A 52,601-nucleotide genomic window follows, 5' to 3' on the forward strand; every position below is an offset into this window, starting at 1 on the left:
CTGGCACAAGGTCTTTTACCCTTTCCCATTGCTCGTTTGTCAACTCCATGAGAAACCAACATATTAACTCAAGCTGGGATTCCCATTTTTGAGATAGCCTCTAATGAACAGCAATTACATCGTGATTTCCATCTGGATCACCTGATACCGTACCTCCATTTTTTAGTTCACCTAATAAAAGCAAACCTGCCACGTGCGGAGCCGCCATAGAAGTACCGCTGATGGTATTATAGCCACCATCTTTCCAGGTTGATTTGATACTGACACCTGGAGCACAATAGTCCACAGGCGGATTTCCATAGTTAGAGAAAGAAGCCCAAATATCACCTTCACTCATTGCGGACACTGTAAAAATATTGTTATGGTTTGCACGAGCTGGCGATGAGTTTTCTGCATGTGTACTCTCATTACCGGCTGCCAATGAAAACTTGATACCTTCTTGTGCTGCTTCTATGACAGCGGCATCTAGTGCGTCAGAAACCGGACCGCCTAAGCTCATGTTGGCCACATCACCGGGAACACCATTTGCTGCTACATAATCCACACCGGCAATTACGCCAGAGTAAGAACCACTCCCACGGGAGTCCAGCACTTTTACAGCCACTACTGTGGCATTATAAGCAACACCAACTACACCTATTTTACCATCTTTTATAGCTGCAATCGTGCCTGCCACATGCGTTCCATGGCCATTGCCATCATCAGGACTTTTGGCATCTCTACCAGTGGTGACAAATGTTCTACTTCTCTGTGCATCAACATTAAGGTCAGGGTGATCAAGGTCAATACCTGAGTCGATTACCCAGGCTGTCTTGCCAGTACCGTCTCCTAAACCAACACGGGTAACACCCCAAGGTGTTTCCTCAGATGGTGTACTGCCTCCCCCACCTCCAGCAAAATCTGGCTTGGCTAACACCACCATCCGATCCGGCTCTACGTAGTCTACACGAGGGTCTTTCTTGAGGTTTTCTACCTCGCTTTCGGAAAGTTTGGCTGCTACACCTAAAATGGCTTTGCCGTAAGCCTGCTCTATGGCAACTTCTTTCACTCCGTTTGTTGCCAGAATCTCCTGCCCCATTTCACGCACAGTTTCTACGCGCTGCTCATAGGTAGTGGTGGCACTGAAACGCAAGGTACTATTGTCCTTGAAAACAACGATATACTGGCCAGGTATAATGGCCCCGTTCTCACTGCTGGACTGCAGGGTGGCAACTTGTGGTTCGATTCCTTCTTCTGTCCCGGGGTCGCAGGCAGTAAAGGTACAGGCTGCGGTTGCTACTGCAGCACTGAAAAGGATGGAGCGCAGTACTTTGCGCAGCGGTAGATCATGTTTCATAATTTTAGTTTTTATGATGTAAAAAATGAAAATACCAGGACAAAGCACTGAATGCGCTTACAGGGAGCGTGCAGGCTGATGTGATCCAACTCTTGGGTGTCTTTTAAAACAGATTAAAACAGATTAATCAGGATGTAAAAAATCTTGTGGCCCACCGGAAGAATTATACTATTTCCTGTGTTATTATACTTGTTCATACCCTTTTTGTTAATCCTTTTACTAAGGGAAAAAGAATGCTTACCCTTTAATCTAAAGAAGGCGTTCTGTATATTCCGGAAAAAACGGAACAAACGAAGTATATTTTAAGCCTGTACCACAACAATGCCACTGCACATCCACTGCCTGCAACATATCCCCTTTGAAACACCTGGCTATATTGCCGAATGGGCCGAAGCAATGAAACACACGCTCACATACACCAGATTCTACGAGGCTGATTATAACTTTCCTGCACTGGAAGAACTGGATTGGCTCCTGATAATGGGTGGTGCCATGGCTTGCTATGAAGAGGACATGTTCCCTTTCCTGGTAGAGGAAAAGCGATTTATCCGGAACTGTATTGAAGCAGGTAAAACAGTGATAGGCATCTGCCTGGGTTCGCAGTTGCTGGCTGAGAGCCTGGGAGCAAGAGTGTACCCAAACAAAGACAAAGAAATTGGCTTTCTCCCTGTGGCCCTGCAACCTGCTGCTTCATCGCACCCTTTGCTACAAGGCCTGCCTCCTGTTCTGGAATTTTTCCAGTGGCACGGCGACACCTTTGATTTGCCGGAGGGGGCAACCTTGCTTGCCACTTCTGAAGCATGTAAAAATCAGGCTTTCCTGAAAGGGAAATGTGTGGGAATGCAGTTCCACTGGGAAGCAGATGAAAACATAATCAGAAGCATGCTGGAGGCGGACAGGCATGAGTTAGTTGAGGCACCTTACATTCACCAGGAAGAAAGAATAGTGGCGGAGCTTCCGAAACTGAGCATGCTAAAGCCGTACCTTTTCCGATTCCTGGACCGGCTGGCACTGCTGTAATCAGAGGCTCAGGAGCATCATGTAACCGGATACTGCTCCTGAGCATTCCTTATTACCTGATAAGCATAATAGCTGCAATTGTTTCTATTCCCTCCCAGAGGTATTGTATCTGTACGTTCTCATTTTCTGCATGCTGGTTGTTGTCGTAATTCACAATGGGTACCGTGACGACATTAGATCCCAGTATTTCCTCGAACAGGTACAAAGGCAGGCTGCCTCCCATTGACGGGATCAGCACCAGGGGTTCTTTGGTAGTGGATTGTATAGCCGCTTGGATGGTTTTGGATATGGGCAGATCCATGGGTGTGCGCTGCGCATTGTAACCGTGTTGTACTTGCACCTGTATCAAATCAGGATATTTGCTTCGCTCCTCTTCTGTTGGCTCGCTGTTTACCACATGATACCCCCTGCTCCTGATGTGCGCGATGACCTTGTCCACCTGCCGTTTATAATCGTTGCCCTTTACCAATCGCAGGTCCAGAACTGCTTCTGCCTGGGAGGGAATAACATTACTGGCAAGAGGGCCTACATTCGCACTTTTTATCCCATTAATATTTAAAGAGGGAATCATGATGGCTGCAGCCAGCGACCCCTCAGGATTTTCCGGCGTGCTGATGCCCAGCTCTTTCTTCAGGATAGCATCCTGGTCAGGCAACTGTGCCAGAGCCTTTTTTTCTGTGTCTGTAAGAGGAGTTACATCGTCATAAAAGCCTTCTATCAGCACCCGCCCCTTTTCATCTTTCATAGAAGCCAGCAGCTGTACCAGTTTCAAAGCCGGGTTCGGTGCCCAGTTCCCGTAGTTACCACTGTGCAGCGGGCGCTTAGCACCATACATTGTGAGCGCCATATTTGCATCCCCGCGCACACCGTACACAATGGTTTTTCTTCCTGAAGCATGTCTTGGCGCGTCGACAATAATCCAGCAGTCAGCCTTCAGTTTCGCCTTATTCTTTTCAAAGATTTCATCCAGGTGAATAGAGCCCACTTCTTCTTCGCCCTCAAAAAGAAACTTGATGTTGGCGTGCAGGCCGTGCCCTGTTTTGGCCAGCGCATCATAGGCATTCAGAATTGCCATAACGCCTGCTTTATCATCGGCAGCTCCTCTGCCCGAAATGCGCCAGTCCGGGTTCACAGCATCTCCGCTCTTGTAAGGTCCGATTATTTTACCCCCATTTTCTAGGGGTGCTGTAATCAGCACCGGCTTAAAAGGCTCCAGCCCCTCGAACCATTGTGCCGGGTTTACCGGCTGCCCATCGTAATGCGCATAAAAACCGATGGTCCTGGTAGCACCGGGATTTTTTACCTCACCAAACACGGCCGGGGTTACGCCAGCCGTTGTACCTGTCAGCAACTCTGCATTTATACCTCTGCGGGTCATCATGTCTTTGATGAAGGCTGCATTCTTCAGAATGTTGCTGGTATCAGTAGTTACATTCGGGATAGACAGAAACCGGGTGTACTCCTCCATCAGTTTCTTGTCATTTTTTTGAATATACTTTTTTACTCTCTGTGCCTGGAGTGCAGGCCCCAAGCAAAAGGTAAAAGCTAGTAGAGAAAGTAGTGTAATAGTACTTTTTTTCATGAGCGCTGGTAATAAAAAAGGAGCAGGTGCCCTTTTACTGTTATTTAGTGCTAATATACTCATCCATTCCTGTTTTAAAGAAGCCTTTACGCAAAGCTCCTCCTTCAAACCTCCCTTTTTCATCTGTTAAGCCTTAAAAAACACCTCAGAATCATGCTTGTAAGGAGCACAACACGCTTGTTATCGGGTATATAAACAGAACTGAATGCCCTTAACATGGTAGCCCGTGGATTTATATGTAAGAAATATTTTATAAGTTGTAGCTTTAACGCATTCAAGGAAGTTCCTTGTACAGCATAGGAAATAGGATGTTGGTTGGCGAAGGAGAAGATTTTACTAAACCTAATGCTTTATGATCGCATATAACCTCTACATATAATTCCTACTTATGAACGACATACAATTTGAATTCGGGATGGTTGGCCTGGGTGTAATGGGCAGAAACCTGATGCTCAACATCGCTGATCATGATTTTTCGGTAATAGGGCTGGATCTGGATCCGGTAAAAGCAGCGGCAGTAGAAACAGAAGCTGGCGCCGGCAAAGCCGTTCGTGGCACCACCTCCGCAGAAGAGTTTATACAATCGCTCCGCACGCCCCGCGCCATTATGCTGCTGGTACCGGCCGGAAAACCTGTAGACGCAGTGATTGCCTCTTTACTACCCCTGCTGGAACCCGGTGATATTGTCATCGACGGCGGCAACTCCTACTTCCCGGATACTGATCGCCGTGTGGTGGAACTGGAAGAGAAAGGCATTCACTTCTTTGGGATGGGCATTTCCGGAGGAGAAAAAGGTGCCCGCTTTGGCCCGAGCATGATGCCGGGTGGAAACCGGGAAGCCTACGAAAGGCTGCGCCCTGTTTTCGAGGCTGTTGCCGCTAAAGTAAATGGAGAGCCTTGCGTGACTTACCTGGGCAATGGTTCTGCCGGCAACTATGTAAAGATGGTGCACAACGGCATTGAATACGGCATTATGCAGCTGATAGCGGAGGCCTACGACCTGCTGCGCCGTGGTGCCGGGCTAAACGACAGCGAACTACAGGCCGTTTTTCAGGACTGGAACCAGACAGAGCTGCAGTCTTTCCTGATTGAGATTACAGGGGAAATCCTGAAGAAAAAAGACGATGAAACCGGCCAGGCTTTGGTGAACCTTATTTCAGACAGAGCCCGCTCAAAAGGTACTGGAAAATGGACATCGCAAAATGCCATGGACTTGCAGGTACCTGTCCCGACGATTGATACGGCTGTGCTCATGCGCGACATTTCGAAGTATAAGGAGGAGCGCGTGGAAGCCTCAAAGCTTCTCCCCAATAACCTGCTTCAGGCCAACGGGGTTGCAGATAGCCAGGAACTGGTAAACCAGATGCGCAACGCGTTTTATTTTGCCATGATTTCAACTTATGCCCAAGGAATGGCCCAGCTGAAGGTGGCCTCGGAAGCCTACAATTATGGCCTGCAGTTACAGGAAGTAGCGAAGATCTGGCGGGGTGGCTGCATTATCAGGGCAGCATGCCTTACTGATATCCGCGCTGCCTACGAGCAGAACCCGTCGCTGCCCAACCTGCTGCTCGACTCCAAAATTGGCGGCGATCTGATGGCTCGCCAGGACGACATCCGCTCTGTCCTCAAAGCAGCCATCGACAAGGGTATTGCCATGCCGGCTTTCATGTCTTCCCTGTCTTATTTTGATGCCTACCGCACAGAGACCTTACCCACAAACATCATTCAGGCCCAGCGCGACTACTTTGGTGCGCACACTTATGAACGCACAGATAAGCCAGGCATTTTCCACACTGAGTGGGATTAAGAACAATTTGTTCATCAAATAAAAACTTCAAAAGAAAAAGGTACTTGTTTGCAAGATGCCTTTTTCTTCTTTTACCTTCTTTTGATAATATGAAATCAGCCAGTAAAGCAGCACCTACTATTGCCATTATATTCGGAGGAACCGGGGACTTAGCGAAGCGTAAATTGGTTCCGGCTTTTTACAACCTGTTTCTGGACGGTTGGTTGCCGGAGCCATTCGCCATGATCGGCCTGGGCCGCACGGATACAAACGACATCGAATACCGGGAGCACCTCCGGGAGGGGGTTATCGAATTCTCCCGAAGCGGGGAGCCTGCAGCGGAATCCTGGGATACCTTCAGCAATTCTCTGACTTACCTGCGATCCAATATCAACGATCCGGCCTCTTACCAGGAGTTGGCCGATAGGATACACGAATTAGAGGAAGCCTGGGGTACGCGGGCTAACCGCTTGTTCTATTTGTCGGTAGCCCCAAGATTCATAGAACCTGTCACCGTCAACCTCGCACAGGTTGGTATTGCCAGCGATGTGGAACGTGACAGGATAGTGGTAGAGAAACCTTTTGGTCATAACCTGAAGACGGCAAAAGAGCTGAATCAGCTCCTCACCCGCACTTTCCAGGAATCGCAGATATACCGCATCGACCACTACCTCGGGAAAGAGACTGTGCAGAACATTCTGGCGTTCCGCTTTGCCAATGCCCTCTTCGAACCCCTCTGGAACAGGAACTACATAGAGTACGTCCAGATTACGGTGGCAGAAGAGGTTGGCGTAGAAGACCGTGGCGGATATTACGAAGGGTCCGGAGCCTTGCGTGACATGATCCAGAACCACCTCCTGCAGCTGCTGTGTATGGTGGCCATGGAGCCGCCGGTTACCTTTGAGGCCGAGGAAATACGAAACCGGAAAGTGGACGTACTGCACGCCGTTCAGCGCTACTCGCGGGAAGACGTAGGCAAGTTTGCCGTGCGCGGTCAGTACGGTCCGGGCTGGATGAAGGGAAAGCAGGTGCCAGGCTACCGACAGGAAACCGGTGTGGATCCTAACTCCAAAACCGAAACCTATGCCGCCATCAAGTTCTACCTCGACAACTGGCGCTGGCAGGGTGTGCCCTTCTACCTGCGTACTGGCAAAAGGATGCAGGAGAAAAGTTCCTCCATCACCATTCAGTTCCGCCCGGTGCCACATCTCACCTTCCCCACCACCATGGCAGAGAGTTTGTTACCGAACCGCCTGATCATTAACCTGCAGCCTGAAATGGACATACGCCTGCGCTTTATGGCGAAGAAAACAGGACTCGATATGGCCTTAACCCCGGCTGAAATGGTGTTTGACTTCAACGGCGCCAATGCCCATTCTCAGTCGCCGGAGGCTTACGAGACGCTGCTATTGGATGCTATGCAGGGCGATGCCACCCTGTTTATGCGTTCAGACCAGGTGGAGGCGGCTTGGGATGTCATCACCCCTATCCTGGAAACCTGGGAGTCACGCCCGTCATTGGAGTTCCCGAACTATGCAGCGGGGATGTGGGGCCCGGAAAATGCTGAAGCCCTTATAGCTCGCGAAGGCCATACCTGGACAGTTACTTTACCTCATTAACCGATAAAGCATGCTAAAGATATTTAAAGATAAGGATCAACTAAGTAAAGCAGCCGCCAAACTTTTCGTGCGAAAGGCACAGGAGGCGGTGCAGCAGAACGGCCGCTTTACCGTTGCCTTGACAGGAGGCTCCTCCCCGGTGCAACTGCACAACCTGCTGGCGCAGCAGCCCTACCTGGAGCAGGTGCCTTGGGATAAAACGTTTGTCTTCTGGGGTGATGAGCGGTGGGTGCCTCTAACAGATGACCGCAGCAACGCCAGAATGGCTTTTGAAACATTCCTGAATAAGGTACCGGTGCCGGCGGAACAGATTTACCCAATGTGGCAGGAAGACACGGAACCAGAGGCTTTTGCAAAAAAGTATGAGCAGTTGCTGCAGCAGCATTTCAACCAGCAGTCTCCTCGGTTCGACTTAATCCTGCTGGGCATGGGCCATGACGGGCACACGGCTTCCCTGTTTCCGGGAACAGAGGTATTGCATGAGACTTCGCGCTGGGTGCAGGCTTATTACCTCGAACCACAGTCTATGTACCGTGTTACGCTAACAGCCCCACTCATCAACCAGGCCAGAACCATCTGCTTTCTCACCTTTGGCTCAAACAAAGCCCCTGCCTTGTACGAGGTGCTGGAGGGAGAAAGAAACATAGAGAAATACCCCTCGCAGCTGATTCAGCCAGAGCAGGGAGAAGTGATATGGATGGTAGATGAAAGCGCTTCTTCGAAGTTGAAGAACAAGAAGTAGATGTCTGAGGTTTTGATTCTCTATGCTTCATGAGGCAGCTCGGCCTGGGTTAAATAAAAACCAACCTCTGCTCCCAATGCCATTAACTTATGAAAACAATAGGTAATCTGTCATTTCGAACACAGTGACACATGATTGCTTAAGTTGAAAGCATCGCCTCCTGCCCTTCCTAAGAGTCAATTCAATTGTGCAGGATTTTTCCTCCTCAAAAGGGGTGGGTACAGCAATGTTGCAGTACGCTGTGCTTATACAAAGCATGTACTACAACAAACACCGAAGCACCTCATAATTACTACAGAAAAGTCATTTTCTCACGTCCTACTATAAAATTTAGCTCCTAAAACCTTATTTTGCCTGTACTTTGCTGCCACAACACATCCTGGTGGCATTACCCGATCATTCACTTAAACCTCTCTACATGAAAAAGACACTACCCTATTTGTTTCTCCTGGTGTTGTTATCCAGCAGCCTGACCTTTGCACAGCAAAAGAATCCGGTTGTTGAAAGCATCATCAAAGAAGCCAACCAGAACTCTCAGTTAGAAACATTGGGCTACGAACTGATGGACGTTATCGGACCGCGCCTGGTGGGAACCCCGCAAATGCAGAAAGCCCATGACTGGGCCGTTAACAAGTACAAAGGCTGGGGTATTGCTGCCCGTAACGAGAAGTGGGGCGAATGGCGCGGCTGGGAAAGAGGCATTACCCATGTAGACATGGTGCACCCCAGGGTAAGGACACTGGAGGCGATGCAACTGGCCTGGAGCCCTGCCACACCGCGCAGAGGTGTAACAGCCGAGCTGATTGTGCTGCCGGATGTGCAGGATTCCGCTGCCTTCCAGCGGTGGCTGCCTTCTGCAAAAGGCAAATTAGTTATGATTTCGATGTACCAGCCTACCGGCAGGCCAGACTATAATTGGGAGAAATTTGCAAAACCGGCTTCTTTTGACAAAATGAAAAAAGAGCGTGACGCACAGGAACAGGCATGGCGCGAACGCATCAACAAAACAGGCTACAACACCCGCACCCTGCCGCAGGCCCTGGAAAGAGCCGGCGCAGCAGGTATCGTCACTTCTAACTGGTCCCGTGGCTTTGGCGTGAATAAGATATTCGGTGCCTACACCAAAAAGATTCCAAGTATAGACATCGCTCTGGAAGATTACGGTATGCTGTACCGCATGGTGGAGCACGGTGACAAGCCACAAATTAAAATTCAGGCGGAGTCTAAGAACTTAGGAAACGTACCTACTTTTAATACCATCGCCGAGATAAGAGGTACTGAAAAGCCGGAGGAGTATGTGATGCTGTCGGCCCACTTCGACTCCTGGGATGGTGCCACCGGTGCCACAGACAACGGCACAGGCACTATTTTGATGATGGAAGTGATGCGTATTCTGAAGCAGGTATACCCTAACCCGAAAAGAACAATCCTGGTAGGTCACTGGGGCAGCGAGGAGCAAGGTTTGAACGGTTCGCGAGCCTTTGTGGAGGATCACCCGGAGGTGGTGCAGAATTTACAGGCACTTTTTAACCAGGACAACGGCACCGGCAGAGTGGTGAATATCTCAGGCCAGGGTTTTTTGCATGCTTACGATTACCTGGGCCGTTGGCTGAATGCCGTGCCTCAGGAAATTACCAGTGAGATAGAGACCTCTTTTCCTGGCGCTCCAGGCGGTGGCGGCTCTGATTACGCATCCTTTGTAGCAGCCGGTGCACCGGCATTTAACTTAAGCTCCCTGAGCTGGGACTACGGCACCTACACCTGGCACACCAACCGGGACACCTACGACAAGATTGTGTTTGACGATGTGCGCAGCAACGTAATACTGGCTGCTATACTCGCCTACATGGCTTCCGAAGACCCGGAAACTACATCCCGTGAGCGAATTGTGCTGCCCGTTAACTCCAGAACAGGTGAGCAGATGGTATGGCCAACACCACGGCCCGCTACCAGAAAAGGAGGGCAGGAATAAGCCGGCTTTGGCTGAAGATTTAAAAGCTGGTGCTATGGTAGCAGGCGGACTAGCCCTTGTTTACCGATAAAAGCCCCAGCCAAACACAAACACAAGTCCTATAGTATTTAAAGCAGTCCATCTGGTATCAGGTGAACTGCTCCTTTTTTAGCCTTGCTCGTAAAAAAATTGTTGAGTCTTTTTACCAGCTTCTGACAGTCTTCTTTTTAATACGCTTTGAAGTACAGGTTAAACATAGAGCCCTTGCCCACTTCACTTTCAACTGTGATCCTTCCATCGGCGTTATCCATGATTCTTTTCACAATATAAAGCCCGATACCGCTTCCCTCCACATGATCATGAAAGCGCTTGAACATGGCAAACAGCTTTGTCTCGTGCTTTAAATCAATGCCCAGCCCATTGTCCCGGACACGCAGCAAAATAAAGTTATCCTCCCGTCTCATGCTGATCTGCACAACCGGGCTTCTGTCAGGAGAGCAGTATTTGATGGCATTACTTAAAAGGTTATAGACAATACTCTGGAAATTCTTCTTTGAGAACTGCAGTTCTTGCCAATCTGGGATGTCCAGCAACACTTCTGCCTTTGATTTTATGATCATTTCACTTAACCCGGCTGTCACTTCCTGTATAATCTTCTGGCAGTTTATTTTTTCAGATGGGCTGGAGAAGTTCTTCTGGACCCTCGAAATCTCGGTTAGATCCAGAATAGTTGTTTTGAACCGGGATATGGATGTACTGATGTGGCTGATGATTTCTTTCAGCTCTTCCCTGGAGGCATCTCCCTCCAGCACTTCCTCCAGTATCGTTACCAGGCCCTCGATGTTCAGGACCGGGTTCTTTAAATCATGCGATGCCGTATAGACAAAAGTATCCAGGTCATAGTTGATTCGAACCAGCTCTTCGTTCTTTCTGGAAAGTTCTTTTTTAGTCTGGGTAAGCCTTTCGAGCTCCTTCTGCTCTGACAGGTTGGTAACAATGATGCCGAGCACTTCATCGCCTTTGGTAGCAATGGTTTTCAAAGAGATGTATACATGCAGCAGGTCTTTGAGGATGGGCTGTAAAATGAACTCACTTTTAACATGCTGCCTCCACCCCTGCGTAAATAAACTCTGAAAGGGCTCCTGGTACTCGGAAGGAATAAACCGCAGGAAAGAAGAGCCTATTACTTCACTGATGGGCAGGTTCACGAACCTGGAAAACTGGTTATTGCAGTACAGCACCAGGCCTTGCTGGTTGAGTGTAATCGCCCCCTCCCCCATGTTTTCTACCAGCACCCGGTACGTCTCCTCGGCACCTTCCAGGGTAAATATCTTCGTTACGCCGTTTTCCTGCACGGCCAGCGCATCCACTGAACCGGTACGAATTGCCTCAAGCGTATCCTCGGCTACCTGCAACTGGTAGCGGAGCTCATTCACTTCTTGCTGAAGTTCTTCGGCAGATTTATTTTCAGAGGCTTTGTATAACACTTGCAGCGCAGGTAAAAGGCTAACAATAATTTAACTTTCCTTGCGCAAATCCAAGCCCAGCAATACCTTTTCAGTATTAGACATATCCCCTATCAGCCGTCTCAGCGGATGGGGAAGCTGTTTTATCAAAGTAGGCGCCGCTATAATCTGCTCCCCTTCCGCCAGCATCGGCTGCTGAAATATATCAATCACCTCCAGTTCGTATCTTCCCTTTAAATGTTGCTCACAAATTTCCTTTATGTTTTCTACCGCGCGTTTCGAATTAGGTGTCATGCCTGTTATATACAGGCGCAACATGTACTTTTCGGTAACAACTGGCTCCAACCAATCTTCAATATCATCTGATTCTATGCTCATGCACGTATGGTTTTAATGTCCAACCCTACCAAGACCTTCTCTTTGTTTGATAAGTCGCCTATAATCTTTCTCACTGGTAGCGGCACTTTCTTCACCAAAGTAGGTATGGCCACAATCTGATCTCCCTCGGCTAACTGGGGATGCTTTAACAAATCAATAATTTCAATCCTGTATTTTCCTTTTAAGTGCTCTTCGCAATACTTTTTGAGGTTAACCAGGGCAGTAACAGATTTCTGAGTTTGCCCGGCCACGTATAATCTCAATTCAAAAAACTCCTCTTTTTCCTCTGTTATCATTATAAGCTATGTTCTGAACTTACTGATTGATTGTTTTAACCCCAACGGCCTGTTTGCCGTTCTGGTTTAGTTGCCGGGCGGTACCTACCAATACGTTGCCCGCTGTATCTGTGTCTACATCTATCAGGCGAAGACCTTCATTATCGATGATAAACTCCCTTACCTTGTTCGAGTTATGCATTCCCCTTGATTTAAGCACATATAGCCCCCTGTTGCGCTCCCCGTTTGACTCAAGGTCCCGCACCATCAGCCAGGTATCAATCAGAGAAGAAATTCCCTCATCCTCCGGATCCAGCATGTCCGTGTTTTTGATCTCAGAAACAAAAAGGGCAGTGATACCTTCTGACTTCAGGAAATAAATAAGCCGGGTCAGCATCGCCTTTACTTCCTTGCAGGATGCGATGGTTCTCAAGTTCGTAATCGGGTCAACAATCACCACCTCCGGCTTAAAGCTTTTGATGGCTTTGTGCATCGATACCAGGTGCATTTCCAAACCATAGACAGTGGGGCTGTTCGCCTGAAACTTCAGGTAGCCATTGTCTACATGCGGAGCCAGATTCAGGCTAATAGATGCCATGTTACGGATTATCTGATCCTGGGACTCTTCGAAGGCAAAATACAGGCACCGCTTTTTCTGCTCACAAAACTCATTTGCAAAAAACGAAGCAATGCTGGTCTTGCCTGTACCGGCAAATCCTGAAACCAACACGCTGCTTCCTTTGAAGTAGCCGCCACTCCCCAGCATTTCGTCCAGTTGCGGAATACCGGATGAAATTATCTCGCTACTGGCCGCGTAATTCAGTTCAAGGGAAGTAGTAGGCAGCACCGAAATCCCATCCTCGTCTATCAGGAACGGGTATTCGTTTGTGCCGTGTACAGTACCCCTGTATTTCACAATTCGTAACCGGCGGGTGGAGATTTGGTCAATCACGCGGTGGTCCAGCAGAATAACGCAATCAGATATGTATTCCTCCAGGCCCTGCCGGGTCAGGCTTCCCTCCCCGCGCTCACCGGTTATTACTGCCGTCACGCCTTTATCTTTTAGGAATCTAAAGAGCCTTCTTATTTCAGAACGTAGGATAGCTTGGTTATCGAGGCCGGAGAACAAGCTTTCAATGGTATCAAGCACCACCCTTTTGGCGCCAATTGAATCTATGGCATAGCCTAAACGAATGAACAGCCCTTCCAGGTCGTATTCGCCTGTTTCTTCAATCTCGGTTCTTTCCACCCGCACATGATCCAGCTTCAGCTTCTTTTCCTCCACCAGTTTGTTTAAATCAAACCCAAGCGAGGCGACATTATAAGCCAGTTCCTCTTTAGTTTCTTCAAAGGCCATGAACACCCCTGGCTCATCAAACTCCACAATGCCCCGCACCAGGAACTCCATGGCCATTAAGGTCTTGCCGCATCCGGCGCTGCCACATATCAGTGTGGGCCTGCCTGTCGGAAACCCACCACCCGTGATGTCGTCTAAGCCATGAATGCCGGTTTTTGATTTTGGTAGTTGAAAAGGAGGTGTGGTTTGTGCCATCGTGGTAACCGAAACTATATAGAATAATACAAATGAAATAGCTTAGAATGTGCTAAGGTAGAGAATTTATGTGGGATGCGTGGAGAATTGTTCAACTTCCAGAAAGCACAAATAACAAGTCTTTAATTTAAGAAAACTCAAGTTGCGGGAAATAAGGATCAGTTCTGCCAGTGGCTTTAGCTCATTTTAGAGTTACAACACACCTAAACCACCATAACCATGACAGAAAAGACAATAACATGAATTATCGACTACTCCTTTCTTCCCAATGACAGAAAAGATGACCTCCCCAATTTATCAATGTGCTTTTAGGAGACATGTCAGTCGTAGGCCCAAGGCCTCACATGCTAAAACACACACAAGACTACTCCCAGGTAATAAACAATTACATGGTGCGGCATTTTCTGACACCCGGCATCACCGGTTGGGCGCAGGTGAACGGGTTTAGGGGCGAAACCAGGGAAACGAACGCTATGCTGAACAGGGTGCAGGCAGACCTTTGGTACCTGGAGAACTGGTCTATCTTACTTGATTTGAAGATTATTTTCCTCACCATCTGGCGGGGCTTGAGAAACAACGAAGATGTCTTTTAAGCAGTGTTTCATTCCTGCACTAGCATTGTTTCTTCAGGTTTCTCCTATATTGCGCAAAGCTATATTCAGCAATAACGAAGTACATACTGCCAAAAAAAAGCTTTTTTCAGTATCACTTTGCTTAGTTCAGAGAGGGCTTCGGACAAAGCAAGCTGTACAGTAGTTCCTATACTGTTTTTATGAAGGAACTGTGCATAAGAGTTACAAGATTCAAATGCTAAATCCTTTCTTTATCTCTTCCCGGTCTGGCGTTTACTTTCTGAGATTTATTATTACAAGCTTAAATCCATCAGTACTGGCATTGTAATATCCTTCGTGGCTTCCGTCATTTCCATTGTAAATCAAAACTTTCCCAAGAACCCACACCTGTAACCTCCCTCGCACAATAGTAATATATATCTTTATTCCGGCGTAACTCGTAAATCATAAAAAAAGTATAACAAAAAGCTTCGGCTACTAAGCCTGAGATGTTAAATTAATGTGAGACTTAAACATAAAATTATGAAAAAGCTATTTTTTGCAAGTGCAGTTGTTCTTGGTTCCATGGGTATGTATTCCTGCGATAGCGGTGGAGGCACTACCTCAGACGATGCCACTGTAGTAGAAAGAGACACAACTGTATCTGAATTGGAAGTGGAGAGAACAACCATGGATGTTGATACTACCATCAATACAGAAACAGAAACAATTGATCCACAAGAGAATCAGAACCAATAATAAGTTTTAATCTAAGAAATTAGATTTCTACCTATACACATTATAATAATAGGTGGCAGGGCAGGTACAGCTAAGTATACCTGCCCTGCCACCTTTGTTTTTGCCTCTTCAAAACGGATTCCGCTGTTAAATCAAAATTTTATGTTTCAGCATTAGAGGCAGTACGCACAAAATATTTGGCTGGATAGGATAGGCATGACATAACAAAGCCGCTTGTTGATTCAAACAAGCGGCTCTGTTATTTGCAGTTTAGTTCATCCTCACTTGCCCTCTCTCCTGCTTAAGGTTTTATAGATAAAGTGAGGGATGTTCTAAACTTTTTTTCCTAAACTTATTATCTCACCCAGCTTCTACGCTCGCTGAAGTGGTTACAGCCGAAGGTGGCACCGGTTATCATTTCAAATTGATTTGGCTTTAAATCATTTTCGGGTCCCTCATGCACTAAAGGCAGTACATAAGCAGGGTTCATGGCATGCTGGCCGGTAAGTTCATCACATACGCCAAAGTCTTTGCTTTGCAGATCTATTTTATTTTGGTCCTGCTCCCAGTGGGTGCAGTGATTGCATGTTGCTTCCATAGTTCATATATTTTTGTTCTACATAATCCTGTATTCTCTGTTACATTATACCCTGTTTTACCATCCTCTTGTTACAGAACCCAGGTGTTTTACCGTAATTTAGAATAAAGCAAAATAAGGGCGTAACAAATCCCCTGGTTAGGATAAACCACTCAGGGGAATGGCTTTATCATCCCAACCCGGTAACAAGGATTCTTTTGCCGTTTTAGCCTGGCAGAACTTAACAGTTCTGACCAGTTTACGCTACTCCCAATGCTGCTAGGAGGCAAATACTTCGTCTTTGTTTCTGAAGGCTTTGAATTCAATCGGGTTTCCACTCAGGTCCAGGATAAACATAGTCAGTTGCTCCCCTTTCTGCCCTTCATACCGTGTCTGAGGCTTTATGATAAAAGCTATGTCATGTGCCTGCAGACGCTCCTGGACCTCATGAAACTGTTCGTACTCCAGGATACATCCAAAATGCGGGATGGGGACGCTCACGCCATCTACCTTTCCACAATAATCTAATTCCGGAATATGAGTGCTGATGTGCGCTGAGAGCTGATGACCGAAGAAATCAAAGTCAATCCAGCTTTCTGTGCTTCTTCCCTCCGAACAGCCTAGTATGCCTACATAGAATTTGCGTGTCGATGCGATGTCTTTTACTTTGAAGGCGTAGTGAAATGCGCTCATGTTAGTATCCTTTTGTAAGTGAAACGATGCCGGTTAAAGGCTCCTTCTTTTTGAGCCTGTCGTAGTTGTCGAGAATTTGGTCGGCGGCTGTTGCCGGATTAGTTATACTGGCAATATGGGGTGTAACGTTAATCTTAGGATGCTCCCAGAACGGATGATTAGCAGGAAGTGGCTCTTTACGGAAAACGTCTAAACTTGCTCCCGATAAATGCCCTGTATCAATCATCTCAATCAAGTCATTCTCTACAAGATGCTCCCCCCTTGCGACATTGATAACAAAAGCACCTTCCGGCAATTTACTGAAAGTGTTTTTATTCAGGATATTGGCTGTCTCCTTTGTTAAAGGCAGCAAGCAGATGAGAATATCGGAGCTTGCCAAAAAAGAGTTGAGACCATCCTGCCCCACGTATACCTGCATATCCTGCACCTGTTTTGGGGTTCTTGCCCAGCCATTTACCTTAAACCCCAACTCCTGCAGCTTGCCGGCTACATAAGAACCTAAAACCCCTACCCCCATTACACCAATCGTAACGTCTCCTGTTCTCAGGTATGGTTTTGGTGCCCATTGCTGCCGCTGCTCCGCTGCCTTGTAGGCAGAAAAGCCACGCACATGATTCATTACAAGGGCTGTAGTAAATTCTGCCATGTCCTTTGCCAGGTTAGGCTCCGTGATTCTTGTGATGCTGACCCCTTCAGGTAGATCGGGATCTTTCAGTATGTGGTCCACCCCAGCGCCCATAGAAGAAATACACTTCAGGTTAGGGTACTTTTTGAAAGCGCCGAGCGGGTGATTCCAGGCCAGCGCAAACTCCACCTCTTCTCTGTTGGTTTCGTCCGGATATATCCTGATATCAAGTTCTGGTCTTTTCTCTTTTAGTGCACTAACCCAGGGATCCAGGTCTTTTCCCTGCGTTATAATAATTACTGACATATAAATGATGATGTAAACTGTACCGCTGTTGCATCAGGATAAACGAAATTAGATGAAGGACAGATTTAAGATCGAGCAACGGTTGCCAACGACGTATTCCCTAGCGGCATTATGACACAGGAAAGCACTCCTGCATCAAACTATTCCCCTTGGGAGTTGAGCCACTGTATCAGTGAAAGTTAGCCTTACCTCAACCTTCCGGTATTCGCGCTCAGCTTCATTATGATTTTAAAAAATTCAAAGGTCCCACTACAAATGTAGGGAAACTAAAATTGCCGGCTCTAAATGAACAGAAGAAGAAACTATTGAGTTTTTCTTCTGTTGCGGCAGGGCAGGTTGTTTCTGATATGAATCTCAGCTTAATTGTTCGCCTGCCGTTCAACCCGATCAGGGTAGTCTGTAATGATACCATCCACTCCCATGCGTATAAGTTGGTTCATCCGGGCTTTCGTATTAACCGTCCAGGGAATGATTTTGAGGCCTTTCTTGTGGCAGGCTTCCACCATTCTCCGGTTTACTAGTTTATGGTAAGGGCTGTAAACAGCAGGCAGGAAGCTCAGCCGCTGCAGGTTGCCTTCCAGCCCCTTCACATTGCTTACCAGAAAGGCAACGGGGACGTCCGGGTGCTTCCGGTGTAGCTCTTCCAAAATTCTCGGGTCGAAGGACTGTAAGAGCACGCGATCCTTTAGTTCCTTTTCCGCCACCACCTGCATAACCAGAGCAACAAACTCCTCAGGCTCCGGATGGTATACCATGTCTCCTTCAGGAGAGGCTTTTATCTCTAAATTATAACGGGGAGCCGGCATGTTCCTGCTGGCCGCATAGCGCTCTACACTATCAATCAATTCACTTAGCAAAGGCTTGTAGACTACCATCTTTTGCTGCATTGGGAAATCAGGATGAGGTTTACTGCCTACATCATACTTCCTGATTTCCTCATAGTCAAGCGCATAGAGGTTATAAGTCTTTTCAGCTGACTCCGGTATAGGCTTCCCATCTGGCGTAAGCGTGATTGTAGCGGAGAAAAAAGGCTCGTGCGATACCAGCGGCAATTTGTCTTTGCTAATACATACATCTAACTCAAGCGTGGTTACACCTAAATCGAGCGCCTTTTTCATGGCCGGTATCGTATTTTCCGGCATCAGCCCACGCGCTCCACGGTGCCCCTGCACATCCAACTGCTGCTGCGCCTGGCAAACAAGGGCGCAAAAAATAAATACAAGGGTAAGAAAGTGTTTTTTTAACATTCTTGTAAAACAGGATATGCTGTAGCCAGAAATTTAACTTTATATAAATCTAACAAAATTATATCTTTTTTAAAGTTCAGTCGTACCTATCTCAACATTCATGAATATAGATATATTACCATGGGTTACTATTATACCGTTCAGGAATATGCTTCTATAAAAGGACTTCATCTTTCTATACAGGATGAAATGGAGGCAGCAGCAAATGCCACGATGCTCAGCAACAAGCACGGTATTCCTATTAATAAAACCTGTTGCAACAACAGCGGCAGTAAAACAAGCTGTTATGCTGTACGCATTCTAAGGGAAACCTTCAGGTCTTCTGCCAAAACTATAAAGGCGCCTTCGGAGAAACTCATAGCAAGAGTTTCCGGCTGAGAGTACTCCTTACAGTTGATGTTTTTAAGTCCTCAGGTTACTGCACTTTCAGGCAGCTAACGTTGCGTCTGGTTTCCTATGTCCGTTTTGCTTCCTTTTCCTCTCTTTCGCCTTATTAAATGAGTGTTTTTCAAGCACGTGCGTTTTTAGCAAGGTGCAAGAAAGAAGAAAATTACAAGCCAACTGCTTTTAATTATAATGAGCATAAATCCCAGTCATGCTAGCCTAATTTAAGCAAAAGTATTTTTTTATTAACAAAATCATAAAATCAAACCTGTTTTCCTGCATTCCTGCATTTACAACAAAGCCTAACCAACTGAAAACTAATTATTTTATCCCAATTTTTTTCTGTCTTTTTAGAGCATTATATTTTAATTTATCGTATATTAATTTAAATTATTCAAACAGCCCACTCATTCAAACCAAAAGGAGGTAATTATGGGAACAGTCAGGCACATTTTACAGCAAAAAGGAAACAACATTCTTTCTGTAGATCCCAACACCACTGTTTTCAACGCCTTAGAGCTGATGGTTGAAAATAACGTGGGTGCCCTGTTAGTGATGGACCAGGGAAATTTTGTCGGTATTTTCACAGAAAGAGATTATGCCAGAAAAGTAATCCTCAAGGGTAAAGCCTCCAAAGAAACCCTTGTGAAAGAAATTATGAGTGAACACCCCTTAACTGTGACGCCCAACGATACAGTTGAAGACTGCATGAAACACATGACACAGAAGTTCATTCGCCATTTACCTGTCTTGGAAGAGAGAAAACTTGTCGGCCTGATATCTATAGGCGACATTGTGAGATACATCATCGAGGAACAAAAATACATCATCGACAACCTCGAGCATTACATAGCCGGTCAGGTTTAACCACCAGCCAGCAGCAGGAATATTTTTTTGGTATCATGAACATCAACTAATTATCCGCAAGGAGGCGGAAGGGATGTGTATACCTCAAGTGAAAATGCGACCGTACTATGGCCGCTGTTGGTTTATGGCGCCATTGTGCTCAGCTTGGTGGGGCTTATTATCGGTCTCTCCTACGTGTTGGGACAGCATCACAACGAACGCGCCACCGGGGAGCCCTACGAAGGAGGCATACTGAGCGCGGGCTCAGCCCGCATGCGCTTCTCTTCTCAGTTTTACCTCGTAGCGATGCTTTTCGTCATCTTCGACGTCGAAACAATATTCATCCTTTCGTGGGCTATCGCCTTCCGTGAACTGGGCTGGTACGGCTATCTTGGGGTACTGGTGTTTATTGGCCTTCTGGTCATTGTGCTGGTATATGAGTGGCGAAACGGGGCTTTGGATTTCGGCCCTGACGGTAGGAAAATCCTGGCTGCTTACAAAAGAATGAGCCGCAAACCGGATACAGTCTAGTTTGCTAATCGAAACACAGAAGATAGTATTCGCACCACAGGCACCGCCATAGCCTTCAGCTATAACAGGAGGTATACGCCCTGACGACAGATACAAGAGAAATCACCTAATACAAATAAAATGAAATGGTGGCTAAGTAAACCAGATGCACCTGCCTCTACCGTAAAAGGAACAGGCTCGTATGAGGACAACATCCAGCAAAGCATTATGCTGACAACGGTACAGGACCTGGTGGCATGGGGCAGGAAGAACTCTATGTGGCCTTTCCACTTCGGGCTTTCCTGTTGCTTTGTGGAGATGGCCACCAGCATGACACCCAAATACGATGTGGCCCGTTTCGGAGCAGAGGTAATTCGCGGTACGCCCCGCGAAGCTGACGTAATGATTATAGCAGGGACCGTTTTCATCAAAATGGCCCCCATCATCAAACGGCTGCATGAGCAGATGATGGAGCCCAAGTGGGTTATTTCAATGGGTTCCTGTGCAAACTCCGGTGGCATGTACGACATCTACAGTGTGGTGCAGGGAGTAGACAAGTTCCTGCCCGTTGATGTGTATGTACCCGGCTGCCCGCCCCGCCCCGATGCCTTTATGGAAGGCCTGATGTTACTCGCCGAATCAGTTGGAAAAGAAAGAAGGCCCCTCAGCTGGACAATAGGGGAACAGGGGGTCATAAAACCGGAGAAAATTGATGTGAAGGAAAGAAGGCAGGAAGCGCGGGCGAAGATGACCGAGTTCAGATCGCCGGATGAGGTGTAGCTGGCGGGGTTTTGCTACCTAAAACAGAATCATTAACAAATTTAAAAGAACCGATATGCCGAAGTATGTCATTGAACGGGAAGTTCCAGGAGCCGGAAACCTGTCTGCCGCAGAATTGAAAGGTATTTCACAGACATCCTGTGGCGTACTGAGCAACTTAGGCCCACAGATACAGTGGGTACACAGCTACGTGACAGGAGACAAAATCTACTGCGTTTACAATGCGCCAAACGAAGAAATGGTACGGGAGCATGCCAGACAAGGTGGATTTCCTGCAAACTCCGTGAGTGAGGTGAAGGCTATCATTGATCCGGTTACAGCCGAGGAAATGGCTGTTTAACTGTAGCGCTAGCAGCAGCAGCTTCGGATTTCTTGCGCTTTTGGATTAAGAAAACCGGAAGTAAACGGAAGAGGGCTTTCATGCTCCCTCTAGCTTCTTGTATTTCGGGGGCAATCATTAGCAGTTTTGTTGTGGGAACAAACGTCTGCAACAGCAATAACAGCATTAAATTCATCACCTCTCTCAGTGAGCGCAGCGTAGCACCCAATGAGTAGAATGCAGGCAACAGCAACGGCTGCAAAAAGCACCTATTTAACATAAGTTTCAAAATAGAGAATTCAATTAGCATGAGGTAATATTTCAGGGCGTTACAGATTTTTACCATGGAAATGGAAAGCAGCGTTTTAGCGCAATTACAGGAAAAGTTTGGGGCTTCTACATTCAAGCCCCAGACATCAAAGGATGAGGTGCTCACCCTCTGGACTCCTCTTGACAGGATAAAAGAGGTACTGGCTTTCCTGAAAAAGGACATCCCGCAGCCGTACCGCCTGCTCTTCGACCTCACTGCCATCGATGAACGCACCCGCAGGAAGGAAAACGGCCATACGCCCTACGCCTTCACCATGGTGTACCACCTCCTCTCCTTCGATCGCAACAGCTTTATCCGGCTTAAAGTAGGGCTGAAAGACGACTTCCCGCTGGTGCCCAGCATCAGCAGCCTGTGGGCCAATGCCAACTGGTATGAACGGGAGGTGTATGACATGTTTGGCATCCGCTTTGAAGGGCACCCGCACCTGTACCGCATCCTGATGCCCCGCACCTGGGTGGGTCATCCGCTGCGCAAAGAACATCCCGCCCGCGCAACGGAAATGGGGCCCTTCCAGCTCTACGACGATAAAATAGACCTCGAGCAGGCCGCCCTGCAGTTTAAACCGGAAGAGTGGGGCCTGGCGCGGCAAAGTGACGACAGCGACTTCATGTTTCTCAACATCGGCCCGCAGCACCCGGGCACACATGGCGTGCTGCGCATTGTACTGCAGCTCGACGGTGAGGATATTGTAGATGCCATACCTGACATCGGCTTTCACCACCGGGGTGCCGAAAAAATGGGCGAACGCCAGACGTGGCACACTTACCTGCCTTACACCGACCGGGTAGACTACCTGGGCGGCGTGATGAACAACATGGCCTACCTGCAGTCGGTGGAGAAGCTGGCGGGCATTGAAGTGCCGGAACGGGTAAAATTCATCCGTGTTATGATGTGCGAGCTCTTCCGTATCGCCAGTCACCTGGTATGGTACGGCACCTTTGCGCAGGACGTGGGGCAGCTTTCGCCCGTGTTCTATATGTTCTCAGACAGGGAAAAGATATTTGATATAGTAGAGGCTGTGTGTGGCGGGCGCATGCACCCTAACTGGTTCCGCATTGGCGGCGTGGCGCAGGACCTGCCAAACGGTTGGGAAACGCTGGTGCAGAACTTTCTCAACTACTTTCCGAAGCGGCTGAAAGAGTACGATAGCATGGTGCTCAAAAACAGCTTGTTTAAGGCCCGTACCAAAGGCATCGGCATCTTTACGCTGGACGAAGCCATTGAGTGGGGCGTAACGGGCCCGAACCTGCGCGCCTGCGGCTTTTCCTGGGACTTCCGTAAAAAGCAGCCGTATTCCGGTTACGAGATGTTTGATTTCGAGGTGCCCACTGCCGCCAACGGCGACTGCTACGACCGTGCCTTGGTGCGCGTGGCCGAAATGCGCCAAAGCCTGCGTATTATTGAGCAGTGTATGAAGAACATGCCCGCTGGTCCTTACAAGGCAGATCACCCCCTTACTACTCCTCCAATCAAAAAGCACACGATGCATGACATTGAAACCCTGATCACACACTTTTTAGGTGTGAGTTGGGGACCGGTGATACCTCCTGGCGAAGCCATGAGCTGCATCGAAGCCACCAAGGGAGCAAACGGGTATTATCTGACCAGCGACGGGAATACTTCACCCTACCGGGTGCGCATCCGCACTCCCTCTTTCCCGCACATGCAGATGCTCCCTTACATCACAAAAGGCTATACGGTAGCGGATTTGCTGTCTATACTCGGGGCCATGGACTATGTGCTAGCAGATATTGACAGGTGATTTGAGTTATGAATTACGAGTTGAACAGACGCTGATGCGAGCTTGTAGCTCGTACCGCTACTCGTTCGGTTAATGCCGTTATTGGAGTAAATGAGTTGCTGGTGAAAACACCAACAACGGCAAACGGCATCAACGCTTAACGAACATAAAGTAAAAAGGCACGAGCTGCAAGCCCGCGCCAGCGAAAAAGTCTAATGTCTAACGTCTTGATACCTGAGTCTTAGTTATGCTAACCGCAGAGGAAAAACAGAAAATCGAACATGAAATCAGCCTCGTGCCGACCCAGAAGAACGCTTGTATCGAAGCGCTGAAGATTGTGCAGCACAACCGTGGCTGGATCTCAGACGAGAGCCTGAAGGATGTGGCGGAAGTAGTGGACATGTCGCCGGCAGAGCTGGACAGCGTGGCTACCTTCTACAACCTGATTTTCAGAAGGCCTGTCGGCAGGCATGTGATTTTGCTCTGCGACAGCATCAGCTGCTACGTCATGGGCTACGAAGGAATCCGCGACCACCTTTATCAAACTCTGAACATCCAATACGGCCAGACCACAGAGGATGGCCGCTTTACCTTACTACCTAACTGCTGCCTCGGCACCTGCGACTGTGCCCCCGCCCTTATGATTGACAACGATTTGTACCGGAATTTAACGGTTGACCAGCTGGATGAGATCTTGAAAAAGTATACCTAAACCGCATGTGGGCCTATGGAGTTGCCCCTTACCCAACACATTGTACCTGGCCGCAAACCGCTCAACCTGAAAGAGTATGAACAGGTGAGTGGATACCAGTCCGTCCGGAAGATATTAAAGGCCATGTCACCCGTCGAAGTACAGACGCTGGTGAAAGACTCGAACCTGAAAGGACGCGGCGGCGCCGGCTTTAACACGGGCCTGAAGTGGAGCTTTGTGCCGATGGGGCCGGAAGCAGCCACGCCTAAATACTTGGTGGCGAATGCCGACGAAATGGAGCCGGGCACCTTTAAGGACCGCCTCCTGCTGGAAGGCAACCCACACCAGCTCATTGAAGGCATGATCGTGGCCGCCTACGCCATTCAGGCCAGCGTCTCCTACGTCTTCCTCCGCTGGGCCTACAAGCTAGCGGCTAGGGAAATTACTCAGGCCATACACGAAGCTTATGAAGCGGGTTATTTAGGCGAAAACATCCTCGGCTCCGGCTTTAACCTGGAGATGCACCTGCACACGGGCGTGGGCCGCTACATGTGCGGAGAAGAAACCGCGCTGCTCAATGCGTTGGAGGGCAAGCGGGCCAACCCAAGGGCAAAGCCTCCCTTTCCCCAGGTCAGCGGCCTCTATGGCAAGCCTACCATCGTGAACAACGTAGAGACGCTTTGCAACCTGCCCCATATCGTGAACAACGGCGCAGAGTGGTTCAAAGGCCTCAGCAAGAGCCCGGATTCCGGCACCAAACTGTATGGTGTAAGCGGCCGCGTGAAAAAACCCGGTTGTTGGGAACTGCCCATGGGTACCACCATCCGCGAAATACTGGAAGACTACGCCGGTGACATGCAGGATGGCTACCTGTTCAAGGGCCTCTTACCCGGAGGGGCATCCACTGATTTCTTGGTGGAGGAGCATCTCGACCTGCCCATGGACTATGGCTCTATTCAGGCAGCCGGAAGCCGCATGGGTACCGGTACCATGATTATCCTCGACGACCAGACCTGCCCGGTGGGATTTGTGCACAACCTGCAGCACTTCTTTGCGCAGGAATCCTGCGGCTTCTGCACCCCCTGCCGCGAAGGGCTGCCTTGGGTAGAGAAAATATTACTGGCCATCGACAAAGGCGAAGGCAAACCGGAACACCTGCTCACCCTTGATTTTCATACCAAATACCTTGGCCCCGGCAATACCTTCTGTGCCCTTGCCCCCGGCGCCATGGAACCCCTGCAGAGCGCTCTGAAATATTTCAGAGAGGATTTTGAGCGACACATTCACGAACACCACTGTCCCTGGAGCAAAGTATGGCAACCATCTATATAGACAACAAACCCTACGAAGTCAGTGCAGGCAAGAACCTGCTGCAGGCCTGCCTCACCTTAGGCCTTGATGTACCGTACTTTTGCTATCACCCCGCCATGGGTTCCATAGGCGCCTGCCGCCAGTGTGCCGTAAAAGTGTACCGCGACGAAAACGACACCAAGGGCAAGCTCTTCATGTCGTGCATGGAGCAGGTGCGCGACGGCATGCGGGTGTCTGTGGCTGATATGGAAGCAAAGGAATTCCGTGCCCACGTCATCGGCTGGCTCATGACGAACCACCCCCACGACTGCGCCGTGTGCGACGAAGGCGGCTCCTGCCACCTGCAGGACATGACGGTGATGACAGGCCATAACTACCGCCACTACGACTTTCAGAAGCGTACCTACCGCAACCAGTACCTGGGGCCTTTCCTGAACCACGAGATGAACCGCTGCATCCAGTGCTACCGCTGTGTGCGCTACTACAAAGACTATGCAGGCGGAAAAGACTTGGATGTTTTTGCGGCGCACAACCACCTGTACTTTGGCCGCCACGAAGATGGCGTGCTGGAAAGTGAGTTCAGCGGCAACCTGGCAGAAGTGTGCCCCACAGGTGTGTTTACAGATAAAACACTCAAGCAGCACTATACCCGCAAATGGGACCTGACCACAGCCCCCTCTGTTTGCCACCATTGCAGCCTCGGCTGTAATACCATTGCCGGGGAGCGCTACGGCACCTTGCGGAATATCACTAACCGCTATAACGGCGAAGTGAATGGTTACTTCCTCTGCGACCGCGGTCGCTTTGGCTATGAGCACGTGAACAGCTTCAGCCGCATACGCAAGCCCCTTGTGCGCAGCCAGCTGCCGGAGGCGACAGACAAGTATACGGCGTTACAGGCAGCAGCCTCTGCCGTGAAGGCTGGCAGGGTGATTGGCATTGGTTCGCCGCGTGCCTCACTGGAATCAAATTATGTACTCCGAACACTGGTAGGGGAAGATAACTTCCACCATGGCGTATCCGACATGGAGCACGACCTTGTAGACCTGGCGCTTCGCATTTTGAAGGAGGGAGCCGCACGCACACCGTCTTTGAGAGAAGTAGAAAAAGCAGACGCGGTGTTTATTCTCGGGGAGGACCTGACCAACACCGCCCCTATGCTGGCACTGGCCGTACGGCAGGCTGTCAGGCAAAAGCCGATACTGGAGCAGGTTTCTGAGGCCAACATACCGGTGTGGCAGGATGCGGCAGTACGGGAGTTGGTGCAAACAGAAAAGGGCCCGCTCTTCAGCGCTACTTACAACGAAACGAAACTAGATGAACTGGCTACCCAAACCTACTACGCCTCTCCCGAGGCGATAGCCCGTTTAGGGTATGCTGTGGCAAATAACATATACCTGGATTGCCCCCCTGTAGAAGGGTTAAATGAGGCAGAACAGCAATTGGCCCGGCAGATTGCAGAGGCGCTGATGGCAGCAAATAACCCATTGATTATTTCGGGCACGCACAGCGGAAACGAACGCGTGCTGAAAGCCGCTTCCAACATTGCGAACGCACTGTGTGCGAGAGAAAAAACAGCAGGAATTGCACTTACTGTACCGGAGTGCAATAGTATGGGCCTGGCCATGTTAGGAGGCCACAAATTAGAGTCTGCGCTGGAGGCTGTGCTCAACGGCTATGCCGACACGGTCATCATCCTTGAAAACGACTTGTACCGGCGTGCAGGAGAAGCAACAATAAACAATTTTTTTAAAACTTGTAAGCAGGTTATCGTGCTGGACCACCTCCATAACCGCACCACCGAAACGGCTGGTGTCCTTTTGCCGGCAGGCACTTTTGCCGAAGCAGATGGCACGCTCATTAACAACGAAGGCCGGGCACAGCGTTTTTACCAGGTATACCCTACCGCGGAAGACATACAGGAAAGCTGGCGTTGGCTATCTGAACTGGGTACTATCGTGGCGCAGGAGGACATCATCAACTGGCAAGGTTACGACGACATCATTCGTGCCATTGTCGTAGAGCTGCCGGTGTTCCGGGGTATAGAGGCGGTTGCACCTACCGCTGAGTTCAGAATTGCAGGGCAGAAGATTGCCCGGGCCTCGCACCGTTTCAGTGGGCGCACGTCTATGCTTGCCAACATCAATGTGAGCGAGCCTAAACCACCTGAGGACCCTGACTCTCCACTTTCCTATACGATGGAAGGTTACCGGGGCCAACCACCTTCCTCCCTGATTCCGTACTTCTGGGCGCCTGGCTGGAACTCGAACCAGGCTACCAACAAGTATCAGCAGGAAGTAGGCGGCCACCTGAAAGGGGGCGACCCTGGCGTGCGCCTGATAGAGCCAGCCGGTACGGGAGAGTTCTCTACGGCTGTTCCCCAGAACTTTTTACCGCTGGAGGACCACCTTTTTATGCTGCCCCTGTACCATACGTTTGGCTCAGAAGAGTTAAGCATTTTCTCTCCTCCCATTATGGAGCGAACCCCTGAGCCCTATGTAGCACTCAATGCCGCCGATGCCATGCGCCTGAAGCTGGAAGAAGGGCAGCCGCTGCATTTCACAATAGAAGGCCAGCATTACGCTTTACCCGTGAAGACCAGCCTGCATATACCAAGTGGCACTGCCGGCTTGCCTGTTGGTTTACCTCCAGTACCCTTTGCAGAATTACCCGCATGGGCCATCTTAAACCGTGACTTAAAATGGAAGAAGCAACCCCAAACTACTTTCTGAGCATCGGCGGCGTGCTGTTCGTGATGCTCAATGTGGCAGCCGGACTTATCTGGGTGGAGCGCCGTATGCTGGCCCTGTGGCAGGACCGTTACGGACCGAACCGCGCAGGCCCCTTCGGCCTCTTTATCGTGCTGGCAGACTCGATGAAGCTGTTCTTTAAAGAGGACTGGATACCGCCTTTTGCTGATAAAAAAGTATATGTTATCGCCCCTGCTGTGGTGGTGGTCACGGTACTGCTCAGCTTTGTGGTGGTACCCTTTGCCCCTGGTATTGTGGTGGCAGACCTTAACATCGGGCTGCTGTTTTTCCTGGCTATGTCGTCGATGGGTGCTTACAGCATCATCCTGGGCGGCTGGGCCTCTAACAACAAGTATTCGCTTTTAGGCGCTATGCGTGGCGCCGCCCAGATGATCTCGTACGAGGTTTTTATGGGGCTCGCGTTGATGGGTGTGGTGCTGCTAAGTAACTCTTTCCGCTTATCAGACATCGTGCTGGCCCAGGCAGGAATGTGGTTTGTTATTCCACAGTTCTTGGGCTTTGTCATCTTCTTTATTGCTGGCATCGCCGAAACGCACCGCCTGCCTTTCGATATACCCGAGGCAGAAAGTGAGCTCATTGCAGGCTTCCACTCAGAGTACTCCGGCATGAAATTCGGCATGTTCTTCATTGGGGAGTACATGGGCATTACGCTCATCTCCTGTATGCTCGTCACCTTATACTTTGGCGGCTGGCTGGGTCCGGACTTTTTACCGCCCATTGTGTGGTTCATCCTGAAAACAGCCTTCTTCCTGATGGTCTTTGTGCTGCTAAGGGCCTCGCTGCCCCGCCCCCGCTACGACCAGTTAATGGAGTTCGGCTGGAAAATTTTGCTGCCGCTTACGCTGGTGAATTTACTGGTGACGGCTGCTATTGTGCTGTGGCAGGAAGGGTGAAAAATCCAAACACTCCTGCCTGTTAAGAATTTCTAGTGTAGAAGGAACGAGCTACAAGCTCGCACCAGCAAGGGAGGGGAGTTGGAATTATTATTTGAAGATTTTATCAATATAACTGACTAAAGGTAAAAGCACAAAAACTGAAAAACTTGAGCTATAAAAAAGGTCAGTAGAAACCGGAACAGCAGACTCCCCGCCTTAGACAAGGAGGGGTTAGGGGTGGTTAGACCCGGTACCGCATTTATTAGGTGAACCAGAGATAGAATCTGATATACGCTCTGTTTTCTCCCGCTGGTCGAAATGACAAAATAGAAATGGAATAGTAAAGAAACTATAAAAGAAAGGAGCAGACATGTTTAGTATTTTACGCAGTATGTGGCTTACATTTCTGCATGCGTTTCACAAACGTGATACCGTACTGTACCCTGAAGAAAAGCCCTATCTCCCCCCGAGGTGGAAAGGCCGGATTGTCCTGACGCGTGACCCCGATGAGGGCGAACGCTGTGTGGCCTGCAACCTCTGCGCCGCCGCCTGCCCCGTGGACTGTATCTCCCTTCAGGCCACGGAAGACGAGACAGGCCGCCGCTACCCCGACTTTTTCCGCATCAACTTTTCCCGCTGTATCTTTTGTGGTTTCTGCGAAGAGGCCTGCCCTACTTATGCCATCCAGCTGATACCGGATTTTGAAATGGGGGAATACAACCGCCAGAACCTGGTGTATGAGAAAAAGGATCTGCTCATCAACAGCCAGGGCAAGTACCCGGGCTACAATTACTACAAGGTGGCGGGTATGGCCATCGGCGGAAAAGACAAAGGAGAGGCAGAAAACGAAATGCCTCCTGTAGATATTAAAAGCTTAATCCCCTGACGCCATGGAACTGACATTTTATATAGCCGCAGCTGTTGCCGTACTGGCTACCCTGATGGTGATTACCCGCTATAACATGATTCATGCGCTGCTCTACCTCGTGGTTTCATTCCTGGCAGTTGCAGTAGTCTTCTTTACCCTGGGAGCGCCTTTTATGGCTGCCCTGGAGGTTATTGTGTATGCCGGCGCCATTGTGGTGCTCATCATCTTCGTCATCATGATGCTCAACCTCACTTACGAGGATATAAAGCAGGAAAAGGAATGGCTGAAGCCATCTGTATGGGTGGGGCCGGCTATCCTGTCGCTGGTGCTGCTGGCCGAACTGGCTTATATGATAACCGCCGCTGAGGCACCTCCTGCCGCCGCAGTGGTGGCCGTGGATGCCCGCCTGGTGGGGATAGCATTATTTGGCCCCTATGTGCTGGCCGTGCAGCTAAGCGGCATTTTGCTGATGGCGGGCATTGTAGGCGCCTATCATTTGGGCAGGCAAAAGAAAAAAGTGGTACACCGGTTTTTACAGGAAAGGAGCGCCGCCGCATGAATGCTGTATCCATGGAAGCCGGCCTGTTGCTGGCAGGAATCCTTTTCTTACTTGGGATGATCAGCGTCATGATTCGGCGCAACATCATTTTTATGCTCATCTCGGTAGAGATTATGCTGAACGCAGCTGGTCTGGCCTTTATTGTGGCTGGCTCCCGCTGGGTGCAACCCGACGGGCAGGTCATGTTTATCTTCATTCTCACCATGGCCGCAGCGGAGGTGTCTGTTGGGCTGGCCCTGATCCTGCAGATTTACCACCAGCTGAAGACCCTGAACAGTGACACCGCAAACTTTATGAAAGGATAAATGCTATGGAGAACGTACTTTGGTTGATACCCGCTTTGCCCTTTGCCGGGGCCCTGCTGCTGGTGCTGTTCGGCAACAGGATCTCACGCGGACTGGTAACCGCTACCGGGGTAGGCAGTGTCGGAGTTTCGGCAGCTATCACGCTGCTGCTGGGCATTGAATACCTTTCTGCTCAGCCTGCTTACTACCACCAGGAAGTATGGAACTGGTTTAACGTGGCGGGTTTTAATCCGTCCATTGCCTTTCACCTGGATGCACTCTCGATGGTATTTATCTTTGTCATCACCTTTGTCGGTTTTCTCATCCACATTTACTCCACTGAGTACATGGCCGAAGATGCCGACTACTCCCGCTTCTTTGCATGCATGAATTTGTTTGTAGGCTCCATGTTGGTGCTCGTGATGGCAGACAACCTCCTGCTCTTATACCTGGGTTGGGAAGGCGTTGGTTTGTGCAGCTACCTGCTCATCGGCTTCTGGTACAAAGAACCCGCAAACGGCTATGCTGCCCGGAAAGCTTTCATCATCACGCGCGTCGGCGACACGGCCATGGCCATCGGGCTATTCATGTTCTTCCAGGCTTTCGGCACCCTGCATATTCAGACCATTTCCACGGAGGCGGTACAACTGTGGGATACAGGTGCGCAGATGGCTGTGATCATTGCTTTTCTGCTGCTTGGTGGCGCTGTAGGTAAATCCGGGCAGTTGCCACTGCAAACGTGGCTGCCTGATGCCATGGCGGGTCCAACCCCTGTCAGCGCCCTGATACATGCCGCGACCATGGTCACGGCGGGTGTTTACCTCATTGCGCGTATGCACGTCATTTTTGAGCTGGCTCCTGTCGCGATGATGGCAGTAGCGGCTATTGGTGCCGTTACGCTGCTGATTGCCGGTTTTGCCGCCCTCACGCAGTACGACTTGAAACGGGTGCTCGCTTACTCTACCATCAGCCAGATTGGCTATATGTTCCTGGCACTGGGAGTGGGTGCCTGGTCGGCGGGCATTTTTCACTTTATGATTCACGCCTTCTTCAAGGCGCTGCTCTTCCTCTGTGCCGGGGCTATTATCCTGGCGCTGCACCATGAGCAGGACATGCGCAAAATGGGTGGACTCAGAAAGTCGATGCCGGTCGTATTCTGGACCTTCCTGATTGGCGCTGCTTCGCTGGCTGCTTTCCCCCTGGTGTCGGCTGGTTTTTATTCCAAGGACCAGATTCTGTGGCTACAGTTGGCAGGCGAGAACGGAAGCGTCTGGCTCTATGCGGCGGGTTTGCTGGGGGCCTTTGTCACCTCCATTTATACCTTCCGGATGGTCTTCATCACCTTCTATGGCGAAGCCAAATCCCATGTCGGGCACCAGCCTACCATGGCGATAAAGGTCCCGCTGATCATACTGGCAGTGCTCTCGTTGGTGGGCGGCTTTATTGAACTGCCGCATAACTTTGGGCATGTGGTGCTGTTCTCTGATTTTCTTTCGCCCATACTGCCCGCAGTAAGCGTGGTGCCGGGTTTTGACCAGTACGAGTGGATGCTGCAGTTATTAGCAGCAGTCGTGTCCTTGGGCGGCATCTGCATTGCCTACCTCTTCTACCTGAGCAAACCTGAACTCCTCGCCTCTATTCACCGCTCTGGTACGGCCATGGCGGTGCACCGCTTCTGGCATTCCGGCTGGGGCTTTGATAAACTTTACGACACCTTGCTGGTGCGGCCTTACGTGTTCCTGGCCAACGTGAACAAACGCGACGTGATTGACGGCTTCTACACCGGCCTTGCCCGTGTGGCAGAAGGCTTTCATATGATGCTGTCGGATACCCAAAGCGGGGTGCTTCGAAACTATGTAGCGGGTGTGGTGGTGGGCGCTATCATGATTCTAACCATAAGCATATTCCTATGATATTAGTCTGGCTTATCGTGATATTGATGGCTGGCGGACTGCTGGCATGGATGGCCCAAAAGTGGCACCGTGCCTCTCCCCGCTGGATAGCATTGGGCTTCGTGCTGGCAACGCTCGGCATAACTGTTTACCTGTGGCTGGCTACACCTGCTGCTACCTTGGGTGCTTCGCCCTGGCTGCTGCAGTACGAACTGCCCTGGATTCCGCAGTGGGGTGTTTCCTTTAGCCTGGCGCTGGACGGACTAAGCCTGCTCATGCTGCTCCTCACTTTTTTCCTGGGGTTGCTGGCTATCCTCATTTCCTGGAAAGAGATAAAAAACAAAGTCGGTTTCTTTCACTTTAACCTGCTGTGGGTATTGGCGGGTATCACTGGTGTTTTCCTCACCATGGACCTGTTCCTGTTCTACTTTTTCTGGGAGGTGATGCTCATACCGATGTACTTCCTGATAGGCATCTGGGGCCATGAGAACCGCAATTATGCCGCCTATAAGTTCTTCATCTTCACGCAGGCCAGTGGGCTCCTCATGCTGCTCGCCATACTGAGTTTGTTCTTCATCCATGGCAGCCAGACGGGCACCTATACCTTTAACTATTTTGAACTGCTGAATACCACGCTTGCTCCTGAAGCGGCACGCCTGCTGATGTTCGGTTTCCTGGCAGCCTTCCTCGTAAAGCTGCCCGTGGTGCCGTTCCACTCCTGGCTAGCCGACGCCCACTCCGAAGCCCCCACGGCAGGCAGTGTAATTCTGGCCGGACTGCTGCTAAAGACAGGTGCTTATGGCTTACTGCGCTTTGTGCTGCCACTGTTCCCGACAGCCACCGTGGAGTTTGCACCCTGGGCCATGCTGCTGGGTGTCATCGGCATTATTTACGGCGCCATCCTGGCCTTCTCACAAACAGACCTGAAACGCTTGGTGGCTTATACCAGCATCAGCCACATGGGCTTTGTGATACTTGGTGTGTTTGCCTTTAACGAATGGGCGCTGCAGGGGGTGGTGATGCAGATGATCACCCATGGCCTCAGTACCGGGGCGCTGTTCATTTTGGCTGGCTTCCTGTACGAGCGCCTGCACACCCGCGACATAAGACTAATGGGCGGTTTCTGGTCCAGAGCCCCGAAGATGGGCGTGGTGGCGCTGGTCTTTGTGATGGCCTCCCTGGGCCTGCCGGGGCTGGGTAACTTTATAGCTGAGTTTTTAACCTTGGTAGGTTCGTGGCAGGCGAACAACTGGCTAACTGTTTTTGCCACCATTGGTCTGGTGATGGCCACGGCTTACTCGCTCCGCATCATGCAGAAAGTGTTTTACGAACCCGCCACAGTGGAGCAACCTGCACTTCCTGACCTTACCTCCCGGGAGATGCTGATTGCCGCGCCCATGATAGTTGGTCTTCTTTGGCTGGGGCTTTACCCGCAGCCTGTGCTAAACCTGGCACAGCCATCCGTGCAGGAACAACTGGAGGCATATTCCGGGTCCAAAGTGGAGCCTAAAGTAGCGGCAAACGAGATGCCTTTGAGAATAGCTGAAATTGACAGTGTATACTTTGAGGCAGTAGTGAAAGATCTTAAAAAGTAATACAAAATGTCCCCCTTTGAAAGGGGTTGGGGGATGACAAGCAGACTGTGGTTCAGAAAAGCATCTGCGACTTTTCGAAAGCAGATGCAACAGGTTTCTCTTGATGCTCTGCAGGTGAAATCATCCCCCTATTCCCTTGAAAGGCAGGGCCGTTTCACTTTAAGAACATGAAGTTAAAGTAATCGTCATTCTGTTAAAAAACTTGGTGGCTGGGAGGTTAAGCTTTCGCTACTGGCCCACAAGATCCTTTACAGGATGACAAAATGTAGAACGAAACGGCCCTGCCTTCATAGGAGAACGTCCTAAAGAGTTGATAGAAGATTAACCCATAGCCCATGAACGTAAATGATTTTATTCACCTGATGCCACTGCTCATCCTGACAGTAGGCGCGTTGGTCAGTATGCTGGTGATTTCAGCATGGCGTAACCACAAGATTATCTACGTGATTACGGCGGTTTCTTTTGTGGCTGCCTTTGCCTCTCTTTTTGAGCAACATGTGGCAGCGCCTTATACCATTGAGCCGCTCTTTGTAATGAACGGATTCTCTGTATTTTATATCGGTCTGATGCTGATTACGGCGTTACTCATCAGCATGCTTTCTTATGCTTATTTCGAGCAGCGCGAAGAGCGGAAGGAAGAATACTATATCCTGCTGATACTGTCCACGCTCGGGGCCTGCGTCATGGTGATCAGCAAACACTTCGCTTCTTTTTTCCTGGGCCTTGAGATACTGAGCGTAGCCCTGTACTCGCTTATTGCCTACCTCCGCACCCGTGAGCGTTCTGACGAAGCAGGTATTAAATACCTCATCCTGGCCGCTTTCTCTTCTGCCTTTCTGCTGTTCGGAATGGCGTTAGTATATGCCGCCACCGGCACCATGACCTTCGCTGGAATAGCCACTGCCATGGCTGCATTCGACAGGCTTCCGCTGTTGGTTATTACCGGCTTTAGCATGATGATCATCGGCATCGGGTTTAAGCTGAGCGTGGTGCCGTTTCATATGTGGACGCCCGATGTTTATGAAGGCGCGCCTGCACCGGTTACGGCTTTCATTGCCACGGTTTCCAAGGGTGGTGTGCTAGGTTTGCTGATTCGTTTTTTCATGGAGGTGGATGGCTACCGCTACCCTACCCTTATTCTCATTTTCACCATCATTGCTGTTGCCTCTATGTTTGCCGGTAACCTGCTGGCCCTGATGCAGCAGAACGTAAAACGCATCCTCGCCTACTCCTCCATCTCTCACCTGGGTTATTTGCTCGTGGCTTTCCTGGCCGGAAACCAGATGGGCGTGGAGGCGGTGACGTTTTACCTTGTCGCTTACTTCATCACCACGGTAGGTGCCTTTGGCGTCATCGCTATGCTGTCGGATGAAGTGCGTGATGCGGAACGGATGGAGGATTATAAAGGTCTGCTCTGGCGGCGCCCCTGGACGGCAACCATTTTCACGGCCATGCTGCTCTCGCTGGCAGGCATACCCCTTACAGCCGGCTTTGTAGGCAAGTTCTACATCATCGCGACAGGCGTGAACACGCAACTCTGGCTTCCGGTGGCAATACTTGTGCTTAATAGCGTGATTGGCTTGTACTACTACATCAAAATCATCGCCGTCATGTTTCAGCAGCCTGAGACTGCGATGGAGCCAAGAAGGCAGCTTCGGCCTTCTATCTATATGGCCAGTGTGGGTACCTTAACCGTGCTCGCGCTGCTGCTGGTGGGCATTGGGGTTTATCCAACAGCTCTTATCAGCCTCATCACAACGGTACTTAATACCTTTACTACACTGACACTAAAGTAGCATGCTGAGCCAGATTTCTCTCTGTACAAATAAAGCGGGGACCTGATACCACTAAAACGGGGCAACACTGGAAAGATGAAAGAGCAGGAAATCATGACCCGAACTTACATTTCTATCACAGCACTTGTACAAGTAGTTACTATAGGGTAATGATTTGGCTGATGAATGCAGGATGGTGCCTGCTCTTCCTAAAACCTTAATCAGGATACTTTGGAAAGCGCATCACCAAAACTATGAGATCCTCTCCGAAAGGTTGTCCGCTGCTGCACAAACTGTTAGGCTACTACCAGCACCTGTGGACTGATGTGCTTGATCTGGGACATCAGCCAGATCAGTTGCCGGTCCGCTGTTTCATTACATTCTTTTACCAAGAGGATCAGCTCCTTGTCCCGCAAAGAGTAGGCGCCCTGTAGCAGGGTTACGCAACAGATTTTGACCTCATTGACTAATACCCACAGGTTCTGAAGGTCACGCACCAGACCAAAGCTGGTGGCCCGGAACATGCTGAACATGGTGTCCCGTAGTTCTTCCGGCTCATCCTGCTCTTTTCCGCTATAGCGCTCCATAAACTGGAGAAGTGCCGCTGCATGCTTCTCTGACCAGGAGGAAAGTTTCTGACAGATGTTAAAGATTTCAGGCTCCACCTTATGCTTCTGGGCCACTGAAGAGAATGCCTTTGCCAGTTCTTTCTCCCCGCTGTAAACAAGCCCTATAAAATACCCTATATGCATCTCTTTATAATTTCAGTTTATCTCTTAGTACGGTTGCCGCCTCCTGTTTCACTTCTGCTATCTCATCTTTCGCTTTTGCCACCAGCTTACCCAGCGCAGAAGTGTCTGCTTTCTGAATACTGACGGCGGCATATTTGTAATATGGCTGCTTGCTTACCGGGTCCCACTCTGTTAGTGTCAGTTCATTGGCAGCGCGTGCACGCTCCGGATTGTCCCAATAACCATAGTGGTAAGGAATAAAAAGGATGCCGGGCGCTATGCCCCCGATCTGAGCAGGCACAACTACACGCCCCCTGCGGGACTTTACCTCCACCAAATCACCTTCGGCAATTTTGTATTGCGCAGCGTCTTCTTCGGAGAGTTGCAGGAAGGCCTCGGGCGCGGCATCATGCAGTTCCTGGGATCGGCCTGTTTTAGTGCGCGTCTGGAAATGATAAACCAGCCGCCCAGTTGTCAGCCACAAGGGATACTCCTTGTCAGGCTGTTCGTGAGGGGGTTCATAATCTGCCGCTTTAATAACAGCCCTGCCCTTAGGATCACTGTTCATATATCTTTCACGTGGCATTTCACCCCCAGTTTGCAGGTCGTTCCCGTAAGACTGGCAATAATCTCCGGCTGTGTTGAATACCCAATCCGTGTACAGCCGCTCCTTCCCTTCCGGGTAAGCCTCATTGCAGGGCCACTGTATTCCTGAGCCACCTGTCAGCTTTTCATAGCTCATACCACTATAGTCGCAGGGGCGCCCTTTGGAGCATAACTTCCAGGCCTCGAACGCTTCTTCGGGAGTGCTCCATTTCACCAGCGGAGCACCATCTTTATCTCTGAAGTCCATGCGGCGGGCGTAGTCAAGAAAGATTTCCAGATCCGGCTTCGCTTCACCCGGAGGGTCAATGGCTTTATGCGAGATATGTACGGTACGATCAGCATTTGTAAAGCAACCGGTTTTCTCACCCCAAATAGCAGCCGGCAATACAACGTCTGCAAGTTTCGCTGTTTCCGTAAGATAAGCATCCTGCACAACCACAAACAGGTTCTCCTTCTCCAGAATGTTTCTTATCCGCAGCAGGTCTGGCAAGGAGACTGCAGGATTCGTGGCACTGATCCAGAGCATTTTGATGACTCCCTGCTGGGCAAACTTAAACAGTTGCATGGCAGGAGTTGGTGAAACCCAATGCGGGATTGTATCCACATCCACGTTCCAAAGGCGCGCCAGCTCTTCCACATGCGCCGGATTCTTCCAGTTGCGCAGGCCAGGCATTTCCCCATCTGCCCCGCACTCATGGGTGTTCTGTGCCGAAGGCTGCCCGTTCATCTGAAAGACACTACAGCCCGAGCGGCCAATCAGGCCCCGGATCAGGTGCAGGTTGTTTAGCTGAACAGCCGCCGCTGTGGCCTGCATCGATTGGTAAACACCTTGCAGCGCAGTAGACACTAAGGAAGGTGTAGTCCCCAGTATGTTGGCCGCTGCCACCAGTTTTGCTGCGGGCACACCGGTAAACTCTTCCACTCTTTCAGGCGTCCATGCCGACACAGTTGCTTTTAACTTCTCAAAACCCGTAGTATGTGCCGCTATAAAAGCTGCGTCTGTATGGCCTGCCCAGATGATCAGGTTCAGGAGGCCGTTCAGCAGGGGTACGTTAGTCCCTAAACGTGGAGCCAGGTGCACGTCTGCTTTTTCGGCGGTAAAGGTTGTTCTCGGATCAATTACCACCAGTTTCGGTGGGTTAGGTCCGGAAAGCCTGTCCAGTATCCGCATCCAAAGTACCGTCTGCTGAGAGCCTGGGTTGTGGCCTACATGCAGGATAGCATCTGTGGTATCAAAATCTGTATAAGAACCGGGACTACCGATGGAGCCAAAGGACTGACTCAGCGAAGCTCCGGAGGTTGCAGTACAAAGACGCGTGTTCGCATCCATGTGCGGTGTGCCCAATCCCGCTTTCCCGATAATCCCTAAAGTATAATACTCCTCCAGAAAGAGCTGCCCTGTAGTATAAAAGCCAATGGCGTTGCTGGTATATTTTTCCTGGAGTTCCTTTGTTTTCTGAACGATAAGGTTCATGGCCTCGTCCCAGCTTGCCTCTTCCAATTTGCCATTCCGCCGGATGAGCGGTTTGGTGAGCCTGTCTTTATGGTTGGCAACCCAGCCATGAAGGCCTTTTGGTCCCAATCGGCCATGGTTCACTCTATCAGCTTCTCGCCCCCGCACACCTACAATTTTGCCGTCTTTAACGCCAATGTCCATACCACAGCAGTTGGAGCACAGCACGCAGGCAGACTGTACCCATTTGTCCGGTTCCTCCTCCAGTTTCACATCCACTCTTACTGGCCAGTTACCCTGGTATGGCATCCGGTCCCCCCATATATCTTTTATACTGTCGCGGGTTTCTCTCACAACGATAAAGCTTTTGATATCACATCCTTTATCAGCAACTGCGGCTGCCATACCAAAGGTCAGATAGTACACAGGAGCAGCAGCATATCTTGCTTACTAAAAGCCGGTCGTATGGTTGCAGCATTAAAAAGATTAGCTCCAGTGTTCGGTGCTATAAAATCAAAAAGGCCTCTCCGTTTATGGTGAGAAGCCCTTTTGATTATATCTGCTATTATGACAACTATTGGTGCGCCACCGGATAAGATTCTCTAGGAATACGTTTTACATACTTGTCAATGTTAATATTTTTCCCATTCAGGATAAGAAGACCTGCCACATGAGGGGCTGCCATAGAAGTACCACTAAGTTCTTTGTAAGTACCGGAATATTGCCCGTCCGTAATAGTCACAAAAGTTGAGTTTACATTCACTCCTGGAGCAATGAAATCTACAGGTGGTATACCATAGTTAGAGAAAGAAGCCCAAGAATCATCCCAGGTACCATCTGATAAAAGTCTTGTACTCATTGCAGCAACAGTAAAAACATTCTCGTGATTTACTCTGGCAGGTGAATAGTTTTTAGCCGGCATTGCATCATTACCGGCAGCAATGGCAAATAAGACTCTTTTCTCTTTAGCAACCTTTAATACAGCATTATCTAATGTTTTTGAACCTGCTGCTCCCAGGCTCATGTTTGCTACATCCCCCTCTGTTGCATCAGAATAAACAAAATCTAACCCCTCCAGGACATTTGAGAGAGAACCGTTTCCATCTTTGCTTAGCACCTTAACAGGAACAAGTGTTACACCCGGTGCCACTCCTACTACTCCTTTTGAATTTATTAACGCTCCAATGGTTCCTGCCACATGTGTTCCATGTCCATTGCCATCGTTGGGGTATCTGTCTTTCAAATCTTCAGCGCAGTGTGGTGTATTGGTGGGATCATCATCATCTCCATTGATGTCATCACAAAAGGCGTTATAGATTTTGGACCTTCTTGTCTCAACATTCAAATCTTCATGTAAAATCAAATCTCCTTCGCTGTTAGTGAACATCAAAATACCTGTGTCTATTATATAGGCTCTTTTCGATCCCGTATAAGTATGGGTACCACCACCTACACGAGTTATTCCTAAAGGAGTAGTTTGGCTGCTTGTTGAACTCTCTGAAGTGGTTGAAACACCTGCGAATGGCTCTATAAGCCTTACCACCTGGTCCCTCTCGATGTAGGCCACACGAGGATCTGCCAGCAGGGCGTTAGCTTGCGCCGGAGTAAGTTTGGCAGCAAAGCCCGATAAAGCAAACCCATAAGCTGAATAAAGTGCCTGAGTAGGTATTCCCTTTTCATGTAGGATGATATGGCCATAGGCTTTTACTTTCTCTCTTCTCTGCTCGAAACCTTCCGTTACGTTGCTGTTCATCTGGGCTTGTTCATCCTTTAGAACGACAATATAATGGCCATCGATGAATTCGGCCTGACGTAGGGTACCCGACGAGACTGCTGACAATTCAGCATCCTGCGGGGCAACCTCCTCCAGTTTGTTTTCACAGGCCTGGAGGCACAGCGCAAAAGCGGCCACAAGCGTGCTGCCTGCAACTCTTAAAAAAGGGCGAGAGTTAATAAAATTTTTCATGTTTGAAATAAATAATTTAAGGAAGAAAAGAGTTATTCCACCAAGGCAAAACCAGTGTAAAACGGGCGCTATGGCAGGGCCAACAACACTTGCAGGAACAGGATAACATCAAAAACAGAAAGCAGCCCTTCACCAGGAAGAAGCAGAACAGGGAGATCTGAGTGCTTTTGTAGCAGGAAGCAATGCTCCTGTTACAGGTATCTGCCTTTGTGAGGCAGCATCAATCCTGTATTAAATCAAAGATTAGGCTAAAATAAGAATAAATACAGAAAAAAAATACCTATCCAAAGATATTTATAACAAAAAAGCTAAATTTTTAAAAATATTCTTAAGATAAGGTATTAGAGGGAATAGGCACAGCATTAGCACTTGTATAGCACTTCCTGTGTTATGACATTCTATTTTCCTGTTGCTTTCCACAGCAGTGGTGGCGATACCAGTTGTAACTTTTTCTTCATTTGCGCTCGCTATAGGTCGATAGTCGCCCTTTTCAGGAGATTTATAACCGCCTTGTATCCAGTGTGGGTACTTTAACGGTCCTTACGCTACTGTTTGGTTCCAGTATACATCCTTCGGCCTTAGTTGATTTCATTCCTATAATACTGCACATCTTTTCAATTTTGATGCTACTGTGAACACCTTCGCATAGAAACAGTAAAAGAATGTATGTCGCCGTAGTTTCTTTTCACATAGACAAACCTGGCAGCAGGTGCAATACTAAAATATACCGTACAAATGACTTTAAAAGGACTTGAAAGAGATTTTGATGCTTTGTGCCAGCAGTATGAAACCTGGATACATGCGTATGTCTCAGATCGCTTTGACACGCCACTTTTTCACATCTGGCTATCTGACTCAACCGATGAAGATGACAGGAAAGATAAGTTTATACTTTCTAAAGAGAACAAGATCATCACAGCAACTTCCCCTACGAGGCTGCTCAATGCGGTGAAGGACCTGGAGATACCTTTCCCTGACGACAAAAAAACAAGAGAGTGGTTAATCAGGGCTTTTCTGTCGGATCCTGCTCCTTCTGCAGTAATTGATGTCAAATTCATAGAAGAGTCTATAGCGAAGAAAGACATGAATCATACTTTTCTTGAAGAGGGCATGAACTTCATCAACTTGTTTGGTGATCTTGGTAATCAGTTAGAGGATGAAGAATTGCTGGATCTAACCTGGGACAATGCAGCAAGAGACCTGTGGGAGTTTTATTACAATAATATCTTCTGGCCTCGCTGGGGGCATGAAGATACCTTTGATGAAAGTAAAGTTCCTCCGTTTGAGCCGGATTATGAAGAACTGAAAGAGGACTTTGATGTGCTGATACAGGAGTTTGAGAGCAGATTTGACATAAGATAAAAAGGTGCTACTCTCCCCTATTCATAGCCACACAAGGAGGAGCGACGTTGGCGAGAGCAGCACCTGAAATGCCTTTACTTTCTAAGTTGAGTAAGTAATTTCTGCAAGCCTTCTTTAAAAAGCGCTATCTCCTCTGCTGTGTTGTAAGGAGCCAGGCCTATCCGTATCCAGCCGCCCCTGTCGTACACGCCCATTTTTTCCGCCATGGTGGAGGCATAAAAGTCACCGTCGGCAATGCACATGGTATGGTTCTGGGCAAACCAGGCTGTTGCATCCCTTGAATTTATACCGGCAATGGTGAAGGCAAAAGTCGGTGTTTTAAGGGTGCCAGCCGGAGCGCGGTAGAGTGTAATTTCCGGGATGTCATTTAAGAAGCCTTCTATCGGCTCACTCAGTTCATCTTCATAAGCGCCAATCTGCTGCATACCCGAAAGCAGCCGCTCTCTTCGTGTGGCTCCTTCCCCAAGCCCTTCGATAAATTGAATTGCTCCAATCAAACCTGCGATGGCTTCGTGGTTTTGGGTTCCGGTTTCCAGCTTATAAGGAATATCCTGCGGCGCTGGCTTCAACTTATACACTGGCAGTTTTTCAAACAGCGATGCTGCTATAACGGCCATGCCAATATGAGGACCGAAGAACTTATAAGCAGAACACAGCAGGACATCTACACCGGACTGTTTAAAGTCTATGGGCAGGTGCGGCACAGCATGCACGGCATCTACTACACAAATGGCACCTACGTCCTTTGCCCTGGCCTGTATCTTTTCAATATCCGTCACAGTGCCGGTTACGTTGGAGGACATACCCACTGCCACGAGCCTGGTTTTAGATGTAATCAACTCGTTTAGGTTATCCAGGTCCAGCGTGAACGTCTCTGTATTCAACCGAATAAACCGAACCACGGCTCCCTTGTCTTTGGCAAGCGTCACCCATGGATCCACGTTGGCGCGGTGGTCCAACTCGGTCACGACAATTTCATCGCCTTCCTCTATATAAGATGCCAGGCTACGGGCAATAGAAAAAGCAAGCGAGGTCATATTCTGGCCGAAGGCTACTTCGGAAGGCTCACAATTCAGCAAGTCTGCTACGGCACTTCTTGCTTCTGCAATGGTGTCGTCTGTTCTTATACTGGTCGGGAAGGTACCGTGCAGGTTGGCCATGCCGTTCGAGATATAAGCCATCATGGCATCTGCTGCGCTTCCGGCCATTTGCGTTCCTCCGGGGCCATCAAAGAAAATCAGCGGCTTTCTGCTTTCATCTGCTCTGAGGGCGGGGAACGCGGCGCGAACCTGCTGTATCGGGAATGGTTTGTTCATGTGTATGTGCTCTTTTTAGCGTGAGAGTAAATCCAAATTCATGCTTTACCCGCATAAGATAGAGTCACCTCTTTTCTAAATCAAACAAATGCACATTTACCTCCCTTGTTTTGTAAGTTTCTACCTCCTCTCCCATGGAAGAAAACATTTTAACCAGTTGGTACCTCGTATTATCCGGTGCGTAGTACCAAGCAGGCCGCCCGTCAAAATCTCCGATGTTAGACCATACCCTGTTGCTGTAAACCAGCCAGACCCGCTTGTTTTCGTTTAGTTTTTCGAAATCAGCGCTTAATCTTCTGTAATAGTCCTGTTTGTTTTGTGCCACATAACGGTAATCCTTTCCTTCTACTGGCTCAAACCTGAAACCACGCGTGTCTTTGTAGTAGCGGTAACCTACCAGGTTGTTCCAATAGATATAAACGGCATCTCCTTCCTGGTAACGTTCGTCGATATAGGAAAGCGTTTCCACCTGGTACGACTTCTTATAATCCCCGAACACATCTCTGTTTATTACCTGGTGGCTGGCATTTGCCAATGGCCCCAGCAGAAGCAGCGCAGGCAGGATAAAACGTCCTTTTGCTGTTCTAAAGAAAAGGGTTGACAATTCTTCACTGCCCAGCGCCAGAAAAAGAACCAGCACGGGTGCCAGAAAAACGATGAGCCGGTCCATGAAGGGGTACAGTTCCAGCCCCGAAGCCACGAGCACCAGCAGGAGCGGAAAAATCAGCACCAGGAAATGTTTCCTGTCCTTCCGGTAAAAGGCAGGAAAGCCGACAGCCAGCACGGCCAAAGATAAGAGCGACATTCTGGCCAGCACCCGCAGCACCGGGTGTTGGGTTGGTGAAAGGTCCAGCCATGACAAACCAAGCGGGTAATGCAGCACAGAAAAAACCTTCTGCAGGAACCACTTCAAATCGGCAGGCGAAGACGGCGGGAAAGGCATAAAGCTGTGCCGGATTTTAAACCAGTGCAGCAGCCAGGCCGCCTCTCCATGCTTGTGGGTAAACAGCACATACGTTATCACAAAACTGACTAACCACATCGAAAAAGGAATAACGGAGCGAAAGAGATGCCGCCATTCTTTCCTGAGCAGGTAATGCAGGCAAACCCCGAAGGCCATACCTGCCAATATGAAGATGGAAGAAAAAGAGAACCACAGCAGCAGTGCCCCGCCCAACCCCCACAGCACAAGCGAGGGAAGGCCCATTTGTTTATGAAAGCGAATGTAGAGAAACAAAGCAGCCACCGCGGCAAACAGTTCGGTGCTGTACTGTTTGGCTTCTACGGCATGGTAAATGAGAGGAGGAGCCGTTGCCATGACACCCATCGCCACCACCACACCTAAGGGCTTTAAGAAGTAGCGGGCCACTGGCAAAAAGAGAAAAAGAGAAGCAATGCCACAAAGCAATGGAAACAAACGGAGCGCCATTTCGCTGGTTCCGAATACCAGCACCATCAACCGCTCCATCCACAGAAAGCCAAGTGGAGCCTTCTGCTCATACTCCAGCATAGGAGCAGCCAGTTCCAGAAAATCCATTTTTACCAGGCTGGTAGCCAGAAAAATTTCATCTACATACAAAGACCTGTTATCTAAAAAATGGAAAAGCCGGAAAAAAACCCCCATTCCCATCAGGATCCAGACCAGGGCTCTCCATTCTGTGCGTTCACCTACACCTGCCGGGGGTACAGCATGTTTACTGACTTCAGGAAGAGCTACGTTGAAAGAACTCGGCATTGTATTTCAATTTAAATTTTTATTTAAGAAACTCTCTTAAACAGACATTCCGTTTTCTGATATCTTGCTTGATATCAGGTATTAGTAAATAAAGAAAAAACTGCTTAAAAGGCACGATGAAGAGGCTATGAGAATATCTTCATCGTGCCTGTTCATTGTGAATGAAAGTATCTGAAAGCCTTTAACGCTAAAATCAGATTAATAGACGAATTGACTTCACTTTTTAGGGTTTACTGTATACTTTGGTGTAACTGCGTATTAGCCTAGGCAAAGCACTTAATCTCCTAACGGCAACCTACTTAAACACAATATCTGAGCTCCACATTACATTATCAAAGAAAGGCAAAATCCCTCTGAATAAAGAACGGCTGAATACCCTGACGATATTCAGCCGTTCCACTACTAATTATTACAGCAGCTTTTATTTTGAAAAACCAGCCTCTGCAAGCAGCAGGAGCAGCGTGCGCTGTATAGCCAGGTGGCCCTTGTCGTTTATCCACCACTCATCCAAAGAGTGCGCGCCGCCACCCACACCTCCTACTCCTACCGTAACTGCCGGAATCCCTTTAGAGATAGGAGTATTTGCGTTGGTAGACCCGGTAATCAGGTTTGGCTCTACCTTAAAATGTTTGGTAGCGGCAATGGTTCTTTGAACGAGGGCTGTGCCGGGGTCAAGCGTACCAGAGGGACGATCCCCAACCAAGTCAACCGCTACCTCGAGGACAGGTCCACGCCGCTTCGCCTGGTTCTCCTCCTGCAGGGCCCTCTGCACTGCTGCCTTCAAAATCTTGTCGATGCCTTTGAGTCGTTCTGGACTTTCGGAGCGCATGTCCACCTGCATCCATGATTCGAAGGGAATGGAATTCACAGAGGTCCCTCCTCCCACAATACCTACATTGTAACTGGTCCGGATGCCTTCTTTGGTAAACGCATCGGCTTCAGTGGTAAAAAAATGAATGGCTTTGCCTAATGCATGGTGGGGGTTGGCAGTGCCAAAAGCGCCCCAGGAATGGCCTCCGGGGCCTTTAAAGGTGATGCGGTAGCGGAGTGAGCCGAGGCCTACATGCGTGATACGCTCCAGGCTGCCTCCATCCACCGCAATGTAAGCGTCAATGGCGGGCCCATTTTCTCTAAACAGGTGCTTTACTCCTCTTAAGTCACCTAATCCTTCCTCTCCCACTGTACCGATAAACAGCACATCAGCTGCCGTTTCGATGTTTTGCTTTTCCAGCGCCCGGAGCACCGTCAGCACCACGGCCAGCCCACGGGTGTCATCCATGATGCCGGGAGCAAACAGGGTATCCCCGCGCTGCTTTACTTTTACATCCGTTCCTTCCGGGAAAACAGTGTCCAGGTGCGCCTCCAACACAACTGTCTTTTTACCGGAACGCCCTTTTCGTCTTGCAATCACATTCCCCACTTCATCTATCCACACAGAATCGGCTCCCGCCGCCTGCAACATGGCAGCATACTGCTTTCCCCGCTCCTGCTCTTTAAAAGGCGGAGCCGGTATTTCTGTTAGGGTTATATGGTCCTGTATTGTTTGCGGCTCTAACGCCTCGATTGTCTGGAGGGCTTTTTTTACAGGGGCTTTTTTTGCTATTGCTTCCAGTTCGCTTACATAGCGCTTCTCGACAGACACAGGAGTTGCTTTACCCGCACTTGTTTGCGCATAAACAGAAGCAGTATTCTGCAGGATAAGCGACGCAGGCAAAAGTCCGAAAAGCAGCAGTTTTGGTGCCCATGGTAATTGTAAATTCATTTGATATTCAATTTGAGAAAATAAAAATTTTGTAGCGCCCCAGCTTCTAAAGGTACTGCTACCGTAACAAACCCAAAAGGTGGTGATAATTTTGATGATGCACAAGCACTACTGCTCCAGCAGCGCGAAAGCTCCTGTTCCTGATGCCTGCCTTTACTCCATTCAGTTTTGCATTTGCTTCATCCGGCACTTCCTGCCTATCTTAACGCTGGGGATATACGGTGTAGCAGCAGATAGCCATATCGTTTTCCCTTTTTTCATCAAATTACTGGTTTAAAATAGAGTTTTAGATAACTGATACATGAACATCAAAGCCCGCGCTTATTACCTGCTATTGCTTTTTTGCTTACCTGTTCTGGCTGCCTCTGGCCAGAAGCTGACGAAGGATGAGCGGCAAGTCCTGCAAAATGTTACCAAAAACCATCCGGCTGCTGTTACGTTTCTGGAGCAGACAGTGAACATCAACAGCGGCACATTTAACCCGGAAGGCGTGCGCGAAGCAGGCCTGGTTTACAAAAAACTGCTGGACGAGATGGGCTTTACAACTACCTGGGTAGACATGCCTGCCGGTATGAAGCGCGGAGGACACCTGGTTGGAGAAATAAAGGGCCGGAAAGGGAAAAGGCTTTTGCTGATAGGCCACATCGACACCGTGTTTGAACCGGATAGCCCTTTTCAGACATGGCAGCAGCAGGACAGCATCGCCACAGGCCCGGGCACAAACGACATGAAGGGCGGCAACATGGTGATGCTCTACGCCCTGAAAGCATTACAGGAGGCAGGCCAGCTGAAAGACAGGCAGGTTATTGTTATCCTGCACGGGGACGAGGAAAACCCCGGGGCCCCGCTCGACATCAGCCGCCGTGATATTGTGGAGGCTGCCAAACGAAGCGATGTCGCGCTTGGCTTTGAGACAGGCACCGGCTTTAACTATGCCACCGTGGCCCGCCGGGGCAGCAGCAGCTGGACACTGAAAGTAAATGGAAAACAGACGCACTCCTCCGGTATCTTTTCTGAAAGAGCCGGTGCAGGTGCTGTGTACGAAGCCTCCCGCGTCTTAAACCGTTTTTACGAGGAGCTGCAGGAAGAATACCTGACTTTTAACCCAGGGCTTATAGCAGGAGGCACGCAGGTAGGCCTGGATGAGTCAGGCACACAAGCTACTGTTTCGGGCAAAACCAACCTGGTTGCCAACACTGCTTTGGTAAAAGGCGACCTCCGCTTCCTGACAGAGGAACAGAAAAACCGTGCGCGTGAAAAAATGCGGACCATTGTAGCAGAAAGCCTTCCACAAACCAACGCCGAAATTACCTTCACAGACGGCTATCCAGCGATGCCCCCTACTGAAGGAAACATGGCCCTGCTGCAGGTCCTGAACCAGGTGAGCCTGAGCCTGGGGCAGGGAGAAGTAAAGCCTTACGACCCGGGCAAAAGAGGTGCCGGTGACATCTCCTTTATTGCCCGCTATGTGGATGGACTCGACGGGCTGGGTGCCCTGGGTGGCAATGCTCATAACCTGGAGGAGTACGTTCACCTGAATTCTTTAGAAGACATCACGAAACGTACTGCACTCCTGATACACCGCCTGACCAGAAGCAAATAACTCTGTTCTTAAGGCCTTGCCAGATGAACGCAGGATGCAACCCGGTCCCCTCGAGATTTTTAAAACCTGACCTGCAGGTGGCACAGGTCACTGGCAAACTATAAGCGCACCCCTATTCCCCACTCTATTACGTTGGCGGTGCGGGTGTGCACCATGAGCATGGCACTGACGGAGAGGTTCCTGGTTACAGCATATTGTAGTCCATAACGCTGATAGTAGCTGGGGAACAGCCTGTAGGGCTGGTACACATAACGTCCTATCTGTGACACAAAAGAGAGCCTGTGCAGGTGCAATTCATGCCCTATTGTGAGGCCTGCCATTCTTGGGTCCAGTTCTTCATTGGGCGGAGGCTGGGAGATATTGATAAACTCATTGCGCAAAGCAGCATCATGCAGGGCATCGGCTCCAAGCAAAATGCTGCTGGTGCTGCTAACCCGTTTGCTGACATACGCTGACACCGTGTATACGGGGTGTTTCTTGTCTATCCGCAGCACTTCTTTTACACCTGCCGCAAACCTTACGTTTAGCCGAACGCGTTTGTCAACAATTGCCGCAGCGGTATCAGCCCGTTCTATAACCTGCACGTGCCCGGGCTGGTAACGCAGCCCGGCGCCCAGCAGCGGAAAATTCATACCGTTGTTCGGCTTGTTCAGCCCTCCATTGGAAAAGTGGCGGAAAGCCAGGTTCAGGTTCAGGAAGGTGTACGTGCTCAACGGAAATTCATAGCGCACGGTGCCACGAAGCGAGAAGGCAACAGGGCTGCCAATGGCTTTGTTCAACTCGTTTTCCCCGGGAGTATAATAGCGCGTAGCGTAAACGAGCCCGGTGCCCAGGTTAAACCTCAGGCTGCCCTTTGGACCTTCAAGAATAACATTATCCAGGTAAGTAGTCAGCGAAATAGCCTCCCCCAGCTCATCCGGCACGCCATAGTTGTAGTACGATAAGGCGTAGCCTATATGGGGGTACCTGTACCTTCTTTCCCACTCCCGCTTCCCGGTGGTATGCCTGTTGGCATAAACTTCTACTCCAAACGGATGTGTGAAATTAAGCGCTGGCAGGCCGCTTCTGTAGCGGAACAAGGCACCTTAGTACCCGTTCACCCCATAAGACCAGGGTGCTTTGCCGCTGGTTTCATTTTCCTGGGCAAACGCTTCCAAAAAAGAACAAAGCACAGCCAAAAGCAGAAGCACGATACAGCGGTATATACTCTGATAAGAATACCTTACATACATCATAACAAAAGCTTTAAGTTTACCCGGTGCTATGCTTTCATGTACTGAAAGTACGCATTATTTTACACCTGACACTGCCATTTCCTTTGAAAACACAGGCGCTCCAGCGAAAGCATTCGTAAAGCCAGGAAAGGAATCCGTAGTTTCTGTCGCACTGCTTTGGTGGTGCTTTATTTCTTTCGGGACAACATGCCTTTGCTCAGGTTATACGTTGTATCAGTTTTGTAAAACAGGTACCCAATCAGCAAAGCAAGGATTACATCCTGCAGCACCCGGGTGTCTTCCGGAACCAGGCCAAAGTAAACTATCTGGATAAGGAAAATGTGGTAAGAGGCCTTGCCAAGAACAGAAAAGAATTGCAGCAACTTGTTATCGGAGTTAACCGGTAAAGCCCCGAAAAGTATCCATACCATAGCCGCCGCGTATCCGAATGTCAGTACGCATTGTGTCTGCCATGTTGCCAGGACATAATCCAGTTTTAAATCTGCATACACCATCCTGTAAAGGTAAAGACAGCCTGCTGCGGCAACTGCCATCAACAGTGAGAACAAAGCCACTCTGAACGGCTGTAATATAGCCCGGGACAGCACCAGGCCAAAAGCAATGGCCGAGAAATAACGTGGCAAGGCAGCGCTGTATAGAAAGTCCCTGCTCATGAAAAAAGCTGACTGGCTACTCCAAAGCAGAAACAGCACTTCCAATACAACCAGCAACACGACTGTTAATGCAGGCTGCCGCTGAAACAGGTAGTCAATGATGGGGAAGAAAAGGATGCTTTGTAATATCAGCGTCACGAAGTAATTGCCTGGCCCTGTAAGAGGTAACAAACCGATGAGAAGGTAGGCATTAAAATCAAGCTTCTGCTCGTTGTAAAGCAAAAGCCAAGTGAAACCCGCCAGCACAGCAAGGCCATATACCCACAGCAAAGGAAATACGATTCGTTCCGCTTTTTTGAGGAAATACCTGGCGGTGTACAATGATGATAGCTCCGGTATTTTACCTGAAAAGTTCATCCCCAGGTTAACTCCCATCAGGACTATAAACACAGGCACCGCCTGCCAGATGTGGTAGATGGCATAGGATGCCAACAAAGCCTCATTTTCTAAAGCATGCAGCAGTATGACCGAAACAATGGCCAGGCCTTTGGTAACATCAATCTGCTGAAAACGCTTCTGTGACCTGGTAGAATGATGAATTAAAGTGGAATCGGCTGAAGGCATAGTACAGGTATACACGGAAGCACATGATGGGTTACACATGAGGAAGGCCGGACAGGCATTTGTCATTCAAACCGGGCTAGCATCGTTTTCAAGTAAAAATGTTAAAAGATTCAAATGCCCCGGCCACCATTCAACCCGCTGCTAATCTGGGCACTGTTCTCACCTGGGCGCCGGTTCAAAGCGGCTCGTGCCACTCACTTTGGAAAAAGAGAATAACTTTATTTCTCCTGCTTTGTTATTAATGCTTTATGCATCCATAACCCTTGTCTGATTCGTTAGACTTAAAGAAAAGATCCTAGTCCAAATGAAAGATACATCAAATAAAAAACAACTCACTGACATTCCTTTTTCTATCCTGGACCTGGTGCCTATCCTATCCGGCAAAACAGCTTCCGACTCCTTTAAAACCACTGTGGACCTGGCACAACATGCCGAGCGCTGGGGGTTTAAACGATACTGGATGGCGGAGCACCACAACATGCCGGGTATAGCGAGTTCCGCCACTTCTATCCTGATTGGCCACGTAGCCGGGAATACCTCTACCATCAGGGTTGGCTCCGGGGGCGTGATGTTGCCAAACCACGCACCCCTTGTGGTTGCCGAACAGTTTGGCACCTTAGAGTCGCTTTTCCCTGGCCGCATTGATTTAGGAATTGGCCGTGCCCCCGGCACTGACCAGATGACCGCTATGGCCCTGCGACGCGACCTGCACGGCGCTGTGGAAGACTTCCCGGACAACGTACAGGAAATCAGGAACTATTTTGCCCCTGCTCCGCCTACAGCACGTGTTCGTGCCATTCCGGGAGAGGGTTTACAGGTACCCATCTGGCTGCTGGGGTCCAGCACCTATGGCGCACAACTGGCCGGCATATTGGGGCTGCCTTACGCGTTTGCGAGCCACTTTGCCCCGGCCAGCCTGCACGCAGCCCTTAAGGTTTACCGCGAAAGCTTTCAGCCATCCGAGGATCTGCAGGAGCCTTACGCCATGGCCTGTGTGAATGTAGTGGCCGCCGATACCGATGCCGAAGCCAATCACCTTGCCACCACACTTTATACCTCTTTCCTGAATGTGGTAAGGGGAACTGCAAGGCAAATGCAACCGCCTGTTGATAGCATGGACGGACTGTGGGACGCGTCAGAGAAATATAACGTGCTGCAAATGCTCCGCTATTCGTTTATCGGGTCACCGAAAACGGTAAAAGAAGAAATGCAGGCGTTCCTGGATGAGACACAGGTAGATGAAATCATGGTCGCTTCCCATATTTTCGACCACAAAGCAAGGCTTCACTCCTATGAAATCCTTTCGGATCTGCAGAAGAAAAAAGAAAGCTGACACTACGTTGTTTTCAGCCCAGTTTAAAACAAAAGCCGCTCAGAATCATACTAAGCGGCTTTTGCTTTTGTGGCAGGTGCAGCAACATCAAACACTATGCTGTCCCCTTCTGTTAACCCCGTGCACAAGTGCGGTAAAAAACTGATAAATATCATCCTAGCAGATGATGGCCAGCATCGTTGTTTCTACCCTTTCCGGCTAATATTGTAGGCTTACCTGAAGTTCGGCCATTTAAAAGTTGTAAAAACTACTAACTTTAAATGGAATGAAAAAGACAAAGTTTACCGAGACACAGATTATCAAGGC

The 52,601-nt window shown here is 49.4% G+C and carries 44 protein-coding genes; 25 read left to right on the top strand and 19 right to left on the bottom strand.

Going from position 1 to position 52,601, the window contains the following annotated elements; all coding sequences use genetic code 11:
* Positions 1–100: 100 nt before the first annotated feature.
* On the bottom strand, positions 101–1,336 hold the full coding sequence (locus ACYVB1_RS16025; protein WP_460924798.1) for a S8 family peptidase: 1,236 nt from the start codon (positions 1,334–1,336) through the stop codon (positions 101–103).
* A gap of 321 nt (positions 1,337–1,657) precedes the next feature.
* On the opposite strand from ACYVB1_RS16025, the gene ACYVB1_RS16030 reads away from it, so the two are divergent.
* Positions 1,658–2,356, top strand: a complete 699-nt coding sequence (locus ACYVB1_RS16030; protein WP_460924799.1) for a type 1 glutamine amidotransferase — start codon at positions 1,658–1,660, stop codon at positions 2,354–2,356.
* A 52-nt stretch (positions 2,357–2,408) separates the two neighbouring features.
* Here the strand turns inward: ACYVB1_RS16030 and ACYVB1_RS16035 are convergent, their stop codons facing one another.
* Positions 2,409–3,824, bottom strand: coding sequence for a M20/M25/M40 family metallo-hydrolase (locus tag ACYVB1_RS16035; protein WP_460924800.1), 1,416 nt, complete (start codon positions 3,822–3,824; stop codon positions 2,409–2,411).
* Positions 3,825–4,326: 502 nt separating this feature from the next.
* Between ACYVB1_RS16035 and gndA the strand changes: the two genes are divergently transcribed.
* From gndA to ACYVB1_RS16055, 4 genes are all read left to right on the top strand, one after another.
* Positions 4,327–5,745, top strand: a complete 1,419-nt coding sequence (gndA, locus tag ACYVB1_RS16040; protein WP_460924801.1) for an NADP-dependent phosphogluconate dehydrogenase — start codon at positions 4,327–4,329, stop codon at positions 5,743–5,745.
* Positions 5,746–5,834: 89 nt separating this feature from the next.
* On the top strand, positions 5,835–7,343 hold the full coding sequence (gene zwf, locus ACYVB1_RS16045) for a glucose-6-phosphate dehydrogenase (protein WP_460924802.1): 1,509 nt from the start codon (positions 5,835–5,837) through the stop codon (positions 7,341–7,343).
* 10 nt (positions 7,344–7,353) lie between these two features.
* Positions 7,354–8,085, top strand: coding sequence for a 6-phosphogluconolactonase (pgl, locus tag ACYVB1_RS16050; RefSeq protein ID WP_460924803.1), 732 nt, complete (start codon positions 7,354–7,356; stop codon positions 8,083–8,085).
* Positions 8,086–8,503: 418 nt separating this feature from the next.
* A complete protein-coding gene (locus ACYVB1_RS16055) occupies positions 8,504–10,057 on the top strand; it encodes a M20/M25/M40 family metallo-hydrolase (protein ID WP_460924804.1) in 1,554 nt (517 codons plus the stop codon).
* Positions 10,058–10,263: 206 nt separating this feature from the next.
* On the opposite strand, the gene ACYVB1_RS16060 is transcribed toward ACYVB1_RS16055, so the two are convergent.
* Genes ACYVB1_RS16060 through kaiC form a run of 4 tightly spaced genes read right to left on the bottom strand, consistent with a single transcriptional unit; the run spans position 10,264 to position 13,707 of the window.
* Positions 10,264–11,523 carry a sensor histidine kinase gene (locus ACYVB1_RS16060; RefSeq protein WP_460924805.1) on the bottom strand — a complete coding sequence of 420 codons (1,260 nt, stop codon included), beginning with the start codon at positions 11,521–11,523 and terminating at the stop codon, positions 10,264–10,266.
* A gap of 30 nt (positions 11,524–11,553) precedes the next feature.
* Positions 11,554–11,880 carry a circadian clock KaiB family protein gene (locus ACYVB1_RS16065; protein WP_460924806.1) on the bottom strand — a complete coding sequence of 109 codons (327 nt, stop codon included), beginning with the start codon at positions 11,878–11,880 and terminating at the stop codon, positions 11,554–11,556.
* Positions 11,877–12,176 (bottom strand): circadian clock KaiB family protein, encoded by a 300-nt coding sequence (locus ACYVB1_RS16070; protein WP_460924807.1) that lies wholly within the window; start codon positions 12,174–12,176, stop codon positions 11,877–11,879. The genes ACYVB1_RS16065 and ACYVB1_RS16070 overlap by 4 nt, the downstream gene beginning before the upstream one ends.
* A gap of 19 nt (positions 12,177–12,195) precedes the next feature.
* Complete coding sequence (gene kaiC / locus ACYVB1_RS16075; RefSeq protein WP_460924808.1) at positions 12,196–13,707, bottom strand: circadian clock protein KaiC; 1,512 nt, start codon at positions 13,705–13,707, stop codon at positions 12,196–12,198.
* A gap of 296 nt (positions 13,708–14,003) precedes the next feature.
* Here kaiC and ACYVB1_RS16080 point away from each other — a divergent pair, with 296 nt between their 5' ends.
* Together ACYVB1_RS16080 and ACYVB1_RS16085 are read left to right on the top strand one after the other, a co-directional pair.
* Positions 14,004–14,300: a sugar transferase gene (locus ACYVB1_RS16080; protein WP_460924841.1), complete on the top strand. Its 297-nt coding sequence runs from the start codon at positions 14,004–14,006 to the stop codon at positions 14,298–14,300.
* Positions 14,301–14,801: 501 nt separating this feature from the next.
* On the top strand, positions 14,802–15,017 hold the full coding sequence (locus ACYVB1_RS16085; protein ID WP_460924809.1) for a hypothetical protein: 216 nt from the start codon (positions 14,802–14,804) through the stop codon (positions 15,015–15,017).
* Positions 15,018–15,351: 334 nt separating this feature from the next.
* Here the strand turns inward: ACYVB1_RS16085 and ACYVB1_RS16090 are convergent, their stop codons facing one another.
* From ACYVB1_RS16090 to ACYVB1_RS16105, 4 genes are all read right to left on the bottom strand, one after another.
* Entirely contained in the window at positions 15,352–15,594 is a 243-nt protein-coding gene (locus ACYVB1_RS16090) for a hypothetical protein (protein ID WP_460924810.1), read from the bottom strand.
* A gap of 258 nt (positions 15,595–15,852) precedes the next feature.
* Positions 15,853–16,266 carry a VOC family protein gene (locus ACYVB1_RS16095; RefSeq protein ID WP_460924811.1) on the bottom strand — a complete coding sequence of 138 codons (414 nt, stop codon included), beginning with the start codon at positions 16,264–16,266 and terminating at the stop codon, positions 15,853–15,855.
* Position 16,267: 1 nt separating this feature from the next.
* Entirely contained in the window at positions 16,268–17,197 is a 930-nt protein-coding gene (locus ACYVB1_RS16100) for a 2-hydroxyacid dehydrogenase (protein ID WP_460924812.1), read from the bottom strand.
* A gap of 359 nt (positions 17,198–17,556) precedes the next feature.
* Positions 17,557–18,444, bottom strand: a complete 888-nt coding sequence (locus ACYVB1_RS16105) for a glycerophosphodiester phosphodiesterase (protein WP_460924813.1) — start codon at positions 18,442–18,444, stop codon at positions 17,557–17,559.
* Positions 18,445–19,260: 816 nt separating this feature from the next.
* On the opposite strand from ACYVB1_RS16105, the gene ACYVB1_RS16110 reads away from it, so the two are divergent.
* From ACYVB1_RS16110 to ACYVB1_RS16125, 4 genes are all read left to right on the top strand, one after another.
* Positions 19,261–19,695: a CBS domain-containing protein gene (locus ACYVB1_RS16110; protein WP_460924814.1), complete on the top strand. Its 435-nt coding sequence runs from the start codon at positions 19,261–19,263 to the stop codon at positions 19,693–19,695.
* A gap of 75 nt (positions 19,696–19,770) precedes the next feature.
* Positions 19,771–20,205 carry an NADH-quinone oxidoreductase subunit A gene (locus ACYVB1_RS16115; protein WP_460924815.1) on the top strand — a complete coding sequence of 145 codons (435 nt, stop codon included), beginning with the start codon at positions 19,771–19,773 and terminating at the stop codon, positions 20,203–20,205.
* 120 nt (positions 20,206–20,325) lie between these two features.
* Positions 20,326–20,964, top strand: coding sequence for an NADH-quinone oxidoreductase subunit B (locus ACYVB1_RS16120; RefSeq protein WP_460924816.1), 639 nt, complete (start codon positions 20,326–20,328; stop codon positions 20,962–20,964).
* 55 nt (positions 20,965–21,019) lie between these two features.
* Positions 21,020–21,304, top strand: coding sequence for a DUF4242 domain-containing protein (locus ACYVB1_RS16125; protein WP_460924817.1), 285 nt, complete (start codon positions 21,020–21,022; stop codon positions 21,302–21,304).
* On the opposite strand, the gene ACYVB1_RS16130 is transcribed toward ACYVB1_RS16125, so the two are convergent.
* On the bottom strand, positions 21,279–21,593 hold the full coding sequence (locus ACYVB1_RS16130) for a hypothetical protein (protein WP_460924818.1): 315 nt from the start codon (positions 21,591–21,593) through the stop codon (positions 21,279–21,281). The two genes, ACYVB1_RS16125 and ACYVB1_RS16130, sit on opposite strands and share 26 nt — an antisense overlap.
* Before the next feature lie 34 nt (positions 21,594–21,627).
* Between ACYVB1_RS16130 and nuoC the strand changes: the two genes are divergently transcribed.
* From nuoC to ACYVB1_RS16185, 11 genes are all read left to right on the top strand, one after another.
* Positions 21,628–23,376, top strand: coding sequence for an NADH-quinone oxidoreductase subunit C/D (nuoC, locus tag ACYVB1_RS16135; RefSeq protein WP_460924819.1), 1,749 nt, complete (start codon positions 21,628–21,630; stop codon positions 23,374–23,376).
* 226 nt (positions 23,377–23,602) lie between these two features.
* Positions 23,603–24,067 (top strand): NADH-quinone oxidoreductase subunit NuoE, encoded by a 465-nt coding sequence (gene nuoE / locus ACYVB1_RS16140; protein WP_460924820.1) that lies wholly within the window; start codon positions 23,603–23,605, stop codon positions 24,065–24,067.
* Positions 24,068–24,082: 15 nt separating this feature from the next.
* Positions 24,083–25,378: an NADH-quinone oxidoreductase subunit NuoF gene (gene nuoF / locus ACYVB1_RS16145; protein WP_460924821.1), complete on the top strand. Its 1,296-nt coding sequence runs from the start codon at positions 24,083–24,085 to the stop codon at positions 25,376–25,378.
* Entirely contained in the window at positions 25,360–28,089 is a 2,730-nt protein-coding gene (gene nuoG / locus ACYVB1_RS16150; protein ID WP_460924822.1) for an NADH-quinone oxidoreductase subunit NuoG, read from the top strand. The genes nuoF and nuoG overlap by 19 nt, the downstream gene beginning before the upstream one ends.
* A complete protein-coding gene (gene nuoH / locus ACYVB1_RS16155) occupies positions 28,059–29,021 on the top strand; it encodes an NADH-quinone oxidoreductase subunit NuoH (RefSeq protein ID WP_460924823.1) in 963 nt (320 codons plus the stop codon). The genes nuoG and nuoH overlap by 31 nt, the downstream gene beginning before the upstream one ends.
* A 352-nt stretch (positions 29,022–29,373) precedes the next feature.
* Positions 29,374–29,889, top strand: a complete 516-nt coding sequence (nuoI, locus tag ACYVB1_RS16160; RefSeq protein ID WP_460924824.1) for an NADH-quinone oxidoreductase subunit NuoI — start codon at positions 29,374–29,376, stop codon at positions 29,887–29,889.
* 4 nt (positions 29,890–29,893) lie between these two features.
* Complete coding sequence (gene nuoJ, locus ACYVB1_RS16165) at positions 29,894–30,430, top strand: NADH-quinone oxidoreductase subunit J (RefSeq protein ID WP_460924825.1); 537 nt, start codon at positions 29,894–29,896, stop codon at positions 30,428–30,430.
* The gene (gene nuoK / locus ACYVB1_RS16170; protein ID WP_460924826.1) at positions 30,427–30,735 is read left to right on the top strand and encodes an NADH-quinone oxidoreductase subunit NuoK; all 309 of its coding nucleotides are present in this window, start codon (positions 30,427–30,429) and stop codon (positions 30,733–30,735) included. The genes nuoJ and nuoK overlap by 4 nt, the downstream gene beginning before the upstream one ends.
* A 5-nt stretch (positions 30,736–30,740) precedes the next feature.
* Positions 30,741–32,627: an NADH-quinone oxidoreductase subunit L gene (nuoL, locus tag ACYVB1_RS16175; RefSeq protein WP_460924827.1), complete on the top strand. Its 1,887-nt coding sequence runs from the start codon at positions 30,741–30,743 to the stop codon at positions 32,625–32,627.
* Positions 32,624–34,201 (top strand): NADH-quinone oxidoreductase subunit M, encoded by a 1,578-nt coding sequence (gene nuoM, locus ACYVB1_RS16180; protein ID WP_460924828.1) that lies wholly within the window; start codon positions 32,624–32,626, stop codon positions 34,199–34,201. Before nuoL ends, nuoM begins: the two co-directional genes overlap by 4 nt.
* A 335-nt stretch (positions 34,202–34,536) precedes the next feature.
* Positions 34,537–35,997 carry an NADH-quinone oxidoreductase subunit N gene (locus tag ACYVB1_RS16185; protein ID WP_460924829.1) on the top strand — a complete coding sequence of 487 codons (1,461 nt, stop codon included), beginning with the start codon at positions 34,537–34,539 and terminating at the stop codon, positions 35,995–35,997.
* A gap of 275 nt (positions 35,998–36,272) precedes the next feature.
* On the opposite strand, the gene ACYVB1_RS16190 is transcribed toward ACYVB1_RS16185, so the two are convergent.
* From ACYVB1_RS16190 to ACYVB1_RS16200, 3 genes are all read right to left on the bottom strand, one after another.
* Complete coding sequence (locus ACYVB1_RS16190; RefSeq protein WP_460924830.1) at positions 36,273–36,728, bottom strand: molybdopterin oxidoreductase; 456 nt, start codon at positions 36,726–36,728, stop codon at positions 36,273–36,275.
* A 4-nt stretch (positions 36,729–36,732) separates the two neighbouring features.
* A complete protein-coding gene (locus ACYVB1_RS16195) occupies positions 36,733–39,120 on the bottom strand; it encodes a molybdopterin oxidoreductase family protein (protein ID WP_460924831.1) in 2,388 nt (795 codons plus the stop codon).
* A 220-nt stretch (positions 39,121–39,340) separates the two neighbouring features.
* The gene (locus tag ACYVB1_RS16200; RefSeq protein ID WP_460924832.1) at positions 39,341–40,732 is read right to left on the bottom strand and encodes a S8 family serine peptidase; all 1,392 of its coding nucleotides are present in this window, start codon (positions 40,730–40,732) and stop codon (positions 39,341–39,343) included.
* 735 nt (positions 40,733–41,467) lie between these two features.
* Here ACYVB1_RS16200 and ACYVB1_RS16205 point away from each other — a divergent pair.
* The gene (locus ACYVB1_RS16205; protein WP_460924833.1) at positions 41,468–42,094 is read left to right on the top strand and encodes a hypothetical protein; all 627 of its coding nucleotides are present in this window, start codon (positions 41,468–41,470) and stop codon (positions 42,092–42,094) included.
* Between the two features lie 74 nt (positions 42,095–42,168).
* On the opposite strand, the gene ACYVB1_RS16210 is transcribed toward ACYVB1_RS16205, so the two are convergent.
* The 3 genes from ACYVB1_RS16210 to ACYVB1_RS16220 all read right to left on the bottom strand — a co-directional run bounded on the left by ACYVB1_RS16210 (position 42,169) and on the right by ACYVB1_RS16220 (position 46,907).
* Positions 42,169–43,410 carry a cysteine desulfurase-like protein gene (locus tag ACYVB1_RS16210; RefSeq protein ID WP_460924834.1) on the bottom strand — a complete coding sequence of 414 codons (1,242 nt, stop codon included), beginning with the start codon at positions 43,408–43,410 and terminating at the stop codon, positions 42,169–42,171.
* Positions 43,411–43,474: 64 nt separating this feature from the next.
* Complete coding sequence (locus tag ACYVB1_RS16215; RefSeq protein WP_460924835.1) at positions 43,475–45,145, bottom strand: hypothetical protein; 1,671 nt, start codon at positions 45,143–45,145, stop codon at positions 43,475–43,477.
* Between the two features lie 421 nt (positions 45,146–45,566).
* On the bottom strand, positions 45,567–46,907 hold the full coding sequence (locus ACYVB1_RS16220; protein ID WP_460924836.1) for a M20/M25/M40 family metallo-hydrolase: 1,341 nt from the start codon (positions 46,905–46,907) through the stop codon (positions 45,567–45,569).
* Between the two features lie 301 nt (positions 46,908–47,208).
* Here ACYVB1_RS16220 and ACYVB1_RS16225 point away from each other — a divergent pair, with 301 nt between their 5' ends.
* Positions 47,209–48,510 carry a M20/M25/M40 family metallo-hydrolase gene (locus tag ACYVB1_RS16225; protein WP_460924837.1) on the top strand — a complete coding sequence of 434 codons (1,302 nt, stop codon included), beginning with the start codon at positions 47,209–47,211 and terminating at the stop codon, positions 48,508–48,510.
* Between the two features lie 98 nt (positions 48,511–48,608).
* Here the strand turns inward: ACYVB1_RS16225 and ACYVB1_RS16230 are convergent, their stop codons facing one another.
* Both ACYVB1_RS16230 and ACYVB1_RS16235 read right to left on the bottom strand, forming a co-directional pair.
* Positions 48,609–49,589, bottom strand: a complete 981-nt coding sequence (locus ACYVB1_RS16230) for an acyloxyacyl hydrolase (RefSeq protein WP_460924838.1) — start codon at positions 49,587–49,589, stop codon at positions 48,609–48,611.
* A gap of 323 nt (positions 49,590–49,912) precedes the next feature.
* Positions 49,913–50,962: an acyltransferase family protein gene (locus ACYVB1_RS16235; protein WP_460924839.1), complete on the bottom strand. Its 1,050-nt coding sequence runs from the start codon at positions 50,960–50,962 to the stop codon at positions 49,913–49,915.
* Between the two features lie 304 nt (positions 50,963–51,266).
* Between ACYVB1_RS16235 and ACYVB1_RS16240 the strand changes: the two genes are divergently transcribed.
* Positions 51,267–52,295, top strand: a complete 1,029-nt coding sequence (locus ACYVB1_RS16240) for an LLM class flavin-dependent oxidoreductase (protein ID WP_460924840.1) — start codon at positions 51,267–51,269, stop codon at positions 52,293–52,295.
* Positions 52,296–52,601: the final 306 nt, after the last annotated feature.

Source organism: Pontibacter brevis (assembly GCF_054779655.1).

Excerpts from the sequence above, each read along its gene's own strand:
- pgl (WP_460924803.1), top strand. The coding sequence starts at position 7,354 with ATGCTAAAGATATTTAAAGATAAGGATCAACTAAGTAAAGCAGCCGCC.
- nuoE (WP_460924820.1), top strand. The coding sequence starts at position 23,603 with ATGCTAACCGCAGAGGAAAAACAGAAAATCGAACATGAAATCAGCCTC.
- ACYVB1_RS16235 (WP_460924839.1), bottom strand. The coding sequence starts at position 50,962 with ATGCCTTCAGCCGATTCCACTTTAATTCATCATTCTACCAGGTCACAG.
- ACYVB1_RS16085 (WP_460924809.1), top strand. The coding sequence starts at position 14,802 with ATGAAAAAGCTATTTTTTGCAAGTGCAGTTGTTCTTGGTTCCATGGGT.
- nuoH (WP_460924823.1), top strand. The coding sequence starts at position 28,059 with ATGGAAGAAGCAACCCCAAACTACTTTCTGAGCATCGGCGGCGTGCTG.
- ACYVB1_RS16120 (WP_460924816.1), top strand. The coding sequence starts at position 20,326 with ATGAAATGGTGGCTAAGTAAACCAGATGCACCTGCCTCTACCGTAAAA.
- ACYVB1_RS16095 (WP_460924811.1), bottom strand. The coding sequence starts at position 16,266 with ATGAGCGCATTTCACTACGCCTTCAAAGTAAAAGACATCGCATCGACA.
- kaiC (WP_460924808.1), bottom strand. The coding sequence starts at position 13,707 with ATGGCACAAACCACACCTCCTTTTCAACTACCAAAATCAAAAACCGGC.
- ACYVB1_RS16190 (WP_460924830.1), bottom strand. The coding sequence starts at position 36,728 with ATGCATATAGGGTATTTTATAGGGCTTGTTTACAGCGGGGAGAAAGAA.
- nuoF (WP_460924821.1), top strand. The coding sequence starts at position 24,083 with ATGGAGTTGCCCCTTACCCAACACATTGTACCTGGCCGCAAACCGCTC.
- ACYVB1_RS16210 (WP_460924834.1), bottom strand. The coding sequence starts at position 43,410 with ATGAACAAACCATTCCCGATACAGCAGGTTCGCGCCGCGTTCCCCGCC.
- ACYVB1_RS16100 (WP_460924812.1), bottom strand. The coding sequence starts at position 17,197 with ATGTCAGTAATTATTATAACGCAGGGAAAAGACCTGGATCCCTGGGTT.
- nuoJ (WP_460924825.1), top strand. The coding sequence starts at position 29,894 with ATGGAACTGACATTTTATATAGCCGCAGCTGTTGCCGTACTGGCTACC.
- ACYVB1_RS16025 (WP_460924798.1), bottom strand. The coding sequence starts at position 1,336 with ATGAAACATGATCTACCGCTGCGCAAAGTACTGCGCTCCATCCTTTTC.
- nuoC (WP_460924819.1), top strand. The coding sequence starts at position 21,628 with ATGGAAATGGAAAGCAGCGTTTTAGCGCAATTACAGGAAAAGTTTGGG.
- ACYVB1_RS16070 (WP_460924807.1), bottom strand. The coding sequence starts at position 12,176 with ATGATAACAGAGGAAAAAGAGGAGTTTTTTGAATTGAGATTATACGTG.
- ACYVB1_RS16110 (WP_460924814.1), top strand. The coding sequence starts at position 19,261 with ATGGGAACAGTCAGGCACATTTTACAGCAAAAAGGAAACAACATTCTT.
- nuoM (WP_460924828.1), top strand. The coding sequence starts at position 32,624 with ATGATATTAGTCTGGCTTATCGTGATATTGATGGCTGGCGGACTGCTG.
- zwf (WP_460924802.1), top strand. The coding sequence starts at position 5,835 with ATGAAATCAGCCAGTAAAGCAGCACCTACTATTGCCATTATATTCGGA.
- ACYVB1_RS16065 (WP_460924806.1), bottom strand. The coding sequence starts at position 11,880 with ATGAGCATAGAATCAGATGATATTGAAGATTGGTTGGAGCCAGTTGTT.
- ACYVB1_RS16035 (WP_460924800.1), bottom strand. The coding sequence starts at position 3,824 with ATGGAGGAGTACACCCGGTTTCTGTCTATCCCGAATGTAACTACTGAT.
- ACYVB1_RS16215 (WP_460924835.1), bottom strand. The coding sequence starts at position 45,145 with ATGCCGAGTTCTTTCAACGTAGCTCTTCCTGAAGTCAGTAAACATGCT.
- nuoG (WP_460924822.1), top strand. The coding sequence starts at position 25,360 with ATGGCAACCATCTATATAGACAACAAACCCTACGAAGTCAGTGCAGGC.
- ACYVB1_RS16240 (WP_460924840.1), top strand. The coding sequence starts at position 51,267 with ATGAAAGATACATCAAATAAAAAACAACTCACTGACATTCCTTTTTCT.
- ACYVB1_RS16220 (WP_460924836.1), bottom strand. The coding sequence starts at position 46,907 with ATGAATTTACAATTACCATGGGCACCAAAACTGCTGCTTTTCGGACTT.
- ACYVB1_RS16125 (WP_460924817.1), top strand. The coding sequence starts at position 21,020 with ATGCCGAAGTATGTCATTGAACGGGAAGTTCCAGGAGCCGGAAACCTG.
- nuoL (WP_460924827.1), top strand. The coding sequence starts at position 30,741 with ATGGAGAACGTACTTTGGTTGATACCCGCTTTGCCCTTTGCCGGGGCC.
- gndA (WP_460924801.1), top strand. The coding sequence starts at position 4,327 with ATGAACGACATACAATTTGAATTCGGGATGGTTGGCCTGGGTGTAATG.
- ACYVB1_RS16030 (WP_460924799.1), top strand. The coding sequence starts at position 1,658 with ATGCCACTGCACATCCACTGCCTGCAACATATCCCCTTTGAAACACCT.
- ACYVB1_RS16185 (WP_460924829.1), top strand. The coding sequence starts at position 34,537 with ATGAACGTAAATGATTTTATTCACCTGATGCCACTGCTCATCCTGACA.
- ACYVB1_RS16130 (WP_460924818.1), bottom strand. The coding sequence starts at position 21,593 with ATGCTAATTGAATTCTCTATTTTGAAACTTATGTTAAATAGGTGCTTT.
- ACYVB1_RS16200 (WP_460924832.1), bottom strand. The coding sequence starts at position 40,732 with ATGAAAAATTTTATTAACTCTCGCCCTTTTTTAAGAGTTGCAGGCAGC.
- ACYVB1_RS16055 (WP_460924804.1), top strand. The coding sequence starts at position 8,504 with ATGAAAAAGACACTACCCTATTTGTTTCTCCTGGTGTTGTTATCCAGC.
- nuoK (WP_460924826.1), top strand. The coding sequence starts at position 30,427 with ATGAATGCTGTATCCATGGAAGCCGGCCTGTTGCTGGCAGGAATCCTT.
- ACYVB1_RS16205 (WP_460924833.1), top strand. The coding sequence starts at position 41,468 with ATGACTTTAAAAGGACTTGAAAGAGATTTTGATGCTTTGTGCCAGCAG.
- ACYVB1_RS16090 (WP_460924810.1), bottom strand. The coding sequence starts at position 15,594 with ATGGAAGCAACATGCAATCACTGCACCCACTGGGAGCAGGACCAAAAT.
- nuoI (WP_460924824.1), top strand. The coding sequence starts at position 29,374 with ATGTTTAGTATTTTACGCAGTATGTGGCTTACATTTCTGCATGCGTTT.
- ACYVB1_RS16225 (WP_460924837.1), top strand. The coding sequence starts at position 47,209 with ATGAACATCAAAGCCCGCGCTTATTACCTGCTATTGCTTTTTTGCTTA.
- ACYVB1_RS16105 (WP_460924813.1), bottom strand. The coding sequence starts at position 18,444 with ATGTTAAAAAAACACTTTCTTACCCTTGTATTTATTTTTTGCGCCCTT.